Consider the following 56313-nt stretch of genomic DNA (forward strand, 5'->3'; position numbering starts at 1 on the left):
CGGCGTTCGTGCCCTACGTCGAGGCCGGCATTACCACAGGCCCGGAGTTGCTCGCCGTCGCCCGCGAGTACCTGGAACCGCTCAAGGCCGCCGGTGTGGATACCGTGGTGCTGGGCTGCACCCACTATCCGCTGCTCACCGGCGTCATCTCCTATGTCATGGGGGAGGACGTCACCCTCGTCTCCAGCGCCGAGGAAACGGCCAAGGACGTCTACCGGGCCCTGGCGTCCCGCGGCCTGGAACGGACCGACGCGACGGAGCCGTCCCACAACTTCATCGCCACGGGGGACGCGGCACAGTTCGAGCACCTCGCCCGCCGCTTCCTCGGACCCGAGGTCCTCAGCGTCCGCCACGTGGACCACGTCGCGGCCCAGTACCCCACGGGCAGCCTCGCCAGGATCACGCCGGAAATGATCGCCGCCGCCCAGGCCGGTGCGGGTCGTCCCCGGATCTCCAACTTCGTCGGCGGATCCGCGGGCGGGGGAAATCTGCTGTGAAGCTGACCATCGTGGGCTGTACCGGATCGTTTCCGGGTCCGGGCTCGCCGGCGTCGTGCTACCTGCTGACCGCCAACGACGGCGAACGGGACTGGAAGATCGTCCTGGACCTCGGCAGCGGGGCGCTCGGCGCCATCCAGCGCTACACGGATCTCGAGGACATTGACGCGATCTTCCTCACCCACCTGCATCCGGACCACTGCATGGACCTGTGTGGGCTCCACGTTGCCGTGCGCTGGAAGCCGGGCGGCTGGGGACGGGGCAGGATTCCGGTGTGGGGGCCCGCCGCCACCGCCGACCGGATGGCCACGGCCTACGGCCTGGAACTGGACCCCGGGATGCACGAGGAATTCGACTTCAGCAACTGGTCCGAGCGCAAGCCGGTGACCATGGGCCCCTTCACGGTCACCCCGTACACCGTCAACCACCCGGTGGAGGAGGCCTACGCACTGCGCGTGGAGGTCACCGAACCGGACAAGGACGGCACCCCTGTCACCCGGGTGCTCAGCTATTCGGGGGACACCGACTCGTGCACCGGGCTGGAAGACGCGGCCCGCGACGCCGATCTGTTCCTCTGCGAGGCGGCCTTCGAGGAAGGCCGCGACGACGGCATCAAGGACGTGCACCTGACCGGGAAGCGGGCGGGGGAGGCCGCCGTCGCCGCCGGTGCCCGGCGCCTGCTGCTGACACACATCCCCGTGTGGACGTCCCCGACCACCGTCATGGCGGAAGCCAAGGGAGTCTTCGGCCAGCACGTGGCTGTGGCCGTGGCAGGCGTGCATTACACGGTCTGACGAACGCCCTGCCTCAGGCTCTGACCCGCGCTCGGCACACCCTCTGACCGAAACGCGGACCGCGCGGAGGTCCCTGCCGGGGTCGATAAGCTAAAGGCATGACTTCCGATGCCCTTACCGCCCCCATCATCCGCGCAGACGGCCGCACGCCCGATCAGCTCCGCCCGATCAGCATCACCCGCGGCTGGTCCAAGCAGGCCGAGGGATCGGCCCTGATCGAGTTCGGCAACACCCGGGTGCTGTGCACGGCGTCCCTCACTGAAGGTGTGCCGCGCTGGCTCAAGGGCGAAGGTCGAGGCTGGGTCACGGCCGAATACGCCATGCTGCCGCGCGCCACCAACACCCGCTCCGACCGCGAATCCGTCAAGGGCAAGATCGGCGGCCGCACCCACGAGATCTCCCGGCTGATCGGCCGGTCCCTGCGTTCCATCATCGACACCAAGGCCCTGGGCGAGATCACCATTGTGCTGGACTGTGACGTCCTGCAGGCCGACGGCGGGACCCGCACCGCCGCCATCACGGGCGCCTACGTGGCGCTCGCCGAGGCCATCCGCTTCGCCCGCGAGAACAAGATGCTCGCCCGCAACGCCCAGCCCCTGACCGACACGATCGCCGCCGTCTCCGTGGGCATCATCGACGGCGTCCCCATGCTGGACCTGCCGTACGTCGAGGATGTCCGCGCCGAAACCGACATGAACGTTGTGGTCACCGGGTCCGGCAAGTTCGTCGAGGTCCAGGGCACCGCCGAAGGCGCCCCCTTCGACCGTGATGAACTCAACAAGCTTCTGGACCTCGCCCTCATGGGCACCGAGCAGCTCGCCGCCATCCAGCGCGAGACCCTGGCGGAAGCACCGTGACAGAGGGCGCAGCGGAGCAGAGCGCAGACAAGCAGGATGCAGCCCAGCAGGACGCTGGACAGCACCAAAACAGTCCGAGGCTGGTTCTCGCGACGCACAACCAGGGCAAGCTCCGGGAACTCCGTGAACTGCTGCGCGGGCAGGTGCCGGGCCTCGACGTCGACACGCAGGTGGTGGACGCCGGCGCCGTCGGGGCCCCCGACGTCGCCGAGACCGGGGTGACTTTCGCCGAGAACTCGCTGCTCAAGGCGCGCGCGGTGGCGCAGGCCACCGGGCTCGTGGCGATCGCCGACGACTCCGGGCTCGCCGTCGACGTGCTGGGCGGGGCGCCCGGGATCTTCTCGGCCCGCTGGGCCGGCCGGCACGGGGACGACGCCGCCAACCTGCAGCTGCTGCTGGACCAGCTGGCCGACGTCCCGGATGAGTTCCGGGGCGCCGCGTTCGTCTGTGCCGCGGCGCTGGCCGTGCCCGGCTTAGGCACAGGTTCCGCCCCTGAGGAGGGCCGGGAAGTGGTGGAGTACGGGCAGCTCGAGGGGACCCTGCTGCGCGAACCCCGCGGTACCGGGGGCTTCGGCTACGACCCCGTGCTGCAGCCCAGCGGACTGGACCGCAGCTGCGCCGAACTGAGCCCCGAGGAGAAGAACGCCATCAGCCACCGGGGGCACGCTTTCCGGGCGCTGCTCCCGGCGATCGTGGAGGCGTTGTCCGGGCGGTAGCCGCTGCCACCGTCCGGGGCGCCTTTGGGCACGATTCCGGCTCTTAGGCCCCGCGTCCGCGGCGTGTCCGTGTCAAAGTGCCCCCCGGACCGCAGCCGCCGCCTTGTCCGACAACGGACAGATAAGCAAGGAAGGCGCCCCACATCGTGGGGCGCCTTCCTTTTAGCCTGTTAGTCCGGCCAGCTCGTCCGGAGCTGGAGTTACGGCGTCTTGCGTTCCTCTTCCGGCTCGTGCTCCTCAATGAATTCCTCAACGAGGTCCGTGCCGTACTTCTCGGCCTGGCGCTTGGCGATGAAGCCGCGGCCAACCTCTATGCCGATCGGGATCACGGAGACCAGGACGATCACGATGAAGATGATGTCCAGGTTTTCCCGGACCCACGGGAACGTGTCGCCCAGGAGGTAGCCGAGGAGGGTCACGCCGCCGCCCCACAGCACGGCGCCGACGACGTTGAAGAAGAAGAACTTGCGCTTGTCCATCTGGGCGACGCCCACAATGACCGGCACAAAGGTCCGGATGATCGGCACGAAGCGGGCCAGGATCAGTGCCTTTCCGCCGTGCTTCTCGAAGAACGCGTGGGCGCTGTCGACGTTTTCGCGCTTGAAGAGCCTGGAGTTGGGCTTGTTGAAGATGGCCGGGCCGGCCTTGGACCCGATCAGGTACCCCATCTGGTTGCCGATGATCGCCGCGGCTATGATCAGCGCCACGAAACCCCAGATGTTGACCTTGATGGTCCCGGTGGCCACCAGCAGCCCGGCCGTGAAGAGCATCGAATCGCCCGGGAGGAAGAAGCCCACCAACAGGCCGGTTTCGGCGAAGATGATGCCGCAGACCAGCAGGACGACCCACGGCGCCAGGGCGGGGTCGGCCAGGAAGACTTGGGGGTTCAGCCAGTCGGGCAGGAAGGAGGCCAGCTGCGGCTGGACCGGTCCTGCGCCGCCGATCGTGGACACGGCAAAGTCACTCAAAGCTAGAAGGTTCACTTGTTAAGGGTACTTGACGGCCGCCGCCGGGCGTTTCCGCATGCGCTTCCGGCTGGTTCCCGCGGTCCGCCGCAGGCCGCGGCGCGGTGCGGCCCGGGCCGGCCGGAATCCGACGGTAAAGTTGGAGCGTGGGTTTGGACTTTACGGCGATCGACTTTGAGACCGCGAACGGCTTCCGGGGATCACCCTGCGCTGTGGGGCTCACGAAAGTGCGCGGCGGCGTTGTGGTCGAGGAAGCGTCCTGGCTCATGCGGCCGCCGGAAAACCATGACCGCTTCGACCACCACAACGTCCGGATCCACGGCATCCGGCCAGAGCAGGTGGCCGGGCTGCCCCGCTTCGGTGAGCTGTTCCCGGAGATCGGCGCCTTCATCGGCGAGGACATCCTGGCCGCCCACAACGCCGCCTTCGACCTCGGCGTGATCCGCTCCGCCCTCGAGGTCTCCGGCCTCGCCGGACCCGCTTACGACTACGTCTGCACGGTGATGCTGTCCCGCCGCTGCTATTCGCTGGTGTCCAATTCCTTGCCGTATGCGGCCGAGGAAGCCGGGGTCCCGCTGGTCAACCACCACGACGCCGCCGAGGACGCGCGGGCGTGCGCCGGGATCCTGATCGACATCGCTGCGCGCAATGGTGCCGGCAGCATCGCGGAGCTTCACCTGTCCCTGGGCCTGGCCGTGTCCCGCCAGCCGGCGTTCGACCCGCTGCTCGATCCGCTCTCCAAGGCCAGCCAGTCAGCGCTGGAAGCACTCGCCGGGGGAGCGGGTGCCGTCGCCCCGGTCCGGGCCTACCAGCCGGGCTGGCCCGAGGAAGGCGCCAACCCGCTGCCGAACGCCTTCGCCGATCCCGGACACCCGCTGTTCGGCCAGACCGTGGTGTTCACCGGCGAACTCGCCATACCGCGGCCCGAGGCGAAGATCCGTTCGGCCGAGTTCGGCGCCAGGCCGGAGAGCCGGGTTACGGCCCGCACCACCGTCCTGGTGGTGGGCGACGGGTTCGTGGCCGCCGACCTGCGTTCCGGCCGCCTCACCGGCAAAGCCCGGCGCGTGCTGGAGCTGCATGAGCGCGGCCGGCGGATCGAGGTCCTCTCCGAGGGGGAATTCCTGCAGATGGTGGGCGGCCACATCCCCTCCGCCGCGATCGCCTGAACAAGCCGCTGAGCCACGTGAGGGGTCATACGGCGCAACAAACATTCCGCCCGGGCGCGGCCTGCTCCTAGCCTTGGACGATGAGCAGACTGACCTCGGCACCCTCCGGGACTCCGGCCCCCGCATCTGCCCGGACGAGCGGAATCGACTGGCGGACGGTCTTCGCGTTTCCGAACCCGGTCAATGAGTACGCCGCCCGCATCACCGCCGGACTGGTGGTGCTGCTGTCCGCGGTGACGCTGGTGACGGGCTTCGGCTGGGGCCCGGCCGCGATTGCCGCCGGGTTCTGGCTGCGGGTTCTGTTCGGCCCGCGGATCTCCCCGCTCGCCCTGCTGTCCGTCAAGGTCCTGGCGCCGCGCCTGGGGAAGACCCGGCTGGTCCCGGGACCGCCGAAGCGCTTCGCGCAGGGCATTGGCGCGGCGATGTCCACAACCGCCTCGGTCCTGCTGGCTGCGGGACTGGCGCCGGCGGCGTGGATCCTGCTCGCGGTCCTGATTGTGGCCGCCTCCCTCGAAGCGTTCGCGGGCTTCTGCCTGGGCTGCGCCATCTTCGGCTTCCTGCAGCGCCGCGGCCTGATCCGCGAGGACGTGTGCGAGGCCTGCAACAATATCTCGCTCCGCCGCGCCTAGGGCGCCTGGAATAACAGCAGCAGCGGCCGGCACCCGCCAGAGACGTGTGCCGGGTCAGGCGCCCGTGACGGCTGCCAGCTGCGCGGCCATGCCCCGGATGACCTCGGGAGCCTCCAGCACCTCGAGCCACTCCGCCGGCAGGCAGGCCTCGCCGTAGAACGTGCCCAGGATGTTGCCGGCAATCGATGCGGTGGAGTCGCTGTCCCCGCTGTGGTTCACGGCGACGGAGAGAGCCGCGCGGAAGTGGGCCTCCGGGTGTCCGTCAGCCGTCGCCGGCTCCGGCGCCGTGGCCAGTACGGCGTAAAGCGCGACGGCGAGTGCCTCCTCCGCCACCCAGCCCTCGCCGAGTTCCCGGACCAGTTCCTCGGGGCCCAGCAGTTCTCCCGCGGCGCCCAGCCGCAGGGCCGATTCGAGCCGCGCAAGCAGATCGGCGTCGGGCTCTTCACCCTTGCGCAGGTGGCCCGCGCCCAGTTCCCCGATCGCGGAGTCCGCCGCTTCGCGCAGGTCCTGGCCGCCGGCCAGGGCATGGATGATGAGACTGAAAATGCCGGAGCTCTGCCGGGCCGCGGGATGCCCGTGGGTCAGGGAGGCCGCATCCGCGCTGAGCTTGTAGACGGCTTCGGCGGGGATGTACGGGACCAGGCCGAAGGGGGCCGACCGCATGACGGTGCCGCAGCCCTTGGAGTCCGGATTGACGGGGCGGTAGAAGGTTCCCATCTCTCCCGTGGCCAGTCCGCTCAGGCACGCGTTGCCCGGAGCGCGTCGGTGCTTGAGGACGTCATGGGAATCGATCCAGCGGGGCGGCTGGAACGGCGCCGCGTCCGGAACCGGGACACCCTGGGTCGCGAGCCAGCGCAGGTACGCGAGCCACAGGCACGCGTTGGTGTCCGCGGCCACGCCCGAGTTGGCCCACTCCAGCGCCTCCAGCAGCCCGTCGACCGTGTAGAGCGTAAGCTGCGTGTCGTCGGAAAAGTGGCTGCCGCCGTCGAGCGCTGAAAAGTCCCGCAGACCGTCCGGTCCGTACGTCGCACGGATCGTGGCAATGTCGTCGAATTCGACGGCGTACCCCAGCGAATCACCCAGGGCGCCGCCCAGCAGGCAGCCGTGGATCCGGGATTCGCGGGAGGGTGCTGACCGCAGCGCGGGGGTGATGACGGGCTCGTTGCTCATGACTTAGAATTTTACCCCGGCCCCATGTCGGAGCGGGTGCCACAAGTCAACACCGGGACAGCAGGCGAGCAATGCGTGTACCAGCATGGCGGAAAACCGGATCCACCCCCGACTACAGGTTCTCGCTCGCCAACGAAACGACGTTCCTGGCCTGGATCCGGACATCGCTGGCCCTGATCGTGGGGGCCCTTGGCATCGACCAATTGTTCCCGGACATCGCTCCCGCCCCGCTGCGGGTGGCCATGTGTGTTGCCCTGGCGGTCATCGGCGCGGTGCTCGCAATAGTGGCCTACCGGCGCTGGGGGCAGATGGAAGAGGCCATGCGCAACGACCGCGAGCTGCCGTTTTCCGGCGTGATGCTGGTGATGACCGTCGGTGTCGCCGCCGCGGCCTTTATCCTGGCCGTGCTGCTCGTGGTGGCGCGGTGAGCGCCGGGGCCGTGCGGGACACCGGGCTGCAGCCGGAACGGACCGAGCTGTCATGGGGCCGGACGATTCTGGCCCTCCTCGCGGCCGACCTGCTGATCTGGCGCAGCTGGGCGATCGCAGCCACGCAGCCTGCCGCAGCAGACCCGGACCCTGACTATGTCCGGTGGGCGGGGGCCGCGACCACGGACTATCTGGGGGTTTGTGCCCTGGCGGCAATGGTCGCCACCGCGGTGCTGGGCCTCTGCGTCCTGGCCCGGGTGCGGCAACTCCGGCATTCCTCCTACGCCCCGCCGGCCTCCCTGATGCGCTGGGCCGCCGCCGGCATCATTGTGCTGGGCGCCAGCGCCGTCGCCGCCATTGCGCTGGGACGCTGAGCCAGGGTCCACCGAGGGTTCTTCCGGAGCGGTGGCACATTCCTGTCGGTGGCAGCCGATACCGTAGGAACATGCGGTTATTGCACACCTCGGACTGGCATTTGGGCCGGTCGTTCCATGGCGTCGGGATGCTTGACGCCCAGCGCGCGTTCGTCGACCAGCTGGTCTCCTTCGTCAGGGACGAGTCCGTTGACGTGGTCCTGATCGCCGGCGACGTCTACGACCGCGCCCTGCCGGGGGTCGACGTCGTCCGGCTGCTGGACGACGCGCTGGTGGGCCTGACCGGCGCCGGCGCGCAGGTGGTGCTGACCAGCGGCAACCACGACTCGGCCATCCGGCTCGGCTTCGCCTCCCGGCTGCTGGAGCGCGGGGGAGTGCACCTGCGCACGCGGCTCACCGAGCTGGACCAGCCCGTGCTCCACCCGCTCGACGCCGCCGATCCCGACGCCGGGCCGGTGCTCGCCATCTACGGCATCCCCTGGCTGGAACCACGCCTCGTGGCCGAACAGCTCGGCGTCGAAACGGCCAGCCACTTCGAAGTGACCCGCGCCGCCACCGCGCGGATCCGGGAGGACCTGCGGGGCCGTTCCGCCGCCCGGACCGTGCATTCCGTGGTCCTGGCGCACACCTTCGCCAGCGGCGGGATCAGTTCGGACAGCGAACGGGACCTCAGCATTGGCGGCGTCGGCGCTGTCCCGCTGGATCTCTTCGACGGCTTCGGGTACACGGCGCTGGGCCACCTGCACGGACGGCAGGAACTCTCGCCCTCGGTCCGCTATTCGGGTTCGCCGCTCGCGTACTCCTTCTCTGAAGCGCAGCACAAGAAGGGCAGCTGGCTCGTGGACGTCGACGCGGACGGCATCGGCGCGGTCCGTGAAGTGCTGTGGGAAGCGCCCCGGACCCTGGCCGTGCTGCGCGGCAAACTGGAGGACCTGCTCTCCGCCGAGGAATTCGTGTGGGCCGAGACCGCCTATTGCCAGATCACCCTGACCGACGCGCAGCGCCCGGCCCGGGCCATGGAACGGCTGCGCTCGCGGTTCCCCGACACTCTCGTGCTGGGTTTCGATGCGGAAGGTGCCGGCGTCGCCGCCACAACCAGCTACAGCAGCAGGCTGGCCGAGGCCGAGGACGACCTGTCCGTCTGCTGCGGCTTCCTGGAGCACGTCCGCGGCCGGGCAGCCGACGACGTCGAGGCAGCTGTCCTTGCCGAAGCCCTGGAAGCCGTGCGCCTGGAAGGGGTATCCCCGTGAGGATCCACCGTCTCGAGATCTCCGCCTTCGGACCCTTCGCCGCGACCGAACATATCGACTTCGACCGGCTGAGCGCGCACGGGCTGTTCCTGCTGAACGGCGCCACCGGAGCGGGCAAGACCAGCGTGCTGGACGCCATCTGCTTCGCGCTTTACGGCTCGGTGCCCGGGGCGCGGCAGGACGGAAAACGGCTGCGCAGCGACCACGCCGAGGCTGCCGCGGAACCCCGGGTCACGTGCGAGTTCTCGGCGCGCGGGCGGCACTTCGAAGTTTCCCGCTCGCCCGCCTGGGACAAACCCAGCGCCCGGGGGAAAAACGGTTTCACCGTGCAGCAGGCCAACACCGTGCTGCGCGAACGCGTCAACGGCGAATGGACCGAAAAATCCGGCCGCAGCGACGAAGCCGGCGCCGAAATCGCCGACGTGCTCGGCATGAACCGGGAGCAGTTTACCCGCGTCGTCATGCTGCCGCAGGGCGATTTTGCGGCCTTCCTACGTTCCAAGGCCGCCGACCGCCTCGAGCTGCTGCAGAGCCTCTTCGGCACCCGGCGCTTCGAAGCCGTGGAGCAGGAACTCGGCCGGAAGGCGCAGGCTGCCCGCGCCGAGGTCGCCAGCCTCAACGGCCAGCTTGAGCTCCTGCTCGCCCAGGCGGAAGCCGAAACAGCCACACTTGGACTCGACTCGGCCGATGCCCCGGACCGGGCCGAGCCGGACACCTTCCTCACGTGGCTGGGGGCCGCTGCCACCACTGCCGCGGAGCGGCGGCGTGCGGCCGCGGTGGAGGCAGAGGGGCTGCGCGCCGACCAGGTGGCCGCACGGGACGCCGCAGCAGCGCGTTCTGCCCGCCAGGCCAGGCTCGCCGCGGCCGAACACCGGCGCTCCGACGCTCAAGCCGCCGCGCCCGCCGTCGCGGCCAAGATCGAACAGCTGGGCCTGCACCGCAAGGCCGAAGTCCTCGGCGGACAACTGCAGGCTGCCGACAGTGCCCGGGCGGCGGAGGAAGCGGCCGCGGCCACTATGGCCGCCGCCGTCGACGAGCTGCGCACGGCTGCGCTCACCGACCCCGAACTTGCCGCGCTGGGTGACCGGACCGCGGACGGCGGAGCGGGCCAGTGGTCCGGTGAAGCGCTGCGGTCCGCGTTGGGGGAGCTGCGCTCCCTGCGCGCGGTGCTCGAGGAGCGGCTGCCCGATGAGGCCAGGCTCGCCGGCCTGCGGAGCCGCAGCGCGCAGCTTCGCCTGGGCCTGACCCGGCTGGAAGACGAACGGACCTCCCGGAATGCCGCACTGCTGGTCCTGCGCCAGGAAGCAGCGGACCTGGTCGCCGGACTGCGGCCTCTCGAAGAACTCGCCGCGGAGCTGCAGCTGCGGACGAAGGAGGCCGCCGCCGCGGAGGAACTGCTGGTCCTGGTCCGGCGCTACGCCGAGGCAGGAAAGGACTGCGGAGCCGTCGCCGAACGCCATGGCAGGGCCCGGGAGGAGTACCAGGACCGGCGCCAGCGCTGGCTTGACCTCCGCGAGGAACGGCTGGCCAATGCCGCGGCCGAACTCGCTTCCCAGCTGCAGGCCGGCGTCCCGTGCCCGGTCTGCGGCAGCCCCGAGCATCCCGCCCCCGCCCCGGCCGCCGCGTCCGCCCTGGACGTGGCCGAGGCCGAACAATCCGCGCAGCTCGCCTGCGAGGCCGCGGAGGCCGCCCTTGCGGCGCTCGAACGTGAACTCTCCGATGCCCAGCAGGTGGTCGCCGTATTGGCCGCCCAGGGCGGCGACACCGCCCCCGACGACGCGGCCCGGGAAGCCACCCTCGCCGCTGAGCGCGCGGCCGAAGCCCGCCGCGCGGCGGCGGATCTTGCCGTCAACCGCGCGCGGCACACCGAACTGGACGAGGAGATCGCCGACGCCGAGCGGGCCTTGGTGGACGCGGCATCAAACATCACCCAAACCGAATCCACGCTCGCAGAGGTCCGGGAGCAGGCCGATTCCCTCGACGTGGCCCTGGACAATCTCCGGGCGGGCCACCCGGTCCTGGCCCGCCGCATCACCGCGCTGGACGGCACCGCTGCCGTGCTGGAACGCGCCGACGCGGCGGGGACGCAGCTGGAACAGGCCGCAGCCCTCGCCGCCGAGACCCGGCAGCAGCTGGAGCTGGCGCTTCCGGGCACCGGCTTCGAATCCCCCGACGCTGCCCGGGCCGTCCTGCTCTCTGCCCGGGACGCCGCGGCGCTGGAGGCCGCCGTCCGCGCCGGACAGGACGAAGCGGCCCGGATCGGGGAACTCTTCGCCAGCGAGGAACTCGTCCTGGCGGCACACGAGCTGGAAACGGAGGGTCCCCTCGACGCGGAGCTGGTGGAACAGCTCCGCGCTGACGCGGCCGCAGCGGATCGCGCGGCCCGGGACGCCGCACTGGCGGCAGGCCTCGCGGAAAAGTCGGTGCGGACCCTGGGCACCATTGCCGCGAACTTTGCCAAGCTCGCGGAGGACGGGCGCGAACCGCGCGAACGAGCGCACCTGCTGGCAGCGGTCGCCGACGCCGCCCGCGGCGCAGGCGACAACAACTACCGCATGAGCCTGAATAGCTACGTGCTCGCCGCGCGGCTGGAACAGGTGGCCGTCGCCGCCTCGGAACGCCTGATCGGGATGAGCGACGGCCGCTACATCCTGCAGCACACGGACGCCAGGGCGGCCCGCGGCGCGAAATCCGGCCTCGGCCTGGAAGTGGTGGACCAGTGGACCGGCCAGCGGCGCGACACGGCAACGTTGTCCGGCGGTGAGTCCTTTATGGCCTCGCTGGCCCTGGCGCTCGGACTGGCGGACGTGGTGCAGCAGGAATCGGGCGGAGTGGACATCGAGACACTGTTCGTGGACGAGGGCTTCGGCAGCCTGGACGAACAAGCCCTCGAGCAGGTCATGGACGCCCTCGAGGGGCTCCGGGACGGCGGACGGGTGGTGGGTCTGGTGAGCCACGTGGGCGAAATGAAGCAGCGCATCAGCACCCAGCTCCAGGTGGTCAAGGGAAGGAACGGGTCCACACTGCACATCTCCGACGACACGCCGGCCTGACACGCCTCCCGGGCCCGGTTGCTGCAGCTGCCGGGCCGGGCAACCGTGGCGGCCGGGCCCGCGCATTCTGCTTCAGTTCCGGGTATAGTTGGTGAGTTACCGGGTCGCGCGCATCGGGAGGAGGGACGATGCGCACCATTGAACGAACCCGGAATCATGACTCTCTCAACGACTTCCCAGGCGCCCGATTCGTCCGCGCCCGCTTCCCCTACGCCCCTCGTCCCTGACACCGCTGCCCCTGTTCCCGGGCCAGCCACGCTGTCGACACCGGATACCGGCGCCACACCGCCGGCGCCGCGCACCGGCGGTCGGTTCTCCCGTTTGCCGCTGCTGGCCGGCAGAAGTTTCATTCCGATCGGGCTCTTCGCGCGGCTCCCGCTCGCGATGCTCACAGTCGGAGCACTCACCCTCGCCACGGCCGTTACCGGATCCTACGCAGTGGGCGGCGTGGTGGCCGGAGCCGTGGGCATCGGCTCCGCCCTCGGCGCCCCCGTGTTCGGCGCGCTGGCGGACCGGCTGGGCCAGCGCCCGGTGCTGCTGTTCTCCGCTGTTTTCAACACCGTCGCCGTCATCGCGCTGATCCTGGCTGCTTACCTGATCCCCGGCGGGCAGGACCTCGCGGCAGCCGCCCCCGTCCTGGCCGCCGCCTTCGTGGCCGGCGCAAGCTGCCCGCAGGTAGGCTCCCTGGCCCGGGTCCGCTGGATGGCGCTGACCTCCCGCGGGGGACGCGACGCGAACACCGCGGACCTGGACACGGCCCTGTCCTACGAAAGCACAGCCGACGAGCTGACGTTCGTCCTGGGCCCTGCCCTGGTGGGCATCCTCGCCAGCCTCATCGCCCCGTGGCTGCCGCTCGCCCTGGCCGCGGCGTTGACCATCACCCTGGTCCCGGCTTTCGCCGTGCATGCCACGCATAACGCCGTGGTCCGGACGCCGGCCCCCACGGCGGCCGGCGCGGCGCAGAAGAAGCAGCTCCGGGCGTCCCTGACGGCCGGGCAGCGCGCCGGTGCCTTCGCCGCCGTCGGACTTCCGGTGCTGGCAATGGTCTGCATGGGCACGTTCTTCGGCTCCACCCAGACCGCGCTGAGTTCCTTCTCCGCGACCTTCGCCACATCCGAGCTCGCGGGCCTGCTCTACGCGGTGATGGGCCTGAGCTCCGCCGCGGCGGCCCTGTCCGTGGCGTATTGGCCCCAGCGGTTCACGGTGAACGCCCGCTGGCTGGCCTGCGCGGCGCTGATGGCCGGCCTTGCGCTGCTCCTGTTGCTCCCCTCGACCGCCCTGCCCATGATCCTCGTGCTCCTGGTCCTGGGACTGCCCGTGGGCCCGCTGATGGTCACGGTCTTCGCGATCGGCGGACTGGTGGCCCCGGCCGGAAAACTCGGCACGGTCATGACAGCGCTGGCCAGCGGCATCGTCGCCGGCACCGCGATCGGCTCCTCCATCGCGGGGCAGCTGGCGCAGCACCAGGGTTACTCTGCGGCCTTCCTGGTGCCGGTGTGCGCCGCGGCGGCGCTGTTCCTCCTGGGCGCGGCAGCCGCCGTCGTACTCCGGCAACGGAAGAAGTCAGCGGCGGCTGCCGCCTAAGCCCCAACCACCCCCGTTGCGCTATCACTTCCTGGCCCTAAACCGGCCCGGAAGGACAATAAGTGATAGGGCAACCGGGGGGAACGGGCGACGGCGGAATGTACCTCGGGTGTCAGCCCAGCTGGCTCTCGATGCGTTCGGCCGCTGCGGCGAGGGCCGCCGCGACTTCCCGGGGATCCTGCGCGGCCCGGATGTAGACGACGGCGAGAGCCGCCGGCCGCCCGCCCGGAACCCGGATCGGTACCGCCAGCGAGGAAACGCCGGAGATGACCTCGTCGTGGCTGGCCGCATAACCGCGGAGGCGGGCCTCGGCGGCTTCGGCCCGGTAGGGGATGCCCGGGGCGGCGGCGGTCCATTCCTGCTCCGACATGGCCGACTGGATCGCGATGCCGGGGGCGCCGGCGCTGATCGGATGCCGGGAACCGGGATGCTGGACCACCGTGGCCCCGGTGTGCCGCGGATCCACGGTCACCAGGGTGACGCACTCCTCGTGGTCCCAGACGGCAACAAAGGCACTCATGGTCAGCGTGTTGGCGAGCTGGGTGAGCTCCGGAAGGGCCGCCGTCTGCAGGTTCCGCGACACTCCCCGGGCCAGGACGGCAAGGCCCGGTCCAGGCTGGACCCGGCCGCCGTCGTCGCGCACCAGCAGTGAGTGGTCTTCGAGGGTGCGGAGGATGCGGTAGGCGACTGAGCGGTGCACGCCCATCGCGTCGGCGAGTTCGGCGATGGTGAGCGGGTGCTGGGCGTCGGCCAGAATCTCCAGGGCGCGGATGCCGCGCGACAACGTCTGGGACGGGGAAGCCTGCGCGCTGCCGGCGGTCGGGGTCATTGGTCCATCCTAAGGGCGGGCGGTGGTGAATCCGGGATGCACCCGGGCGGCCCTTGTGCTCCGCCGCACGGTGCGCTAGCGTTCTATATAAGAATCATCTGTTCGATTATAGAACACATGCCTGTGCAGTGCATCCCAGCAACAGCCATCACCAGCCGCAAGGGATCAATGATGATTGCCACGCCCGGCGCCGGGCCCCCGGGCCGCATGCCCGCCGCGCGTGCCCACCAATTCCGCGGCAGCCTGGGGCGGTTCGCCACCGGGGTCGCGATCGTGACCTTCGACGGCGTCACCAAGCGTCACGGCATCACCGTCAATTCCTTCACTTCGGTATCCATGGATCCGCCCCTGGTGCTCGTCTGCATCGCCCGGACCGCGAAGGCGCACGACGAACTGGCCGGCCGGCCGTTCGCCGTCAACATCCTGGGCGCGGAACAGCGGCAGCTCGCGCTGCACTTCGCCGGGCGCCCCGGCCCCGAGCCACTCTGGGTGGAAGGCGAAACGGCTCCGCGGCTCTCCAATGTGCTCGCCTACTTTGAATGCAAGCCCTGGGCGGCGTACGACGGCGGCGACCACACCCTCTACATCGGCGAGGTCGCGGACTTCAACTACCGCAACGGCGACGCGCTGGCCTACGCCAACAGCGCGTTCACCACCATCCCGGAAAGCCAACTGGGCATGGAAGACCTGCTCTGACACTCCGCAACACCGGGCCCCGGCCCGACGACTCAGCTCAATGACGACTGGAGAAGCAACCATGGGCATCCGCACCGGACAGCAGTACCTCGACAAGCTCAACCGCATGAGGCCCCACGTGATGATTGACGGCGAGGTGGTCAGCGAGGAGATCGCGGAGCACCCCGCGTTCCGCAACGTGGCCCGCTCCTACGCCAAGCTCTTCGACATGCAGCACGACCCCCGGTACCAGGACGCGCTGACCTACACCTCGCCCAGCACCGGGGATCTGGTGAACGCCTCCTTCCTGGTGCCGACGACCGTGGAGGACCTTGAGCGCCGGCGCCGTGCCATCTCCACCTGGGCCGAGTCCTCCAACGGCTTCCTGGGCCGGTCCGGTGACTACATGAACTCCTCGCTCACCGCCCTCAGCACGGCCCGGAAGTGGTTTTCCCAGGCAGACCCCAGGTTCGGCGAGAACATCCGCAGGTACTACGAATGGGCCCGGGAAAACGACGTCCTCGCCACGCATACCTTGATCCCGCCGCAGGCCAACCGCTCCGTCTCCGGCTCCGAACAGCTCGGCGGCCAGCTCTCGGCGCGGATTGTCGAGGAGCGCGCGGACGGCATCGTCATCCGTGGCGCCCGCATGCTGGCCACCATCGCGCCGATCGCCGACGAGCTGCTGGTCTTCCCCTCGACAGTGCTCCGCGGCACTCCGGACGATGCCCCGTACTCTTACGCCTTTGCCATTCCCAATGACACACCGGGCCTGCGGTACCTCTGCCGCACGTCGCTGTACAACGGCGGCAGCACCCACGACGAGCCGCTGGCCTCCCGCTACGAGGAAATGGACGCCGTCGCGGTCTTCGACGATGTCTTCGTCCCCAGTGAGCGGGTTTTTATGCTCGGCAACCCGCAGCTGTGCAACGGCTTCTACTCCGAAACCGGTGCAGGCGCCCTGATGACGCACCAAGTGGTCACCCGGACCATCGCCAAGAGCGAGTTTTACCTGGGCCTGGCCTCCGAACTCGCCGAGTCGATTGGCATCGACGGGTTCCAGCACATCCAGGAGGACATCGCCGAACTGATTGTCGTCGTCGAAATCGGCAAGGCCCTGGTCCGGGCCTCCGAGGCGGATGCAGAGCTCAACGAGGCCGGCGTGATGCTGCCGAAGTGGTCCACACTCAACGCCGCCCGCAACTGGTACCCGAAAGTGGCCCAACGCTTCCCGCAGATCATCCGGAAGTTTTCCGCCTCCGGGCTTATGGCCCTTCCCGGCGAGGCGGACGTCAACAGCGACGCCCGGGCGGACATTGACCTGTACCTGCAGGGCAAGTCCCTGACTGGTCCCGAGCGTGTCCGGCTGTTCAAGCTGGCCTTTGACGCCTCGGTCTCCGGCTTCTCCGGCCGGCAGTCGCTCTACGAATACTTCTTCTTCGGCGATCCGGTCCGGATGGCCGGGGCGATGGTGAACGGCTATGACCGGGAGCCCGTCCGGGCCAGGGTCAGGGAGTTCCTGCACCGTGCCGACTGAACCGCGCCGCCGGCACGTGCCGTGTCTGCGCGTGCCGGCGCCCGGCCTGGCGCGGCCGCCGCCGATTTGGGCACGGCAAAGCTTTTTCCAAAAGGTGTGTGCCCTATCACACATTTCATAGTATGATTCTGAATACTAACTGACCGTTCGATCAGTAAATCCAGAGGCATTCAGTTATTCACTTCGCACCCATCCCCGGGCAGGATTTCTGCCCCCAGCAACGGAGTTTCAATGACCGCAACTTCAAGTGTCGACTCAGAGGCGGGTCCCAGCAGCAAGCATGAGGAACGCAAAGTCCTCGCAGGCACGCTGGTCGGGACCACCATCGAGTGGTACGACTTCTTCATCTTCGCCCAGCTGACGGCAACGCTGCTGTCACCGCTGTTCCTCGCGCCGCTAAACGCCTCCAATCCTGGCCTGGCACAGATCCTCTCCTTTGCCCTCATCGGCATCAGCTTCCTGTTCCGCCCGCTCGGCGCGATCGTCGCCGGCCACCTGGGTGACCGCCTCGGCCGCAAGGCCATGCTGGTCTTCACCCTCATCATGATGGGAGCGGCCACGGCGCTGATCGGTATGCTGCCGACCTACGCCCAGATCGGCGTCTGGGCTCCGATCCTGCTGATCCTCCTCCGCGTCATTCAGGGCTTCTCCGCCGGCGGCGAATGGGGCGGCGCCGCCCTGATGGCAGTCGAGCACGCTCCCATGAGCAAGCGTGGCCTGTTCGGCGCGTACCCGCAGATCGGTGTTCCCGTCGGCATGATCCTCGCCACCGGCCTGCTGTACTTCCTCAACACCAGCATGTCCAAGGAAGACTTCGCCGCGTGGGGCTGGCGTGTGCCGTTCCTGCTCTCCATCGTGCTGATCGTCGTCGGCTACCTCATCCGCCGCGCGGTTGCTGAAAGCCCCGTCTTCAAGGAAATGCAGGACCGCAAGGAACAGAGCAAGGCTCCGCTCGGCGAGCTCATCCGCAAGCACAAGAAGGCCGTCCTCTACTCGACGATGATCTTCATCGGCAACAACGCTGCCGGCTACCTGCTGATCGCCTTCTTCATCTCCTACGCCACCAAGTCCCTGAAGATGCCCGTCGCGCAGATCCTGCTGGCCACCACGCTGGCATCCTTCGGCTGGCTGATCTTCACCCTGGTGGGAGGCTGGCTGTCGGACAAGATCGGCCGCGTCAAGACGTTCCTGCTGGGCTACGGCATCGTCTTCGCCTGGATGATCCCGATGTTTGCGCTCATCGACACCAAGAACATCGTGCTCTACGGCGTCGCGCTGTTCGTGCTGACCATCGGCCTGGGACTGTCCTACGGCCCGATGTCCGCGATGTACGCCGAGATGTTCCCGGCGAACGTGCGCTACTCCGGCATTTCGATCGGCTACGCCTTCGGTGCCATCCTGGGCGGCGCGTTTGCTGCCATGATCGCTGAGGCACTGCTGCAGGGCACCGGCTGGACCGGTTCCATCGGTATCTACATCATGATCCTCTGCGCCATCTCCGCGGCCGGCGTACTGCTGGCCGGAGAAACCAAGGGCCGTCCGCTCGGCGTCAGCCACGGCACAACTGATGTAGCGGCAAGGCACTAGTCACCAAGCACGCCAGTGGGGCGCGGGCCGCAAGGTCCGCGCCCCTCTGCCGTTAAACCCAACGCGGGGTCACTCCGCGCCCATCCGACGGCCCGGAATAGGCGCGATCTGACCCCGCGTCGGCGTTCAGGCGCGCCGGGTGCCCAGCAGCCGGACGACGTCGTCGTCCCGCACCTGCCGGAACTCGCGGTAGTAGCTGCCGACGGCGCGGAACTGGCCGGGGATGAAGAGGCTGAAGACGGCGTCGGCGAGCTGCTGCAGGGGCGTCTGGGCCTCCAGCGACGCGACGGGAACCGCGACGACGACGCTCGCCGCGCCGGCCGCCCGCACCGCCTCGACGGCGGCCCGCATGCTTGAACCGGTGGCCATCCCGTCGTCGGCCACGATGACGGTTTTGCCGGTCAGTGTCAGCCGCGGCCCCGGATACGCTCCGGCGCGGCGCTCCACTTCCGCCTGCTCAAGCCGCACCACCTCATCCAGCGCCGACTGCTGGATCCCCAACTCCAGGAGCGCGTCCACGAAGGGCCGGTTCACCACGCGCACCACCCGGCCGTTCACTGTTGCCAGTGCACCGAAGGCGGTCTCCCCGTGTCCGGGAATCCCCAACTTGCGGACCGGAAGTACGTCCCAGGGCAGCTGGAGCGCTGCGGCGGCCTCGGCGGCAACCGGGACACCGCCACGTGCGAGTCCCAGCAGCACGGTGTCCGGGCGCCCGCGGAACTGGGGGAGGGCGCCGGCAAGGAGTCTGCCGGCCTGCCCGCGGTCTGTGAAGCGCATGCCCATGGCGTCCCTCTTCCGGTTTCCGCCCTCTCTGCTGTGGCCAGCCTACGTCCGCCGGGGTAGCTGCGCGAGACCGGTGCCAGCAATCCTCCCGGCGGGCAGTTCTATCCATCCAGCGAATGGAGTAACGCCCGTAGCATGTCCATGGGCGGGACGTACCGGTGCTCCCGCCTATGGGGAATAACTTGGGGGAATCAATGGCTGCGACTTTTTGGCGCTCCGTTTATGGCGCGGAGCCGGGCGCAGTTGCGCATCGCCCGCGTGATCTGTGGGAGCCGCGGGTGAACACCGCCAGGCCTCCCGCCCGGCTGCCGGCAGCCGTTTCCGTCCTCTGCCTGGCGGGCGCACTGGTTGCCTGCGCGCCCGCCGCCGAACCTCGGAGCCCGGGTATGGATCTTGCCACCGCGAAACAGTCCACCCGCAGCCAGCAGGACGAGTTGATGTCGGTGGTCCCGCCGGCTGTAGTGGCGACGACCAAGCAGACCGAGACGTCGCGCGCCCTCTTTGAATGCGAGACCGGCGGCTACTACTGGCCGGGCACGATGGATGTACTCCTCAGCGGGGACGCCGACGGCGCGGCCCTGCTGGAGCAGATCAAGACCGACTGGTCCGCCAAGAGCGGCTGGACCGTCAGGGACAAGACCAGCGTCAACGGAGACCCTGAACTCGTGATCGTCAGCCAGGCGGGTTTCCGGCACGCGATCGAGTACAACCCGGAGCGGAACGCGCTCAACGTGCTGTCCTCGTCCGCGTGCTTCCAGATGGAGGGAAAGCCAAAGCCGGGCGTCGACTACTAGGCCACCTAAACCAACGCGGGGTCAGCTCCGGCCCATCGCCGTAGCGGCGGATGGACGGGACCTGACCCCGCGTTGCGTCGGGGAGGCCGGGGGACTAGACGCCCAGGAAGCTGACGGCCCCCTGCTTGAAGGCCCGGCTGGTGATGGCGTTGGTGTGGTTCCGTCCCGGCAGGACGAGCTGTTCCACCATGGCCCCGGCTTTGAGCCCGAGCGCGGCGAGGTCCGGCATGGAGGCGGCCCGCTCGTCCTTCTCGCCGGCCACGAGCAGCATCGGAACGCGCGGCACGGCCTCGGCCGGATCGAACGGCTCGCTCTTGATGGCCTCCACGAGGGAAAGCAGCGAGAAGATGTTGTTGCTCGGCAGCATCTGCGCCATCTTCAGCAGCCCGGCGGTGGACGCGTCGGCGATCGGCGTGCCGTCGGCCAGGTAGCGCTGGGCGGCAACGAGGTCGAAGTCGGCCAGCGGATCGGCGACGTTGGGGCCGCCCAGGACCAGCCGGTGCACCAGCTCATGTTGCGTGGCGCCGAACTCCCAGGCGAGCCGGGAACCGAGCGAGTAGCCGATCAGGTCCAGCCCGCTGGAAGGGTCACCGTCGCGCAGGGGGCCGGCTCCGGCGTCGAACGCGATCTGCAGCAGGTCCGCGCGGATCCTGCTGGGGGTGTACGAGTCCATGTCCTCGGGGGCGCCGCTGCGGCCGTGGCCGGGCAGGTCCACCGTGATGACGCGGCGGCCGGCCTCCAGCAGGGCGCTGATCCAGCCCGTGTCCTCCCAGTTGAGCTTGGAGGAGGAGGAAAAACCGTGCAGCAGCAGGACCGGCCGCAGCCCGGCATCGGACTCCGGTTCATGCACCCCGACGTACAGCTGGGGGTCGGTGCCCTCGACGGTGTGCGAATGCTGTTCGCCGGTGTGTCTGCCGCTCATGGTGTCAGTCCTCATCAAGTACGGCGCTCAGGCGGACCCGGCGCTTTGGTGCCTCTTCCTTCGGGACCGTGCCCACGATGCCGGCGGTGTTGTCCGGCACCTCAAACACAATCAGGGGCTCGCCGACATTGATTTTGTCACCGGGCCCGCCGTGGATACGCACAACCTTACCTGCCTGCGGGCTGGGCAATTCAACGGCGGATTTGGTGGTCTCCACCTCGACGAGGGGCTGGTTCCGCTCCACCTGGTCGCCGGGGGCCACGAGCCATTCCAGCACGGTCGCCTCGATGAGGCCCTCACCGAGGTCCGGGAGCGGGAAGGAAATTTCAGCCACGTTTGTACTCCAATACTCGCTGGATCCCGAAGAGGATCCGGTCAATGTTCGGGATGTATTCATCTTCCAGGTCCCCCGAGGGATACGGGACGTCAAAGCCGGTGACGCGCTCCACGGGCGCCTTGAGCGTGTCAAAGCAGCTCTGGGTGATCAGCTGTGCCACCTCGGCGCCCAGCCCGGACGTCAGCGGCGCCTCATGGACCACGACGGCGCGGCGCGTCTTGCGCACGGACGCGGCCAGCGCCTCGGCGTCGATCGGCTTGAGCCAGCGCAGGTCCAGGACCTCGACGTCGATCCCGTCCTCTGCGGCGAGCTCCGCCACCTGGAGGCAGCGCGCCACCATGGCACCCCACGCGACAAGCGTGAGGTGGCGGCCCTCGCGCATGACCTTCGCACCGGTGGGGGTGCCGCCGTCCGCATCGCAGTGCGCAAGGTCGACGTCGCCCTTCTGCCAGTACCGCGACTTCGGCTCCATGAAAATCACCGGGTCCGGCCGCGTGGCGGCATACTTGAGCAGGTGGTACGCCTCGTGCGGGTTCGACGGCGAGACCACCTTGAGCCCGGGAACGTGCGCGAAGAGTGCCTCGAGGCTCTCCCCGTGGTGTTCGGGGGCGCGGATGCCGCCGAAACTGGGAACGCGCAGGGTGATGGGCATCGGCATCGTGCCGCGGCTGCGGTAGTTCATCCGGGCAATCTGGCAGACAATCTGGTTGATCGCCGGGTAGGCGAAGCCGTCGAACTGGACCTCGGGGATGGGGTGGAACCCGGCCATCGCCAGGCCCACGGACATGCCGAGAATGCCGGATTCCGCCAGCGGGGTGTCGAAGACGCGCTGCTCGCCGTGCTTGGCCTGTAGGCCGTCGGTGATGCGGAAGACGCCGCCGAGCCGGCCGCAGTCCTCGCCGAAGATGACGGCCTTCGGGTTCTCGGCGAGCACCTCGTCGAGGGCCCGGTTGAGGGCCTGCTGCATGGACATCACGGTGGTGGCTGCCGCGGCGGGGCCCGCGGCAGCAGCGCCTTCGAGAATCGAGTTAGACATGTTCGGACTCCTCGCGCCAGTTGGCGGCCTGGGCCTGCAGGGCAGGGGTGGTTTCCTGGAAGACCAGGTCAAACATTTCGGTGCCGGGGCGGGAACCCAGGGCCTGGATGCCGTTGCGGATCTGTTCCTCCTCGGCCTTGGCCGCTGCGAGGGCCTCGGCGAAGAACGCCTCGTCGGCGATGCCGTCGGCGACCAGCCGCTGCCGGAACCGTTCCAGCGGGTCCAGGCCGGCGCCGTCGCGCTCCTCGTCGAGCGAGCGGTAGCGTCCCGGATCGTCGGAGGTCGAGTGCGGGCCGCGGCGGTACGTCATGGCCTCGATGAGCACGGGGCCGTTCCCGGCCCGGGCGTGTGCAAAGGCGCGGCGGGTGGCCTCGACGACGGCGACGACGTCGTCGCCGTCGATCTGCAGGGCCGGCATGCCGTAGCCGGCGGCGCGGGCGGCGACGGAGCCGCCGGCCACCTGGCGTTCGGTGGGGACCGAGATCGCCCAGCCGTTGTTCTGCACGAAGAACACCACGGGGGCCTTCATCACAGCGGCGAAGTTCAGCGCCTCGTGGACGTCGCCCTGGGAGGAGGCGCCGTCGCCGAAGTATGTCATCGCGACGCCGAGCTTGCCGTCGGGGGTGCCGGACAGCGTCTGGCCGTGCGCCCAGCCGACGGCGTGCAGCACCGAGCCGGCCACCACGGCCTGGATCGGGGCGAGCCGGGATTCCACCGGGTCGTAGAGGCCGCCGTGCCAGGTGGCCTTGTGGGTGGACATGTACGCCACCATGTCCACGCCCATGGTGCGGGCGACGCCCATCTCGCGGTAGGTGGGGAAGACGAAGTCCCGGGTGGTGTCGACGGCGTAGCCGCTGCCCACCTGGGCAGCCTCCTGGCCGAGCTCGGGCGCATAGCCGGGGATGATGCCCTGGCGCTGCCAGGCGATGGCCGAGGTGTCGAGGTGGCGGACGGCCACCATCAGCGAATAGAGCTCGCGGAGCTGGGCGGGAGTGAGCGGTTCGGCGGCGACGCCGGAAGCCACGGGAAGTGTATCCATGGCTGTGACCCTAGTCACCCGCGGGGCAGTGGGCAATCAGCCGGAAAAACACTGACCAGACTGCACAAGAGTGCTAGCAGGACGGGCGTCCGGCTTTGCAGTTTGTGCAGCCTGGTCAGTTGATGCGCCGAGGGCCCGTTACTTCCCGACGTCGACGCGGTCGGCCTGCTCGGCCGGCGCCGCGCTGCGGTTGCGGGTGAGCCGGGCGCCGATCCAGCAGGCGGCGGCAATACCGGCGACCAGGGCAATGGTGCTGAAGAGCTGCTTGCTGCTGTCCGGGCTGCTGAAGCCCACGGCGAAGATCAGGGCCAGGAGGACCAGGCCGAAGATGGTCAGCCCCGGGAAGCCCTTCATGCGCAGCGGCAGGACAGTGCCCTCACGGTCCGCGCGGCGGCGGAGGATCAGCTGGGAGACCAGCGCGGAGCCCCAGACCATCAGGCACGTCGAGCCGACCAGCTGGAAGAGTGCCGGAAGGATCTGCTCCGGGAAGACCAGTTCCAGGACGGCGGCCAGGAAGCCGAACGCCACGGAAACCGCGACGGCGAGCACCGGCACCCGCGCCTTGTTGATCTTCGACAGGAACCGGGGAGCCTCGCCGCGTTCGGACAGTGAGAACACCATCCGGGAGGCGCCGTACAGGTTCGCGTTCAGGGCCGAGAGGAGTGCGACGACGGCCACCAGCGTGATGGCGGCGCCGGCTCCGGGGATGCCGGCCACGTTGAGGACGCCGGCAAACGGCGAGGCCAGTTCTTCCGACGTGTAGGGAAGGACCGCGGCGATGACGAAGACCGAGCCGATGTAGAAGACCATGATCCGCCAGACGACGGTGCGGATCGCCTGGCCCACGCTGTGCTGGGGGTTCTCGGTCTCGGCGGCGGCCACGCTGACAATCTCGGTGCCGCCGAACGCGAAGATCACCACGAAGAGCGCGGTGGCGATCCCGCCCAGTCCGGCTGGGGCAAAATCGGCGGTGAAGTTGGAGAGGCCGGGGGACTCGACGTCCGGCAGCCAGCCCAGCAGCAGTGCCGTGCCGATGCCCAGGAACAGCAGGATGGCGGCAACCTTGAGGATGGCAAACCAGAACTCGAACTCGCCGAAGTTTTTCACCCCGGCAAGGTTGATGGCCGTGAACACGGCCATGAAGATCAGGGACAGGGCCCAGACCGGAACCACCGGCCACACGGTGAACAGCAGGGCGGCGGCGCCAAGGGCCTCGGCGGCAATCACCACCACCAGTTGCAGCCACCAGAGCCATCCCACGGTGGCTCCCGCGGTCCGGCCCATGGCCTTGGCCGCGTAGACGGAAAACGCGCCGCTGTTAGGGTTGGCGGCGGCCATTTCGCCGAGGGCCCACATGACCAGGATGATCAGGGTTCCCGCGACCAGGTAGGAGATCAGGACGGCGGGTCCGGCGGCCTGGACTCCGGCCCCCGAGCCCAGGAACAGGCCGGCGCCGATGGCGCTGCCGAGTCCCATCATGGTGAGTTGGCGTGGCTTCATGCTGTGGCCCAGTTTCAGGCCGGGGCGCTCCGCGGTGGACTTCATTGTCATACTGGCGAACCTTCGTGTGGTTTGGATCTCTAAGTCCTTATGGGACCTATTGAATTTACCGTGAATGGGCAGGGTCTCCATGCGCCCACCGTGAGAGGATGGTGGCAGTTTGTTGGCTATATTCGGGGTTACCGTAACGGTTTGTCGTGCGTACTTCGCGGCGGGAGGAAAATTCGATGAACGTTGATCCCTTGGACGCGAAAATTGTCCGATTCTTCACGGATTCCCCCCGAGCCTCCGTGCTGGAGGCGTCCCGGGTGCTCAAGGTTGCCCGCGCCACCGTGCAGTCGCGGCTGGACCGGATGCAGGACAGCGGCGTTATCGGCTCCTGGGTGCCGCAGCCGGATCCGGCGCATTTCGGATTTCCGGTGGTGGCGTTTTGCTCGCTCACGATCAACCAGGACCTGGGGCACGACGCTGTGGTCGAGGCCCTCGCGGCGATTCCTGAGCTGATCGAAATCCATACCGTCTCCGGCGGTTCGGACCTGATGGCGCGCATTGCGGCCCGCTCCAATTCGGACCTCCAGCGCGTGCTGGACGCCATGATCGCCACGCGGACGGTGCTGCGCTCGTCCTCGGTCATTGTCCTGAACACTCACTTCCAGGGCCGCACGCTCCCGCTGCTGGAAGCCGCAGCCACCGGCAGGTGAAAGGCCGCAGCCCCATGTGACCTGAAACATTTTGCACCCGGCGCGTGAGGTCGTAGAATTAGTTCTAGTCAATCTGACTATAACTAATCCGGCGGTCGGGCCGGAGCGTCAGGACAGTCCCCAGGGACCGGCCGGAGCCTCAGAAGGCGGGTGAATCACCGTTTACACCACAGCAGCCAACGTCTCCGAGCGCCAGCTTGCGCCGCCGTCGCTGGCCATCTCCACGGTGATCTTCGCCCTCCGTCCCAGTGAGTGCTCCGGACGGCCCACCCTTTGGATCCCGCTGGTGCGCCGGATCCGCGAACCGTTCAAGGGACTGTGGGCGCTGCCCGGGGGCCCGCTGACCCACTCCGAGTCCCTGCCGGACGCCGCCTCGCGGAACCTGCAGGAGACCACGGGCCTGGCGCCCAGCTACCTCGAACAGCTCTACGCGTTCGGTGGACTGCACCGTTCGCCCACCCAGAGGGTCGTCTCGATTGTGTACTGGGCGCTGGTGCAGCCCACCGAGGCCGCGCTCGCGGACGAATCCGAAAACGTCAAGTGGTTCCGGGCCGACCGGCTCGGCGAACTGGCCTTCGACCACAACGCGATCATCGACTACGCGCTCTGGCGGCTGCGCAACAAGATGGCCTACGGGTCCATCGCGTACCACCTACTCGGCGAGTACTTCACCCTGGCGCAGGTTCGGGAGGTCTACGAGGCCGTCCTGGACCGCGAGCTGGACCCGGCCAACTTCCGCCGGCAGGTCAAGGCCACACCGGAGATCGAAGAAACCGACCAGTACCTGCAGGGCGGCAAACACCGCCCGCCCCGCCTCTACCGCTTTACCGGCCGCCCAGGCCTTGACCCAGACAACAGGAGCACACCATGAGCAGCGTCAATACGGCCATCCAGCTGATCACGCGCGAACAGGCCGCCAGCAGCGCCACGGGCCTTGCGACGGGCGCCTCCACCTGCAGTCCCGCGCTGGCCCGAGGACCCTGGGACTACGATCTCGCCGAGGCCCTCGCCGGTGTGCCCGCCTACGGTCCCGGCGCCTCCGTCGCGGACGTCGCTCCCGCCTCAACTCCCCGGCAGGGCCAGCTTCCGGAGGAGTACAAGCTGGCCAGCGACGCCGAACTCGACCTGCGGATCCGCGCCGCCAAAGCGGCACTGGGGGACCGCGCCGTCGTGCTGGGGCATTTCTACCAGCGCGACGAAGTGATCGAATACGCCGACTTCGTGGGGGATTCCTTCCAGCTGGCCAATGCCGCACTGACCCGGCCCGACGCCGAGGCCATCATCTTCTGCGGTGTGCACTTCATGGCCGAAACCGCGGACATCCTGTCCCGGCCGGACCAGGCCGTGATCCTGCCCAACCTGGCCGCGGGCTGCTCCATGGCGGACATGGCGGACATCGACTCCGTGACCGAGTGCTGGGAACAGCTGGAGGAACTGTTCGGCACCGAGCCCGACGCCGACGGCCGGGTCCCGGTCATCCCCGTCACCTACATGAACTCCTCCGCCGCCCTCAAGGGCTTCTGCGGCGAGCACGGCGGGATCGTCTGCACCTCCTCCAACGCCGCCACAGTCCTCGAATGGGCCTTCGAGCGCGGCCAGCGCGTGTTGTTCTTCCCTGACCAGCACCTGGGCCGCAACACCGCCAAGGCCATGGGCGTGCCGCTGGAGCAGATGCCCATGTGGAACCCGCGCAAGGACCTCGGCGGCAACAACGAACAGACCCTGCTCGATTCCCGCGTGATCCTCTGGCACGGCTTCTGCTCGGTCCACAAGCGTTTCAACGTGGGCCAGATCGAAAAGGCCCGCGCCGAGTTCCCGGGCGTCCAGGTGATTGTGCACCCCGAATGCCCCATGGAAGTGGTGGACGCCGCTGATTCCGCCGGTTCCACGGACTTCATCCGAAAGGCCATCGCCGGCGCCACGGAACCCACCACCTTCGCGATTGGCACCGAAATCAACATGGTTAACCGGCTGGCCGCGGAATACCCGCAGCACACCATCTTCTGCCTGGACCCGGTGATCTGCCCCTGCTCCACGATGTACCGCATCCACCCCGGCTACCTCGCCTGGGTCCTGGAAGCGCTGGTCCGGGGTGAGGCAGTTAACCGGATCACGGTGGCGGACGACGTCGCCGCCCCGGCAAAGGTTGCCCTCGAACGGATGCTGGCGGCGCGGCCGTGACCAGGCCGCCGCGGTTGGTTGTTGTCGGGAGCGGCATCGCGGGGCTGTATGCCGCGCTTCTCGCGTCCGACGCGGTCCGCGACGGCGGGCCCGCGTGCGAGGTGGTGCTCCTGAGCAAGGGAGCCCTCGAGCAGAGCAACACCTTCTACGCCCAGGGCGGTGTCTCGGCGGTGCTCGCCCCGGGGGAGGCCGCTCCCGGCGATTCCGTGGCGGCGCACATCGCCGACACCCTCGGCGCGGGCGCCGGGCTTAACGACCCCAACGCCGTGCGGGTCCTGTGCACCGAGGCCGTCCGGGACATCGCCGGCCTGCAGCGGTTCGGCGTGCAGTTCGACGCCGGACCCGGCGGAGGCCCGGCGCTCGGACTGGAGGCGGCACACTCTGCCGCCCGCATCCTGCATGCCGGCGGGGACGCGACAGGCGCCCGCATTACCAGGGCCCTGGTCGCCGCCGTCCTGGAGCGCGCCGTCCTGAACCGGGTGGGCCAGGGCGGGCTGCGGGTCGAGACCGGCGCGTTCGTCACGGACCTGCTCACCGACTCTCCCGAACCGGGCCCGACGGCGGTCCCCGCGCAGGTCACCGGCGTCGCCTACCTGTCCAAGGGGCAGCCGCGGCGGTTGCAGGCCGACGCGGTGCTCCTGGCCACCGGCGGTGCCGGACGGCTCTTCGCCCGGACCAGCAACCCCTCAGTCGCCACTGCCGACGGACTGGCCCTGGCCTGGCGGGCCGGAGCGGCAGTCCGCGACCTGGAGTTCTTCCAGTTCCACCCCACCACGCTCGCGGCAGACGAGGTGCCCGGCGGCGCGCCGGCGCTCCTCATTTCAGAGGCGGTCCGCGGGGAAGGCGCCATCCTGCTCGACGCCGCCGGCTACCGCTTTATGCCCGACTACCACCCGGACGCCGAACTGGCCCCGCGTGACGTCGTCTCCCGCAGTATTGCCCTGCACCTCGCCGCCACGGGCGCGCCGGCGGACAGCCCCGTCTTCCTGGACGCCCGGGGGATCGAGGCCGCCCGCGGGCCCGGCTTCCTCGCCCGGCGCTTTCCCAGCATCACGGCCGCCACCCGCGCCGCCGGCTACGACTGGACGGCGCAGAGGCTTCCGGTGTCCCCGGCGGCGCACTACTGGATGGGCGGCGTGTCCACCGACCTGTGGGGGCGCACCTCCGTGCCGGGGCTGTACGCGGCCGGCGAGGTCGCATGCACGGGTGCGCAGGGCGCCAACCGGCTGGCGAGCAATTCACTCCTGGAGGGGCTGGTCTTCGGCCGCCGCGCTGTGGAGGCGTTCTTGGCTGGCGAAACTGGCTGCGCGTCGGATTGGGCGTCGTCCGACGCCGTTCCTCCGCGTGCTGTCTCGGCCGCTGGCGGCCTCCCCTTGACGCACGCTTCCGGAACACCGTCGAACGACGGCGGCCAGACAGCACTGAGTGTCGGCCGGGAATATCACCCGGCCGGCTTGCCCGTTGGTGTTGTGAAGACTGAAGCTGGTGCCGGGCCATTTTCGCGCGAGGCCCTGCGGCGGTTGATGACTGCGGACGCCGGGGTCCTGCGCAGCGGGGAGCAGCTGCGGGAGGCGGAGTACGTCCTGGCTTCGTGGGCGGCCGTCGTCCGTCCCCAGAGCGTGACGGACGGAACGGACCCGCGGGAGCACGAGGACCGGAACCTGCTGCTCGCCGCGCAACTCCTTGTGGCAGCCGCCCGGCAGCGGACCGGCTCCATCGGCGCCCACTACCGGGCCGACGCGACAGCCGCCGCGCCCGCTGTGCCCGCGGCCCCCGCTCTGCTTGTAGCGCCCGCCCGCTCCACCCCGCCGGCCGGCGCGCACGGCCACCGGCCTGCCGCCGCGTCCCGTCCGAAACAAAGGATTTCCTCATGACAGCACCCGTTGCAGCCCCGACCACCGCTCCGACCTCCACGCTGGCCACCACCGTGGCCGCCGCGCCGTCGGTGACCGCCGCGCTCGCCGGCACTCTCCCCGCAGCTGCCGTGGACGCCGTGCTGCGGGCCGCCCTGTTGGAGGACGCACCCTACGGCGACATCACCTCGCAGACGCTCATTCCCGCGGACACTCGCGCGACGGCGGTGCTGGCCGCCCGGGTGCCCGGCGTGCTCAGCGGCGGGGAGGTGTTCGCGGCCGCGATGAAGCTCACCGACCCCGACGCCGTCGTCGAACTCCTCGTGGCCGACGGTGCCGCCTTTGCCGCCGGAACGGCGCTCGCGAGGGTTTCCGGGAACGCCCGTGCTGTGCTGCTCGCCGAACGCGTGGCCCTGAACCTGGTCCAGCGAATGAGCGCCATCGCCACCAAAACAGCGGAGTTCGTCGCCCTCGTGGACGGCACTCGGGCGCGCATCACCGACACGCGCAAGACGACGCCGGGGCTGCGGGTGCTCGAACGCTACGCCGTCCGCTGCGGCGGCGGAGCCAACCACCGCTTCGGACTCTCCGACGCTGTACTGGCCAAGGACAACCACCTGGCCGTCCTGACCGGGGGAGACCCGTCGAAACTCACCGCCGTGCTGCGGGAGGCCAAAGCCCGGCTGGGGCACACCACCCACTTCGAGGTCGAAGTGGACCGCATGGACCAGATCGGACCGGTACTGGACGCCGGGGTGGACACCATCATGCTGGACAACTTCACCCCGGCCGAGCTGGCCGCGGGGGTGGCCCTTGTCGCAGGCCGGGCGCGGGTCGAGGCCAGCGGCAACGTGAACCTGGCCACCGTCGCCGGCATTGCCGCCACCGGGGTGGACGTCATCTCGATCGGCGGACTCACACACAGCGTGGCCGCCCTGGATCTGGGACTCGACATTGAACTTGAATCCGGCAGGAACCAGCACCGCGCTGAGGAGAACACCGAACAGGCAGCAGGCCAGGCCACGCCATGATTTTCCTCGACGCCGCGGCCACCACCCCGGTCCGCCGTGAGGTGCTCGAAGCGATGTGGCCGTACCTCAGCGGGGACTTCGGCAATCCCTCGAGCCACCATTCGCTCGGCGACGCGGCCGCCACGGCGCTCGCCGGGGCCAGGGCAGCAACGGCCAAGGCACTGGGCTGCCGCCCGGGCGAGGTGGTCTTCACCTCCGGCGGCACGGAGGCGGACAACCTCGCCGTCAAGGGCATAGCGCTGGCCCGGCGGGCCGCTGACCCGCGGCTGGACCGGGTGGTGATCAGCGCCGTCGAACATCCCGCCGTGGAGGAGTCCGCCCGCTACCTGGCGCGCGTGCACGGCTTCGCCGTCGACGTCGTGCCGGTGGACTCATACGGCCGCGTCACCGAGGCGGCGCTCGCCGCCGTGCTCCGGCCGGAAACCGCCCTGGCCAGCATCATGTACGCCAACAATGAGGTGGGCACCGTGCAGCCCGTCGCCCGCCTGGCCGCGCTGGCCCGCGCGCAGGGCATACCCTTCCACACCGACGCGGTCCAGGCCGCCGGCTGGCTGCCGCTCGACACCGCAGCACTGGGCGTGGACGCCCTGAGCATCTCTGGCCACAAACTAGGCGCCCCGAAAGGAAGCGGGGCCCTGTTCGTGCGGAGCCGCACCCGGCTGGAGCCCGTGATCCACGGCGGCGGGCAGGAACGCGGACGCCGGTCGGGGACCGAGAACGTGGCCGGGGCTGTGGCGCTTGCGACGGCGCTCACCCTCGCCCGGGGCTCGCAGGGGGACCGTGCGGCCCAGGTCGCGGCCCTGCGGGATGACTTCATCCGCTCGGTGCAGGCCGGCGTTCCGGGCGCGGTCCTCACCGGCCATCCGGTGGAGCGGCTGCCGTCCGTCGCGTCGTTCTGCTTCCCCGGGACCAGCGGCGAGTCCGTGCTGCTGGAACTCGAGCGCCAGGGGGTCATCTGCTCCAGCGGCTCGGCCTGCGCGGCTGGGTCGGACGAGCCGTCCCCGGTGCTGCGCGCCCTGGGCATCGAAACGGAAGTGGCCCAGACCGCAGTCCGCTTCAGTTTCGACACCACCATCACGGCCGCCGAGCTGCAGGAGGCGGCGGCCGCGGTCCGCACCGCCGTCGGCAGCGTCCGTGCCCTCGGCGCCCCCTGACCCCGCGTTGCGCTATCACTTAATGCTGTTCCGGGACCCTCAGAGGGACGTTATCTGATAGCTCAACCGGGGTTAGCGGTGCCGGGCGCGGCGGAAGATCCAGTGCCGCAGCAGGGTAAAGCGCACGGCCGTGGCCGCGAAGCCGGAAAGTGTGGTGGTCCACAGCTCGTCGGCCACGGTGGCGGCGGGATTGATCCAGTGCAGCACGCCGAGGCTGCCGCCGGTAATCAGGAGCGCCACGAGAATCACGATCAGCCCGTTGAGATGGTCGCGCTTCATCCGGTGGCGTTCGGTGATCTTGAAGGTCAGCCGCCGGTTCAGGGCGGTGTTCATCAGCGACGTCAGGATCAGGGCGGTCGCATTGGCCGGCTGCGAGCCAAAGTACGGCCGGAGGAACGCGTACAGCGCCAGGGACGTTGCCGTGCAGACGACGCCGACGGCGGTGAACCTCAGCAGCTGCCGGACCAGCGGATAGCGGAGGACGCCGCGGTGCCGGCGGCGGACGGGAGCCTGGCGGGGAGGACTGACCGTGCCGACGGGGGCAGATCCGGCGCCAGGGCCGGGGGCAGGGGTGTGCTGATCGAGCTCTGTGTCCATCCGCTCAGTACAGCTCGCCGACAGGGATCTCCACGGCCAGGCGGTTGGACGGGCCGGCGAGGGGACATGCCCACGCCTCGTTGTAAGCGCAGGACGCGTTGTAGGCGAAGTTGAAGTCAACGACGAACTCGGCCTCCGGGCCGGACCCCTGCACGCCGTGGAAGGCACCCTTGATGGTGTCCAGCAGGTAGCGGCCCGCACCGTAGCTGCCGCCGGGCTGCCCGGCCGTGGCATCACGGAAGGGCACAAAGATGCCGCCGCCGTAGCCGCGGAGCTTCCACACGGCGAGCTGGCCCATTTCCGGCAGGTCGAACGTGCCCAGCCGGACAAACCGCACCAGGCCGTCGGTCCCGGTCTCAACGTTCATTTCCCGCCCGGCACCCTCGCTGGTCAGCGGGATGTGGAAGCGGTAAATCGGATCGTAGTCCGCCGTCTTCAGCCCGCCGAAGCTGGACTTGGCGGCCGCGGTGAGCGGCGACGCGGGGTGCGTGCCGAACATCCGGTCCCGCTCCTGGCGCCAGTACGAATGCGCCTCGGCCGGATCCTCGGCCGCGATTTTCCGCACGTTGGCGTAGAGCGCAAAGGTCCGGAGCCGCCAGTCCGCGATGTCGACGGCGGAGATATCCGCCACGCTGTCCTGGTCTCCGAAATCTGTGGAGTCAAAATCCTGATCCGCCATGTCCCCAGCGTATCCCGCTTTCCCGGCGGCGAATCGCGCCCCGGGCGGCACGTCCCGGCGACGGCGCGGCCGTAGACTTTCGCGCATGCAGACCAGCCCCAGGCCTCCCGTCAGCCGCGCCGCAGCCGCCCTGGCCGAACTTGTGCGGTTCCGCACCGTGTCCTCCCGGCTGGACCATGAGGTGGACGCCGCCGAGTTCGAAGGATTCATCGCCGCGCTGGCCCGCCGGTATCCCGCCGTGCACGCCGCCCTCGACCTCGAACGCGTCAACGGCGGCGCGCTGCTGTTCCGCTGGCCCGGCACCGGACCGGATCCCGCTGCGCGTCCGTCGGTACTGATGGCCCATTACGACGTCGTCCCCGCCGGCGACCCGGAGGCCTGGACCCACCCGCCGTTTTCCGGGCACATTGACGGCACCCACCTGTGGGGCCGCGGCACCCTCGACGACAAGGGCCAGCTGGTCGCCGTGATGGAAGCGGCGGAATCCTTGCTCGAAGCCGGGTTCGCCCCCGCCCGCGACCTCTACTTCTCCTTCGGCAACAACGAGGAGACCGCCGGGGATTCCGCCGCCGCCGCGGCGGAACTGCTGGCCGGCCGGGGAGTGAAGCCCTGGCTGGTCCTGGACGAGGGCGGCGCCGTGGCCGGCGGGGCATTCCCCGGCGTGACCCGGCCGGCCGCCGTCGTCGGGGTGGCCGAAAAGGGGATCCTCGATGTGGAGCTGCTGACCCGGGACCCCGGCGGCCATGCCTCCACCCCTCCCCGGATGGGCGCGACGGCGCGGCTGGCGCGCGCCATCACCCGGATCGAGCGGAACCCGTTCCCGCAGTCGCTGCCGGACGTGACCGCGGAGACGCTCCGGCGGTTCGGCCCGCACGCCCCGGCGCCGCTGCGGGCAGTGTTCGCCAGGCTGTCCCTGTTCCGCACCCCGGTGACGCTGCTCTTCGGCCGGATGGGGAACGAGACCAACGCGATGACCCGCACCACCGTGGCCATCACCACCCTGGAGGGCAGCGCCGGGGCCAACGTCCTGGCCGCCACCGCCCGGGCCAACGCCAACATCCGGGTGGCCGTGGGGGAAACCGTCGAGGGGACGGTGGAGCGGCTGCGGCGGATCATCCGGGACCCCAAGGTGGAGCTGCGCGTGGTGGAAGGCAACGACCCCTCCCCGGTCTCGCCCTACTCCGGGCCGCAATGGGAACTGCTGGAGGCCGCCATCACCGCGGTCTTCCCCGAGGCGCTGGTCACCCCGTACATCATGATGGGGGGCACCGATTCGCGCCGTTTCACCGGGATCTGCGCCGCCGTGTACCGTTTCGCCCCGTTCTCGATGGACACCGAGGCGCGGTCCTCCATCCACGCCGTCGACGAAAAGATCCTGCTGGAGACCCTGGAGCGCGGCGTCACCTTCTACGAAACGCTGATCCGGGCACTCTAAGAGGCCCGATGTCCCGCTACGCTGGCACCATGACTGGGACGGACACCTTCCGGCGGCCCGCGGCCCGCGGCCTCCGGATCGCCGCCGCCCTGGCGCTCGCCGCCGCGGCGCTGGCCGGCTGCAGCGGCGACGGCAAGGGCACGCCCGCCTGGACGGCGGGCGGCAGTCCCGGGGCGAGCGGGGCGCCGTCGGACCCATCCGCGGAACCCTCCGCAGGCAACCCGACGCCGGGCGCCTCACCAGGGTCCACCGTCGCGGCGTCGCCGGGTTCGACGGCGGCGGCCTGGAAGGTCTTTACGGATCCGGAGAAAAAAATCAGTTTCGAGCTGCCACGGGAATGGATTGCGCAGTCGGTACCTCCGGAGCAGGGCACCCTGCCCGGCGCGCTCAAGATCGAGGTCAAGGACGCCGACGGCGGCTACCTCGCCACCCTGCAGACCGGCCTCCGGCCCCAGCCCGCCCCGGCCTGCGCGGACAAGGCCGCCAAACCGTACGTCGTGGTCAGCAGCGTCCCGGTCGAGCTGCCGCACCGCGGCGGCGAGGGCACTATCGACCCCCACGTGGTGTTCCGGGTGATCCAGGGCTACAAGTACTTCGGCTCCTACGGCATCACCAACATCGTCGGCGGCGCGGCAGGAAAAGCCTGCGTGCTGCAGAACCTGGTCCGCGGCCCCGAAGGCATGGGGGACTACTCCTTCGCGGACCTGACGGCGCTGAAGGCGTTCGCGCCCGACCAGAAGGTGGCGCCGGCCAAGGCCTTCGACACCCTGGACCAGGCGGCCAAATACGTCAACGACGGCTCGGAATTCGCCAACGTCCAGCGGATGCTAATGTCTCTGGAGATCAAAAACTAGTCCCGCACCGCCCGCCGCCCGCACACCATCGGACCGGCGGGGGCGACGGCGACGCGACCCGCCGCTACCTCACACCCCGGAGATACATGCACCGCTCTGTAGCCGCCCGCCTGGCCTTCAAGACCGTGGCCGACACCAAGGTCGCCCTGGCGGTGTCCGTGGCACGAAACGCCGGCTACAGCAGCTTCGTGGAGTCCCTGTCCGTGACGGCAGGCGGCGAAGATGTCCCGCTGACCGAGCTCTCCGACCACCACGGCGGACGGTTCCACTACATGGAATTCGCGGAGCCCGCCGACGTGCTGGTGGAGTACACGGCCGCCGTCTCCGGGTCCGCCCTGCCGGAGGAACCCCGGCTGATGGAACTCATCCGCTATGTTCGGCCGAGCCGCTACGCCGAGTCCGACCGGCTCCTGCCCACCGCCTACGCGGAGTTCGGCGGGCTGCAGGGCGAAGAGCTGGTGCATGCGGTGCGCAACTGGGTCTTCAGCGAGCTGCGCTACATCAGCGGCTCCTCCCGCGGGACCGACGGCGCCGTCGAGACGCTGCTGCACCGCCGCGGGGTCTGCCGCGACTTCGCGCACCTGGCCATCTCGCTGCTGCGCGCCAAGAACGTTCCGGCCCGGCTGGCCGCCGTGTACGCCCCGGGGCTGAATCCCATGGACTTCCACGCCGTGGCCGAGGCCCATGTCAACGGTGCCTGGCACGTCATCGATCCCACCGGTCTGGCACCGCGGGAGAGCATGCTGCGGATCACCGCCGGCCGGGACTCCTCGGACACCGCGTTCCTGTCGACGGTGGGCGGCAGCCTGTCGCTGACGCAGATGCAGGTGACCGCCGTCGTCGACGGCGACCTGCCGGATGAGGATCCGACGAAGCCCGTCACCCTCCACTAGCGGCCGGAAACCCTGCAGCTCAGCGCGCGGCCACCGAGGCCCGCAGCTTCTCGGTGAGGCGCAGCAGTTCCTGCTGCTCGGCCGCCGATAGCGCCGGGCCCACGAGGGCCGCGATGTCGCGGACATGTTCCCGGCCGATCTGCTTCTGCAGGTCCAGGCCAGCTTCGGTGAGCCGGACCAGGACGCCACGGCCGTCGTCGGGTGCCGGCATGCGCTCCACGAGGCCCCGCTTTTCGAGCCGCTCCACCAGCCGGCTCAGGCTGGACTGGCTCAGCAGCACGTGGTCGTTGAGCTCGTTCTGGCGGAGCCAGCCGGACGGGCAGCGCGACAGTGTGAAGAGCACGTCGTACTCGTTGATGGCGAGGCCCTTGAATGCCGGGCCGGCTTGCAGCCTGCGCATCACCGCCACCTGGGCGCGGAACAGGGATTCCCAGGTTTCGGCGGCCAGGCGCACCGGGGATTCGGTCCTGGTGGCCATCACGCGCCCTGTGTGCCGGCGGGGCTGGAGGTGGCGGCGGCGGACTGTCCGGCTGCGGCGAGGGACGCCGCGACGCGGCCGGCATGGGTGGGCGGTTCGGGCACGTGGGCCGGGGTCTTCTCGGCGTATTCCTTGCGCAGCACCGGCAGGACCTCTTCGCCGAACAGGTCCAGCTGCTCCAGCACGGTCTTCAGCGGCAGGCCGGCGTGGTCGATCAGGAACAGCTGGCGCTGGTAGTCGCCGAAGTATTCACGGAAGGTCAGGGTCTTTTCGATGACTTCCTGCGGGCTGCCGACGGTCAGCGGCGTCTGCGAGGTGAAGTCCTCGAGCGACGGGCCGTGGCCGTACACCGGGGCATTGTCGAAGTAAGGGCGGAACTCCTTGACCGCGTCCTGGGAGTTCTTCCGCATGAAGAACTGCCCGCCGAGGCCCACGATCGCCTGATCGGCCTTGCCGTGGCCGTAGTGCTCGTAGCGTTCGCGGTAGAGGCCGATCAGCTGCTGGTAGTGCTCCTTGGGCCAGAAGATGTTGTTCGCGAAGAACCCGTCGCCGTAGTAGGCGGCCACTTCCGCGATCTGCGGCGTGCGGATCGAACCGTGCCACACGAAGGGGGCGACGCCGTCGAGCGGGCGCGGGGTGGAGGTGAAGTTCTGCAGCGGCGTGCGGTGCTTGCCGGACCAGTTGACCGTGTCCTCGTCCCAGAGGCGGCGCAGCAGGGAGTAGTTCTCGATCGCGAGTTCGATCCCGTCTTGGATGTTCTTGCCGAACCAGGGGTAGACCGGGGCGGTGTTGCCGCGGCCCAGGACCAGGTCCACACGGCCGTCGGCCAGGTGCTGGAGCATCGCGAAGTCCTCGGCGATCTTCACGGGATCGTTGGTGGTGATCAGCGTGGTGGCCGTGGACAGGATGATGCGCTCGGTCTGTGCCGCGATGTACGCCAGTGTGGTGGTGGGGGAGGAGGAGAAGAACGGCCGGTTGTGGTGCTCGCCGATTGCGTAGACATCCATGCCGATTTCTTCGACCTTTTTGGCGATCGCCACGGACGCCTTGATGCGCTCGTGTTCCGTGGGAGTGCGGCCCGTGGTGGGGTCGGTGGTGATATCGCTGACGCTGAATACGCCGATTTGCATGATGTGCCTTTCCGTGGCCGGAGACTTCCGGGAGCTGTTTCCTACTATATCCGATGTACATGCATTTGCATCTATCGACCGGTACAACGCCCGCCGCGTCCAAATATTCCCCGCCCTGCCGCGGCCCGGTTTCCCGCCTGTGGCCAAGTGCAGGCCTAGGATGCAATCAATCGGCTGGCCTCCAGGTGCTCAGCCCGCCCGGAAGGTTGCCATGCGCCGCGTCCTCGCTTTTCTGTGTCTGGTCGAGATCACCAGCGGGATCCTGCAGGGCTACTACACACCCATCCTCACCGACATCGCCCGGCACCTGGACATCCACGACGGCGACGTCAACTGGTTCGAGGCCGCGCAGCTGACGGTCAGCGCCCTGGCCGTCCCGGTGCTGGCCAAGCTCGGCGACATGTACGGGCACCGCAGGATCCTGCTCGTCTCCACGGTGCTGACCGCCGCGGCGTCCTGGGGTGTGGCGCTCGCGCCGGACTTCTGGACATTCCTGGCGGCCTGGTCCCTGCAGGGCTTCTACGTGGTCTGGCTGCCGCTGGAGATCGCGCTGATCTTCAGCCGGGTGCACCAGCTGCCCGACGGCGCCGCCCGCACCCGCCGCGCCGCCGGGCTCCTGGTCGGCGCGCTGGAATTCGGCGTCATCGCGGGCGCCCTGGCCGCGGGAGCGCTCGTGGAGGTCCTCGCCGGCCAGCTGCGGCTGGTCCTGATGATCCCCGCCGTGGCCGTCACCGCCTGCTGGTTTGCCATCCGCTTCGGTGTCCCGGAGTCCACCGAACGCAGCGGCGGACGGGTGGACACGCGCGGCTTCAGCCTGCTCGCCGTCGGACTCCTCTTGATCACGTCCGGGCTGACCTTCATGCGGCTCAACGGCCCCGGCGCGTGGTGGCCGTGGGTGCTGGTGGCCGCCGGCATCCTGGTCTTCATCCCGTTCACGCGCTACGAGCTGCGCCGTGAGGATCCGCTGGTGGACATCCGGATGCTGCGCAGCAAGTCCATGTGGCCGGTCCAGCTGACCGCCGGGCTGTTCGGTGTCTCCGTGCTGGGCGCGCAGGCCCCGCTGTCCACGTTCGCCCGGACCGACCCGGCCATCCACGGCTACGGGCTGGGCCTGCGCGCCGGCCAGGTCTCGATCATCATCGGCGTCTATGTGCTGGCACTGCTGGTGGGTGCCCTGCTCTACCCGCTCGTGACGCGGCGGCTGACCCCGCGCTGGACGCTCGTCTGCGCAGCGGTACTGGTGGGCGCGGGGTATCTGCTGTTCCTGCCGTTCCACGGCAGCCTTGCCGAGGCCCTGGTCAACATGGCCATTGCCGGCATCGGCTCCGGCGCCCTCGTTGCCGCGCTTCCCTCCGCGGCGGCCGCCGCCGCACCCCTTAATCGGACCGCGATGGCCACCGGCCTGACCAACACCACTAAAACGATCGGCGGAGCCTTCGCATCCGCGGTGTTTGGCATCGCCTTGCTCAGCCACGTCCTCGGCGAGGCCGGGGCCGTTACGGCCGGGGCCGGCGAAACCGCGGCGCCGCTGGCCGGGTACCTCACGGTGTGGGCCGTCTGCGGCGTGACCGGCCTGGCCGCGGCTTGCGTGCTGCTCCTGGTGCCGAGGCTGGCGTTTTCCGACCCCGCGCCCGCCGCCGTCCCGCTTCCCACCGGCTCGCACTAAACCGGTTAGCACTAAGTGAGGCCGGGTTTTCTCTGGAACGGCCGGGGCGCTATCTTCTTAGCCTGGAGGATGCCCACATGACGCTGAGACTGGGACGGACCGCGGCGGCACTCGTGGTTGCCGTCAGCCTGTTGTCGTCCGGTGCACCGCCCGGCGGCTGGAACCAGGCAACGGTCCGGACGCGGCAAGGTGGGCGCGCGGCTCTACGATGCAGGCTGCGGCATACCGGAGAAAACCCTGGTGACCATCGGTGACGACTGCGCGCTCAACGAAGGAACCGTCCTCCAAGGCCACTCCCTGGAAGACGGGACCTTCAAATCCGGCCGTATCGTCCTGGCGCCCACGCCCCGCGCCGCGGCAAAGCGGTCCGGAACTGACAGGACGCCGGCCGCCCGTCGGCTGCTATTGCGAGCCGCTGGGAACGCGCGCGTCCTCGGGAAGGTCGTCCGGGAAATCGTCCGGGACAGCCCCGGGGGCCGCCCGGCGGCCTCGGGCACCGGCACGTGCAAGGCCGGCATCTGCCCCGGCACCAGAACCAGCACCCGAACCGGCTCCTGTACCGGCCGCGGCCTTCGTCAGGGCCTTCCGCTCGCGCCGTCCCTCGACAAGCCGGTACAGCACGGGCACCAGGACCAGGGTCAGGGCGGTGGAGGAGATCAGGCCGCCGATCACCACGATGGCGAGCGGCTGTGAGATGAAACCGCCGCCGCCGGTCAGGCCCAGGGCCATCGGCGTCAGGGCGAATACGGTTGCCAGAGCCGTCATCAGGATCGGCCGGAGACGCTGGCGCGCGCCGTGCGTGATCGCGTCCGCCACGTTCATGCCGGGCTCGCCGTTCCGGGGCTGGCGGTACTGGTTGATGAGGTCGATCAGCACAATGGCGTTTGTTACCACGATGCCCACCAGCATCAGCATGCCGATGAGTGCGGGCAGGCCCAGCGGCACCCCGGTGATGAGCAGCAGCCCGATGGCGCCGGTGGCCGCGAAGGGCACCGAAACCAGCAGGATCAGCGGCTGGACGAGCGACTTGAACGTGGCCACCATGATCACGTAGACGATCGCGATGGCCGCCAGCAGCGCGAGGCCCAGCTGGCCGAACGATTCAGCCTGCTGCGTGGTGGCCCCACCGATTTCGGCGGTCACGCCCGGCGGCAGCTGGACGGTCTTAAGCCGGGCCTGCACTTCGGTGCTCACCGCGCCGAGGTTGGCGCCGGACGGCGTGACGGACACGCGTGCGGTCCGCTGGCCGTTGCTGGCGGTGATGGAGACGGGGACATCCACCTGCTCCACGGCGGCGATGCTGGACAGCGGCACGGGGCCGGCCGCCGTCGGCAGCGGGGTCCGTTTGACGGCGTCGATACTCGTGAAACGGGTGCCTTCACCGATGCGGACCGGGAAGTCGTTGGTGTCGATGCGCACGGTCCCGGCAGGGATCGGGCTGATGGTGGAGGCAAGCACGCCGGCTACTTGTTCCTCGGTCAGGCCCGCAGCGACGGCTTTGGCGCGGTCCACCTTGACCTGCACCACGGGCTGGCTGGCGGCCAGGTTCGTAGCCACCTCGGACGCGCCGGGGACGCCGTCCATGGCCTTGACCATGGCGTCGCTCGCGGTCCGCAGATCGGCGGTGGTGGCGGCCTTGAGGGTGATGTCCACGGTCGACGACGTGCCGAATCCGCCCTGCTGCGAGCCCACCGTGATTTTGCCGGAATCGGGGATGCCGGCGAGCTCGCTGCGGACGGTGTCCTTCAGCTGGGCCTGGTTGGCCTTCTCCTCCGTCACCACGGTGAAGGTGGAGTTGGAGGCGCCGGAGGACAGCAGCGCGGAGAATCCGGTTTGGGCATTGCCCGTGGTGACCTGAACGTCCTTGACGCCGTCGATCTCCCACAGGACGTCCTCGACCTTGACCGCGGCAGCGCTGGCTTCGGAGAGGCTGGTGCCGGCCGGGAGGGCCTGCCGGACGGTCATGCTGTTTTCGCCGGAGTTGCCCAGCAGATCGGTGGCCAGCAGCGGGGTCATGGCGGCGGTGGCGCCGAGGACCAGCACGGCCGCAATGAGGGTCACCACCGGGTGCTTCTGGGTTTTGGTCAGAATCGGGAGATAACCGCGCTGCAGGACGGTGCGTTGCTCGGCCTCGTGGGCCTTCGCCGCGATGTCCCGGGCAGTGGACTCCCGGCCGGCGGTGTCCCGGGCTGTCGCGTCCGGGGCTGTGGCGCTCCTGGCTGTGGTCTCACGGGCAGTGCCCGGGTTGTCGGCGGGGTTCCGCAGGAACCAGTAGGCCAGCACCGGCACGATTGTCAGTGAGACGAGCAGCGAGGACAGCAGGGCGATGGTGACGGTCAGCGCGAACGGCCGGAACAGCTCACCGGCCAGGCCGGCGACAAAGGCGATCGGCAGGAAGACGGCCACCGTGGTGAGGGTCGACGCCGTGATGGCGCCGGCAACCTCGCGGATGGACGTCTGGATCGCGGTGATCTTCGCCTCGCCGTAGCTCAGGTGGCGTTTGATGTTCTCAATCACCACGATGGAGTCGTCCACGACGCGGCCGATCGCGATGGTGAGGGCGCCGAGGGTCAGGATGTTCAGCGAGTAGCCCGTGGCCGAGAGCCCGATGAACGTGATCAGCAGGGACAGGGGAATGGAAACGGCCGTGACCAGGGTGGCGCGGACGGACATCAGGAACACCAGGATCACTCCGACGGCGAAGCCCAGGCCCAGCAAGCCCTCCGTGGTGAGGTCCTTGATGGACTTTTCGATGAACGGCGCCTGGTCGAAGATCGGTGTGAACCGGGCGTTGGAGCCAAGTTCAGCCTCGAGCTGGGGGAGGGCGTCCTTCACCGCATGGGAGATGCCGACCGTATCGCCCTCGGGTTTCTTCGTGACGGACAGGGCAAGGGTTTCCTTGCCGTTGGTCCGGGTGATCGAGGTGCGGGCGTCCTCGGCGATGCTGACGTCGGCGACGCTGCCAATCGTTGCGGCTTTGCCGGCGCCGCCCAGCGGGAGCGCCTTGATGGCGTCCAGCGAGTCCACCGGGCTGCCGATCTGCAGCGACAGCGTCTTGCCCTGGTCTTCGATGGTCCCGGCCGGAACCAGGTCCCCGTTGTTCGTCAGCGCCTCGCGGATGGATTGGATGCTGGCGCCGGAGGCAGCCATGGCCGCGGGCCGGGGGAGGATCTGGATGTGCTGGGTGGCGCCGCCGGTCACTTCGGCGCCGCGGACGCCGTTGAGCTTCTGCAGCTGCGGGACGGTGAGCCGGGCGAGATCGGCGTTCAGCTCGCTGAGGGGCTTGTCGGAGGAGACGGCGAGGAACACGATCGGGAAATCGCTGATGCTGCCCGCGATGGCCTGGGGCTGGACGTCGTCCGGCAGCGACCGCTTGGCGTTGGAGATGGCCCGGTCGATCTGGTTCCTCGCGCGGTCCAGGTTCGAACCATAGGTGAAGGCCAGGCTGATCTGGGAAACCCCGTTGCGGGAGGTGGACGACGTCGACTCCAGGCCCTCAACGCCTTTGAGCGCGGTCTCCAGCGGAGCGCTGATCTGCTTGTCCACGACTTCGGGCGAGGCGCCCGGCATCGAGGTGATGACCGTGATCTGCGGGAACTCGATGGACGGGATGAGCTCCTGCTTGAGCGAGGACATCGTGATCACGCCGAACACCGACGCGAAGACGGTGATCAGCGCGATCAGTGCCCGGTTTGCCAGCGACAGCTTTGCGAGCCGGAACATCTCATGGTCTCCTGATGGGTCGGCGGACGTTGTTCAACGGGATCTAAGCTGCAAAGCGATCAAGACGGCCTTAACCCGGAGCGGGCGTCAGCCGCGCGAGGCGTTGACCGTGTCCAGCTGGAGTGCCTTGGCGGTGTCGGCTTCAAGCTTGGCGGCGAGGTCCGGGTTCTCGTTGAGCTTGACGCCGTAGCCGGGCATCATCTCCTTGAACTTGGACTGCCAGCCCTTGAACTGCTTGGGGAAGGACTTCTGGAGCAGTTCGATCATGATGGGCACTGCGGTGGACGCGCCCGGGGACGCACCCAGCAGGGCGCCGATGGAGCCGTCGCGGCCGGCGATGACTTCGGTGCCGAACTGGAGCACGCCGCCCTTCTTCGGATCCTTCTTGATGATCTGTACACGCTGCCCGGCGGTGATGAGTTCCCAGTCGCCGTCCTGTGCCGCTGGGTAGTACTCGCGCAGGGCTTCCACCTTGGCACCGTGCCGCTTGGCGACTTCCTTGACCAGGTACGCGGTGAGGTCCATGTTGTCCTTGGCCACGGCCAGCATCGGGATGATGTTGGAGGGCCGGATGGACAGCGGCAGATCCAGGTAGGAGCCGTTCTTCAGGAAGTTCGTGGAGAAGCCGGCGTACGGGCCGAACAGCAGGGAGCGCTTGCCGTTGACGTAGCGGGTGTCCAGGTGCGGGACGGACATCGGCGGGGCGCCGACGGAGGCCTGGCCGTAGACCTTGGCGCTGTGCTGGGCCGCGAGCGTCTCGTCGGTGCAGCGGAAGAACTGCCCGGAGACGGGGAACCCGCCGAAGCCTTTGCTTTCCGGAATGCCGGAGGCCTGCAGCAGGTGCAGGGCGCCGCCGCCGGCGCCGACAAAGACGAACTTCGCGCGGATCGACCCGTGTTCGCCGGACGTGGGGTGTTTGATCGACAGGTCCCAGCCGCCGCCGGGGGCGCGCTTGATCCCGGAGACGTCGTGGCCGTAGTTGACCTCCACACCGTTGTTGCCGAGGTAGGTGGTCAGTTCCCGGGTCAGGGCGCCGAAGTCGACGTCGGTCCCTTCCGCGGCGCGGGTGGCGGCGATGCGCTGCTTCGGGTCGCGTCCCTTGACGATCAACGGGGCCCACTTGGCGATCTGGGCGTGGTCCTCGGAGTATTCCATCGAGCGGAACAGCGGGTTCGGCTTGAGCGCCTCGTAGCGCGTGCGCAGGAACTTGGTGTTGTCCTCGCCGATCACAAAGCTCATGTGCGGGACGGTGTTGATGAAGCCCTTGGGGGAGCCGATCATGCCGTTCGTGACCAGGTGGGACCAGAACTGGCGGGACAGCTGGAACTGCTCGTTGATGAGGAGCGCCTTGGCGGGGTCCACGGAGCCGTCTTTGGCGGCGGGGGAGTAATTAAGCTCACACAGCGCCGCGTGTCCGGTGCCGGCGTTGTTCCAGGGGCCGGAGCTCTCCAGGCCGGGCTCGTCCAGCTTCTCGAACAGGGAGATCGTCCAGTTCGGCTCGAGCTGCTTCAGGAAGGCACCGAGGGTGGCGCTCATGATGCCGCCGCCAATCAGGACGACGTCGGCATGTTGGGTCTTGGAAATGAAAGTCACAATCAGTCTCCGATTAGCAGCGGGTCTGGCTGTCACAGAATATCCCGCACCGGCCTCTTACTGAAATTGGCCCCGTCCGTCAAGGCTTTAGCTCCACCTTTGTGAAAACTTCGTTGAGAACGGGCGACGCCGGGTACTTCACCACCCGGTCGGAGAGGGCCAGGGCCGAGATCGGGAAAGCGATCGGCACGGCGGGGACCGAGGCGGCGATTTGGGCGTTGATGGTCTGGTACTGCTCCGTCCGCTCCTCGCCGTCGGGCAGGCCGCGGGCCCGGGCGATCTTGGAGAAGACCTGCGGGTCCTGGTAGCCGAACTCGCCGGTGTTCTCGCCGAAGAGCGGGCCGACGAAGTTGTCCGGATCGGCGTAGGAGCCGTTCCAGCCCAGCAGGTGGAGGGCGTGGTCCCCGGGGGACGTGACCTTCTGCAGGTAGCCGTCGGACCACTCGACGGGCACCGGCTTGATGTTCAGCCCGACGGCGGTCAGCTGTTTGCTGATTTCCGCGTAGACCTTTTCCGGCGTCGGAAGGTAGGGCCTGGTGACGTTCAACGGGTAGTAGAACTTCAGTTCCTGGCCGTTGTAGCCGGCCTCGGCGAGGAGTTCCTTGGCTTTCGCCGGGTTGTGGCCCAGGGCCGGAGCGTTGTTGTTGAAGCCGCTGAGCTTGGGCGGGACGAACTGCGTTGCCTCGGCGGTGTTGTCAATGAAGAACCTGCGGATCAGCGTGTCCTTGTCCAGGGCCATTTCGATCGCCTGGCGGACCTTGATGTTGCGCAGGATGGGCACTTCCTGGTTCATGCCCACGTACATGACGGAGAAGGGATCCCGCTGGACAATCTGCTGTCCGCGTTTCACCAGCTGGTCGAAGTTGCCGATGGTCACGGCGTCGTACGCGTCAATCTTGCCGTCCAGCAGGGCCTGCATGCGGGTCTGGGTGTGATCGTAGGTGACAAAGTTGATGGTGCCGATCTGGCCTTTGTCGCCCCAGTAGTCCTTGTTGCTGGCGAGGGTAATGCTGCTCGGATCCCAGGACTTGAAGACGTAGGGGCCGGTTCCCACCGGATGAAGCCCGTACGCGGAGACGGGCTGGCCGTCGCGGCTCTGGTTGAGCTCATCGGCGTTTTTGGACGCAAGGGCCTTGGGCGAGGAGATGGCGAAGGCGGGCAGCGTGAGGGCCTGCAGGAATCCGGTGAAGGGCTGGGTCAGGTCGATCCTGACGTTGTCCGGTGACAGGGCGGTGCATCCCTTGTAGATGGACAGGGACGCCTGATCGGCGTGGGCCTTGAAAACGCCCTTGAACGTGGTTCCGGGAGCCTGCTTCCGGAGCGCCTCGGGGAACTTGAACCAGCGGTCGAAGTTGCTGCAGACTGCGGCGGCGTCGAAGGCCGTCCCGTCCTGGAACGTCACCTTCTCGCGCAGTTTAAACGTGTAGGACCGGCCTTCAGCGCTGGTGGTCCACTCGGTGGCCAGCAGCGGCGTGGGCTGTCCCGTGGTCTGGTCCACGCCGACCAGTCCCTCCAGGACCTGGCGTGTGATCCGGTAGGACTCGATGTCGGAGACCACAGCCGGATCCAGCCCGAGCGGCTGGGAGGCCGTGCCGAAGTTGAACACCGCGCTGGGGGCGGCGTCCGACGAGCTGGGCGAGGCGGTGGCGGAGCCCGGGCCGGGGCCGGGGGTTCCGGTGCAGGCGGCGAGGGGCAGTGCCAGGAGCACGGCCACGCCGGCAGCCATGCGGCGCACTGCGCCGGTCCGCACTCCACTGGCGTGCGCACTGCCGGCCTGCAGTCTGCTGCGGCGCAGGGCGCGGCTGGGCACTGTACTTCTGGGCACTCGGTAATCACCTCGGGGGATTGGATGGACCGCCGGCTGCGGAACAGGCTCATTCTAGTTGACCCGCCCGGGCGGTAGCTGGGAGCCCAGTAGCGCCATCAGCCGCGGCCGAGTCCACAGGCGGCGGCAGGCAAAACGAAAGCCCGCACCAGGGGTGCGGGCCTTCGTTTCTCCCAGATGGTCCAGTGAGTCAGGCTGGAACCGGAGCAGGAGCGTTTAGCGGAGCCTACTTGGGCATCAGGACGGAGTCCACCATGTAGACCGTGGCGTTGGCGGTCATGACGCCGCCGCAGACCACGTTGGCGCCGTCAACCTTGAGTGCGTCCTTGGTGCCGGTCACGGTCACGGAACCGCCCTGGACCGTCTTGTGGGTGCCGACGATCTCGTCCGGGCTGATCTTGCCGGGGACTACGTGGTAGGTCAGGATCTTGCTGAGCAGGGCATCGTCCGTCTTCAGCGTGTTGATCGTGGCGGCGTCGATCTTCTTGAAGGCGTCGTCCGTCGGTGCGAAGACAGTGAATTCGCTGCCGTTCAGGGTGTCCACCAGGTCAACCTTCGGGTTGAGCTTGCCGGAAACTGCGGCCGTCAGTGTGGTGAGGATCGGGTTGTTGGACGCCGCGACCGCTACCGGGTCGAGGGCCATTCCGGAGACGGAGCCGGCGCCGCTGGGAACCTTCTCGGCGTAGGCGGCGCAGCCGGAACCGACGAGGTTGGCGGCCGGATCCATGGCTGCCGAGCTGGCGGACGGCGACGGTGCCATGCTCGATTCCATCGGAGCGGAGGCCGGAGCCGAGGAGTTGGGGGCCGCGGTGGTGGATCCGCCACAGGCGGTGAGGCTGAGCATGGCTGCAGCAGCGATTCCTGCTACGGAAAGAGTCGTGCGCTTGATGGTCTGCATTTCGGTTTCTCCTTTGTTGTGCCGATCATTGCCGCGGCGAACTGTTGCCGCTTTGGCCCTTTTCCGACTTGTGGGCACCGACCCTTGGTTGGTGTCTCAATGGGTATTCGCGGGCTGGGGGGAAACGGATGGGTGTGGGATGGAAATTCTTTTTGTTGGGTCGCTTTATGCCGGATTATGAGGTGGATTAGCGGCCGAATTGGGCCTGCTATTGGGTGATTTACGGCCGGACTGGCCCGGTTTTGCGGGGTTTCTGGCGGAGGTGGGTGCAGGCGCGGCGATTCGGGCCGCCAATACCGGGCCAGACCCGCAGGAAAGGGCGGCTAACCAGAAAGAGAGCCCCGGTCCGAAGACCGGGACTCTCTTTCTATGTGCGCAAGGGGGGACTTGAACCCCCACGCCCGAAGGCACAGGAACCTAAATCCTGCGTGTCTGCCAATTTCACCACTCGCGCGCGGCGCCGCCGTCTGTCGGGTCCTTCGACCGTCGGGGGCGGATGCCAGGCTCCATTGTACATTTCGCGGCACACGCTGCGGCGACTTATCGCGGGGCAGCGGTCGACGGCGGCCGGCGGGGGGTTCCGGGGGTGCGCCGGGCGGAGCGGGAACACCTACAGCCCGGCGACGCCCTTGCCGATCATGACGGCGCCAATGATGGCGAGGACGGCCGCGATGATGACGTTGTAGTAGCGGTCCAGCCAGGTCCGCACAGGTTCGAGGACCCTGCGCACCGGGGTGCCGATGATGATATACGCCACCACCGGGCCCACGACGGTAATCGTGGCGATTCCCGTATAGATGAGCACGGCGGCGGACACCATACCGGGCGGGAGCGAGGAGCTGCCGATCACAACGCCGGCCGCGATGCCGAAGATCAGTTCCTTCGGATTGATCGCGGTCACCAAGAACCCCGTCCGCAGGGCTTTCGCGGGCTTCATACCGTCAAGGGCCTGCATCCACCCGGGGGTCTTCTGTTCCGCTTCACTCTTAGGCCGCGAGCGGAACTTGGAGAGCGCCAGGACGACGAACGCCACGCCCAGCAAGAGGCGGATGGCTGCGCCGAGGCGTGTACCGCCTGACCCCTGCGTGGCAGCGTCGGACAAGGCGGCCACCGCAAGCACCGTGGCCAGGACCGCGAGGACCCGGCCCGCGGCAAAGGCGATGCTCCGGCCCCTGCCGTTCGGGGAAAGGATTATCGGTAGCACCGCTATGAGCGGGAGCGGACTGGCCGCCATGCCGATGGCCTGGGGTACCAGTTCCGCAATCAGTTCCAGCACGCTGAGGTCCAGTGCACTGATCCGTCGACGCGCTGTGCCCACCGCGGGCAGCGGAGCCCGCATCCGTCGTCGGCACCGGTTTCCTCCTCAGGATTCCGTATCCACTGGGTTCCAGGGCCTGATCCGCTCCATGAACCCGGAGGGACCTGGACTTTCAGCGAATGTAAGCCGGAGCGCGGCGTCGACACATCACCCAAGGGGTGAGTGCCGGCAGCCCAGTGGTCAGGAGTCTTCAGGCGTCGATTTTGAGGTCCCGGCGGAGTTTGGCGACATGCCCGGTGGCCCTGACGTTATATTGCGCGACGGCGACCTTCCCGTCGGGGTCCACCACCACCGTGGACCGGATCAGTCCCTGGTACGTCTTGCCGTAGTTTTTCTTCTCGCCCCAGGCCGCGTAGGCCTCGGCGACGGCGTGGTCCGGATCGGACAGCAGGGGGAAGTCCAGTCCTTCCGCAGCTGCGAACTTGGCCAGCTTGTCCACCGGATCGGGGGAGATGCCCACCACGTCGTAACCGGCCTGCCGCAGGGATGCCAGGGAATCCCGGAAATCGCAGGCCTGCTTCGTGCAGCCCGGGGTGGACGCCGCCGGGTAGAAATAGACCACGGTGCTGCGGCCCCGGAAGTCCGCGAGGGAGACTTCGTGCCCCTCGGCGTCCTTCAGGGTGAAAGCTGGCGCCGGATCACCGGGGATGAGTCGTTCAGGCAAGTTGTGCTCCTTCTCGGGGTGGACGCGGTGTGGCTTCTTGGTGGCGATATACCAGCCTAGTGAGAGTCGGTGGCCGCGCCGAATCGTACGCTCGCTATACTCTTTGGTATGCCTGATATGGATCGCTGGCCCACGGGCCGCCTATTGTCCACGGCAGCACGCCTTGTTGAACACTCCTGGAACGAAAAATTGGGGGCCATTGGCCTGACCCATGCCGGGGTCATCGCGATGGAAGTGCTCTCCGTCAACGGACCGATGACCCAGGCCCAACTTGCCCAATTGGTGCGCGTACAGGCGCAGACCATGGGCAAGACCCTCAGCCGGCTGGAAGCCCACGGCCATATCTCCCGCCAGCGCAGCGCCTCCGACCGCCGCAGCCACGTGGTGTCCCTGACAGACCGCGGCCGCGAGGCGGTTGCCCAGGCCGCAGACATGGAACGTTCCGTGCTCGCTGCCGCCTCCATCGATCCGGACGTCCTCAGGCAGGAGCTACAGGCGGTGGTCACCGAACTGGCCACCAAGATTTCCTCTCCTGAGGTGAAAGCAATCGTCGCTACACAGGATCCGAGCCTGCCCGTCGAGGCTAACTAGGCGGCCATTTCGCCGACGCACGGTGCCCGACGTCGAACATCCCGCCTTCGGTGCGGCGAGGCGCCCCTCCTCCGGCAAGTAGCCCGGTGCCCCAAACGAGTACAGATTACTCGTTCCGACTCGGGAGCTCCGGAGGAGCATTGGGCCCATGACTAGCTACGTTCTCGAAGCGAGATCCCTGGAACATCGCTGCCAGTGCTGTGGTGAATTTGCTGATGCCGTGTTCTGTGAAGGGTGCGACCCGCACCCCGCAGGCACCGAAGCATCAGCGCCGGCCGTGGCGGGACCACACGAGCACACCGGCAAAAGGCAATCCATTCCCCGTCGTAGACACTGATCCCGAGGCCCTTCGAGCCGCGTCCCGTGTCCCTCACCGGTGCGGGCCCCGACTGCGAATAGGCTCAAGGGATGGACACGAACCCGATTGCTGAGCTGGAAGGGCAGACCTCGATCAACGAGTTGCTCGACGAGCCCGTCGGGGCGTCACCGGTGCAGTTGGCCCTGCCCATCCACTTTCAACTAGCGGTTGCTGTCCGGCGCGGAGCCTGACGGCCGCCCGTGCGCGGGGTTCGTTTAGTCGCATCCGCCGCCACTGTCGCCGCCGCCACAGTCACCCGAGGAATCCCCGCCGGAGCTGTAGCCTCCGTCGCCGCCGTAGCCTTGGCTGTGCGACTTCGAGTTCCTCCTGCGGGGAGTGAGCACACCGAAGAGCAGCACGCCGGCGGCCTGCGGATCGCCTCCTGATGCGGCAAAAGCCTTCCGCCGGTTACGGCCAAGGAGCCACAGAACAGTCAGGAACAAGGCGAAAGATAGGGCCAGGCCGGCCAGCATCGCCGCGTCGCCCGAGGGGTCCGCAGTCTCCAGGTTGAGCGCCGTGGTCAGCATGCCGCCAAGGAACACGCCGGCAGGAATTGCGAGCAGCAGCCTCCGCGCCAGCGCCCAGCGAAGACTGGACACAGCCACGGGGAGCTGCTTCGGACGGGGGCCACGCGGGCTCTTGTAGCTGCGCACGACCATCTTCGACTTGCTCATGGCCGGCTCCCCGCCCTCACAGTTCCGGGTGCGTTGTGCAATTCATTCATTGATCCCCCAAAAAGCGTTCGGTACGTCACTGCCACGCAGTCTATGCGGCTCGACCACTTTAGGAGCCGCCTCGCTCGGGTCTAGTCGACCTTCGGCGGCTGGATTTCGCGGCCGTTCTCGCGCTTGTACACGACCAGGCCCCGAAGGCAGTGAAGCCTCCGAACGGGTTGTTGGCCAGCGTGGCCGGGATGATCTCTGCGTCATCCTCGGCGATCTTCGTCCAGAGCCCCTCGCCGTTGGTCGCAACCTTGGCGCAGGAGCCGGGAGCGAAGCGCTCCGGCCAGTCCTCCGGCTCCTCACCGGTCGTGATCACGAAGTCTTCGGGGCTCAATACAGGGTGGTTACTCAGGCACCTGATGTGTGCGGAGGGGACGCCGGCTCTTCCCGGCAGCCGGCGCCCCTGGCGTCAGAAGCGGAAAGACCAGACGGACGTTCCGGCGAGCCGGTACGTGGACACCGAGGCCTTGGCGGTGAACTTCACAGTCCTGCCGTTGGCTACCGCAAAGGTTCCGGCGGCCGTCAGTTTGCCGTCCACGTAGTAGGCGACCCCGGGCTGCTTCGGGATTGTGTAGCGGTTGGTGGCGGCGTTCATGGCCGGCTTGACCGGTGTCACTGCCCTTCGGAAGTCGAGTGTCCAGCTCGAGGTGCCGGCGAGCCGGTAGCCGGGGGCGGCTTTGGCGGTGACGGCAACCCGGCGGCTGTTGCCCTTGAAAGTGCCGGCAGCCACGGCTTTGCCGTCCACGAGATACGTCACGCCGGTCCGCTTCGGGATGGTGTAGGTTCCGGCTGCCAGGTTGGATGTGGGGGCCGCAGCGGTCACCGCCAGGGGTGCCAGATCGTAGGTCCAGGAAGCGGTGCCGGTGAGGATGTAGCCGGTGGCGGCCTGCGCCGTGATGATAACTTTCGTGGAGCTGGGGTAGGTGCCGGCCGCTTTCGCGGCACCGTTGACGAAGTAGCGGACGCCGGTGCGGGCCGGAACGGTGTAGGTCGCCCGGTCCCGGTTGAAGGCTGGGACGGCCGGGGTGACCTTGATAGCAGGCTGGGTGTAGTCGTATGACCAGGAGGTTGCCCCGGCTTCGAGCCGGAAGCCGGGCTTGGCGGCGGCAGTGACAACGACTTTTCCGGTGCCGGTGTAGCGCCCCGGAGCTACAGCTTTGCCGTTCAGGAAATACTGGACGCCTTGGCGGTCAGGGATCAGGAACAGGTTGCTGTAGTCCACGAAGAGCGGACCGGCCGCGGAGACGGTTTCGAGGCCCGGGTGGAGCACCCACTGGGACGTGCCGGTGAGCGTGTAGCCGTTGGTGGCCCGGGCGGAAACAGTGACGTCGACGGAGCTCTTGTAGGTGCCGGCGGGAACCGGCTTGTAGTCGATGAGGAACTCCACGCCGGGCCGCGCCGGTATCGTGTACGTTCCGGCTGCCTTGTTGGCGGTCGGGGCGGCCTGCACGGTGATGTTGACCAGGGGGACGGTGACGCTCCAGCTCGAGAGACCGGTCAGCGTGTGCCCGCTGAAGGCCCGGGCCTCGACCTTGGCAGTGTCATGGAAGGAATGGACGCCGGCCGGGACAGCGACGCCGTTGAGCAGGTACTGCACACCGGTGGTGGACGGGATGGTGACGGTCCGGGCGGTTTTGTCGAACACCGGCGCGCGGGGCGTGACCGGGGCGGACTCGAAGGTCCGGCTCCAGTACGACACGGTGTTGCTCAACCGGTACCCCGGTTTCGCCGTTGCGACGATGGCGTTGTATCCGGTGACGGCAGGGTAGGTGCCCGGGGCCTTCACGCTCTGGTCGTCGCCGGAGTAGAGCCGATACTCGACCCCGGAAGCGTTCGGAATCGTGTACGTGCGCTTCGCCGTATCCCAGGCAGGCTCGGGGGCGTTGACGATGACGACACTGCCTGCGCCGAGCTCGGGCAGGCCGTTGAAGAAGTCCCGCGGGCTGTTGTAGGACCCCGGGGGCACGACGCCGTCCTGGTAGCGGAAGTGGTTGGCGGTTGCGTAAATGCGGCCGTCCACGGAGCTGATGCCGATGCCCATGTACTGGTCGTCCGGGCGGGACATGTTTGCGTTGTGGCCCGGAGAGTTGATCCACAAGTTAACGAACCGCTGCCCGCTGGGGGCGTAGGTGTACCAGGCGATGTTCTCCGACGCCGACGTCCAGCCCTCAGGGGCGCCCGTGACGTAGTCGCCGTTGTGCGCGAACAGGCCGGTCGCCGCCATCTCATCGCTCCACTTCTGGGAGACGGTGGCGATGTTCACGTTGAATTTGAGCGGCTTCAGCCCCTTGGTCGCGCGGAAAGCGTTGATCCTGTCGAAGGTGTCAATGAGAACCTGCCGATTGCTCTCCTGGAACAGGCCAAGGGAGTCCGTCGATGTTGACTGTGTGGCCACGGGCACCGCAGCGGGCGCCGACGAGGCTCCGCAGATCGGGCCGGCCACCAGTGCTGCCGTGAGCAGCGATGCTCCTAGCGCTTTGCTGATTTTCAATTTTCCCCCAGAGATTCGTGCCGGACGAGCAGGTGTCCGGTCCAGACAGGATCCTACGTTGCCGCAGGTCAGGCAGGTAAGCGGCCTGCCGGCAGCCATGCGCAGGCTTCGGGGCCGTCGGACCCGGCGGGCATCGTCCGAGCCGCCGCCGCACACATGGCCCCCATGCCCAAGAAACCGAAAACACCAGCCCCTATCCGGCCCGATCTCATCGAGCCTCTCGCCGAAATCCTCCGCGGCCGCGGCCTTGACGTACGCCAATGGCCCGCCGACGAGGCGGCCGCCTACCGTGACAATGGCGGCTTCCAGGAGGGCGTCGCTGCCATCCAACAGGTCAAGATGTCCAAGTCCGCAGCAGCGATCGAGAAGACCTTCGAGGAGGTCGTCCGTGCCGTCGAACTCAAGGCCTACCTCGAGGGCGTCTCCGCCGCGGGCATAATGAAACCGGGCCGCCGTTGGACGACCCGGTGTTCTCTTCGTGGGCGAGGTATCAGCTCCACAGCAGCCGCAGAAAGTCCCATAACAGGCAGGAGTTGAAGCCTGGTCCAATCTTCGATTCGGTGCATCCGGCCCCAGTGTGAAAGGCCGGTCGATGACGTAAACGTCCGCTCTCAATCTCATGTGTACGGCCCCGAACATCTCTCTCTGTCTCTCCGCGGGCCGTGGAGTCCATGCGGCGAGGAGTCTGTTGGGTCGCCGACCCACCGGGCTCAGACGTTGCCGTTGGCCAGAATGGCCGCCAGCGCTCGACCTGGGTCTCCGTGAGATGGCTGAGAACGAAGCGGCAGTGTCACTGCCGGCCCCTCGGTCGTGGAACACTACTGGCCAGCTGGCTGGCCGTTCTGACCGGCAGTACGCGGCCGAAGACCCAGCCATTGCCCCAGAGAAAAGAAATGCGGGTAAAGACGCCTGAGTTCCCGCCTGACATGCGCCTACGCATGAATAATGGCGAGGGGGCGGTGAGTTGTGGGCTGGTCCTCATGCATTGACGGACAGACACTCGCCTAGAAGAAAGCTGGACCATGATCGAGGCATACGGCCTTACCAAGACCTACGGGAAGCGCACCGCCGTGGACGGCGTAACGTTCACCGTCCAGCCCGGGCAGGTCACCGGATTCCTGGGACCGAACGGCGCCGGCAAATCCACCACCATGCGCCTGATCCTGGGCCTGGACCGGCCAACCTCCGGCCGGGTGCTGGTCAACGGCCGCCCGTACGTGGAGCACGCGGCGCCGCTGAGAGAAGTCGGTGCCCTCCTGGACGCCAAGGCGCTTCACCCGGCCCGCAGCGCCGTCAAGCACCTGTCTGTCCTGGCCGCCACGCACGGCATCAGCCGCAACCGCGTAGATGAAGTCATGGCCATGACCGGAATTACGGAAATCGCCCGGAAGCGGATCAAGGGCTTCTCCCTTGGCATGGGCCAGCGTCTCGGCATCGCCGCCGCGCTGCTGGGTGATCCCAGAACCGTCATCTTCGACGAGCCGGTGAACGGGCTCGACCCCGAAGGCGTCCAGTGGGTCCGCAATCTGTCACGTCACCTCGCCTCCGAGGGCAGGGCAGTGTTCCTGTCCTCGCATCTGATGAGTGAGATGGCGCAGACCGCTGACCACCTGATCGTCATCGGCCGGGGCCGGATCATCGCCGATGCTCCCGTTGCCGAGATCCTCGCCCAAGGGCGGGACAGGTCACTGGTCCGCAGCGACCAGCTGGATGAGCTGCGGGCTGGCCTGGCCGCCGGCGGGATCGCGTTCCGTGAACTGGAACCTGGCCTGTTGGAAGTCTCCGGGGCCGAGCCCCGGAAGATCGCCTGGATCGCCCGTGAGCACGATGCGTTGATCCATGAGCTGACACCGGTCCGGGCTTCGCTCGAAGAGGCGTACATGGAACTGACCCGAGATGAAGTTGAATACCGTTCCGCCGCGCTGGCCGGGGCAGGAGAGGGAACCCGATGACCACCACTGCACCCGCCAGTCGCCGTGGCGCGGCAGCCGCCCGTCAGGACGGCGGAAAAGGGTTGACCTTCCTCAGAGCCGTGCACGCCGAATGGCTCAAGCTGACTTCGCTGCGCTCAAGCTACATCATCCTCACCATCTCCCTTGTCTGCATGGTCGGGGTCGGTTTGCTCAGCACGTTCGCCTTGACCGCCATGGTTTCCGGCTTTATTGCCATCGACGCCGAGCAGGGTGGAGCCGGACAGCAGAGCCTCGTGGATGAGTTCGGGATCATGGCCCGGGAGGTCCCTGCCGCCGGGACCGTCATTGCCCAGTTCCTGGTTGCCTCCCTGGCCGTCATGCAGATCGGTTCCGAATACGGTACCCGCATGATCACCACGACCCTCATTGCGGTGCCCCGGCGGATCACCGCAGTGCTGGCCAAGACACTCGTCATCGCCGGAAGCGCTTTCGCCGTCGGCGTGGTCGGGGCCCTCATCTCGTACGCGGTGGCCCAGCCGCTCCTGGAACCGCACGGCCTGAACTACCCGCTCATCGCAGACGGGGTCATCCGAGGCATCATCAGCGCTGGCGCCTACCTCGCTCTGATCGCCGTCTTGGGCCTGAGCATCGGGGCGCTGCTTCGCAACAGCGCCGGTGGCATCGTCACCATCCTGGGCATTCTCACCATCCTTCCGATCCTCGTTGCCATCCTCTCCGGACTGAACGACTCTTTCAAAGACCTCGGGCTCTTCCTGCCCACCTCCGCGGGCATGGACATGGTCGCGATACGCACTGCCCAGGACCATCTGACCCAAGTCCAGGGTGGCCTCGTCGTCCTCGCCTGGGCTGCGGTGGCCCTGGCCGGCGCGCTAGTGACCGTGAAGCGCCGGGATGCCTGATCTCCGGCGCCAGGGATAAGGCAGGGAGACCGCCGCGGGGCGCCCGCTATTCAGTTATGCGCAGCCTGCCTTGGCCGGTGCCGTCGGTCGCATGGCCTCCACGTCAAGCTCGAGGGCCAGCTT

52 protein-coding genes and 1 tRNA gene (1 of these 53 cut by a window edge) are annotated in these 56313 nt (G+C 68.4%); 30 read left to right on the top strand and 23 right to left on the bottom strand.

Annotation, left to right across the window (positions count from 1 at the left end; all coding sequences use genetic code 11):
• From murI to rdgB, 4 genes are all read left to right on the top strand, one after another.
• Positions 1 to 497, top strand: the 3' portion of a protein-coding gene (gene murI / locus ASE96_RS03930) for a glutamate racemase (RefSeq protein WP_442853877.1). 532 nt of this gene lie to the left of the window's left edge; only the last 497 of its 1029 coding nucleotides appear in the window; its start codon lies beyond the left edge, outside the window; the stop codon is at positions 495 to 497.
• On the top strand, positions 494 to 1291 hold the full coding sequence (locus ASE96_RS03935; RefSeq protein WP_056426194.1) for an MBL fold metallo-hydrolase: 798 nt from the start codon (positions 494 to 496) through the stop codon (positions 1289 to 1291). Before murI ends, ASE96_RS03935 begins: the two co-directional genes overlap by 4 nt.
• Positions 1292 to 1389: 98 nt before the next feature.
• Entirely contained in the window at positions 1390 to 2148 is a 759-nt protein-coding gene (gene rph, locus ASE96_RS03940) for a ribonuclease PH (RefSeq protein ID WP_056426197.1), read from the top strand.
• Between the two features lie 80 nt (positions 2149 to 2228).
• Positions 2229 to 2864: an RdgB/HAM1 family non-canonical purine NTP pyrophosphatase gene (gene rdgB / locus ASE96_RS03945; protein ID WP_056426676.1), complete on the top strand. Its 636-nt coding sequence runs from the start codon at positions 2229 to 2231 to the stop codon at positions 2862 to 2864.
• A gap of 200 nt (positions 2865 to 3064) precedes the next feature.
• Here the strand turns inward: rdgB and ASE96_RS03950 are convergent, their stop codons facing one another.
• Positions 3065 to 3832: a VTT domain-containing protein gene (locus tag ASE96_RS03950; protein ID WP_056426200.1), complete on the bottom strand. Its 768-nt coding sequence runs from the start codon at positions 3830 to 3832 to the stop codon at positions 3065 to 3067.
• 143 nt (positions 3833 to 3975) lie between these two features.
• Here ASE96_RS03950 and ASE96_RS03955 point away from each other — a divergent pair, with 143 nt between their 5' ends.
• Together ASE96_RS03955 and ASE96_RS03960 are read left to right on the top strand one after the other, a co-directional pair.
• Complete coding sequence (locus ASE96_RS03955; RefSeq protein ID WP_056426203.1) at positions 3976 to 4995, top strand: exonuclease domain-containing protein; 1020 nt, start codon at positions 3976 to 3978, stop codon at positions 4993 to 4995.
• An 80-nt stretch (positions 4996 to 5075) separates the two neighbouring features.
• Positions 5076 to 5624, top strand: coding sequence for a DUF4395 domain-containing protein (locus ASE96_RS03960; protein WP_082492553.1), 549 nt, complete (start codon positions 5076 to 5078; stop codon positions 5622 to 5624).
• A 54-nt stretch (positions 5625 to 5678) separates the two neighbouring features.
• Here ASE96_RS03960 and ASE96_RS03965 read toward each other — a convergent pair whose 3' ends face one another.
• Entirely contained in the window at positions 5679 to 6794 is a 1116-nt protein-coding gene (locus tag ASE96_RS03965; RefSeq protein WP_056426206.1) for an ADP-ribosylglycohydrolase family protein, read from the bottom strand.
• A gap of 71 nt (positions 6795 to 6865) precedes the next feature.
• Here ASE96_RS03965 and ASE96_RS03970 point away from each other — a divergent pair, with 71 nt between their 5' ends.
• The 5 genes from ASE96_RS03970 to ASE96_RS03990 all read left to right on the top strand — a co-directional run bounded on the left by ASE96_RS03970 (position 6866) and on the right by ASE96_RS03990 (position 13483).
• Entirely contained in the window at positions 6866 to 7222 is a 357-nt protein-coding gene (locus tag ASE96_RS03970; protein ID WP_056426209.1) for a YidH family protein, read from the top strand.
• Complete coding sequence (locus ASE96_RS03975) at positions 7219 to 7596, top strand: DUF202 domain-containing protein (RefSeq protein ID WP_056426212.1); 378 nt, start codon at positions 7219 to 7221, stop codon at positions 7594 to 7596. The genes ASE96_RS03970 and ASE96_RS03975 overlap by 4 nt, the downstream gene beginning before the upstream one ends.
• A 71-nt stretch (positions 7597 to 7667) precedes the next feature.
• On the top strand, positions 7668 to 8846 hold the full coding sequence (locus ASE96_RS03980) for an exonuclease SbcCD subunit D (protein ID WP_056426215.1): 1179 nt from the start codon (positions 7668 to 7670) through the stop codon (positions 8844 to 8846).
• Complete coding sequence (locus tag ASE96_RS03985; RefSeq protein ID WP_056426218.1) at positions 8843 to 11899, top strand: AAA family ATPase; 3057 nt, start codon at positions 8843 to 8845, stop codon at positions 11897 to 11899. Before ASE96_RS03980 ends, ASE96_RS03985 begins: the two co-directional genes overlap by 4 nt.
• Before the next feature lie 156 nt (positions 11900 to 12055).
• Positions 12056 to 13483 carry an MFS transporter gene (locus ASE96_RS03990; protein ID WP_082492577.1) on the top strand — a complete coding sequence of 476 codons (1428 nt, stop codon included), beginning with the start codon at positions 12056 to 12058 and terminating at the stop codon, positions 13481 to 13483.
• 112 nt (positions 13484 to 13595) lie between these two features.
• Here ASE96_RS03990 and ASE96_RS03995 read toward each other — a convergent pair whose 3' ends face one another.
• On the bottom strand, positions 13596 to 14312 hold the full coding sequence (locus ASE96_RS03995) for an IclR family transcriptional regulator (RefSeq protein WP_056426221.1): 717 nt from the start codon (positions 14310 to 14312) through the stop codon (positions 13596 to 13598).
• A 168-nt stretch (positions 14313 to 14480) separates the two neighbouring features.
• On the opposite strand from ASE96_RS03995, the gene ASE96_RS04000 reads away from it, so the two are divergent.
• From ASE96_RS04000 to ASE96_RS04010, 3 genes are all read left to right on the top strand, one after another.
• Positions 14481 to 15008 carry a flavin reductase family protein gene (locus ASE96_RS04000; protein ID WP_200912977.1) on the top strand — a complete coding sequence of 176 codons (528 nt, stop codon included), beginning with the start codon at positions 14481 to 14483 and terminating at the stop codon, positions 15006 to 15008.
• 61 nt (positions 15009 to 15069) lie between these two features.
• The gene (gene hpaB, locus ASE96_RS04005) at positions 15070 to 16524 is read left to right on the top strand and encodes a 4-hydroxyphenylacetate 3-monooxygenase, oxygenase component (RefSeq protein WP_082492554.1); all 1455 of its coding nucleotides are present in this window, start codon (positions 15070 to 15072) and stop codon (positions 16522 to 16524) included.
• Between the two features lie 231 nt (positions 16525 to 16755).
• Complete coding sequence (locus tag ASE96_RS04010) at positions 16756 to 18111, top strand: MFS transporter (protein ID WP_056426224.1); 1356 nt, start codon at positions 16756 to 16758, stop codon at positions 18109 to 18111.
• Between the two features lie 126 nt (positions 18112 to 18237).
• Here the strand turns inward: ASE96_RS04010 and ASE96_RS04015 are convergent, their stop codons facing one another.
• On the bottom strand, positions 18238 to 18888 hold the full coding sequence (locus ASE96_RS04015) for a phosphoribosyltransferase (protein ID WP_326951829.1): 651 nt from the start codon (positions 18886 to 18888) through the stop codon (positions 18238 to 18240).
• 392 nt (positions 18889 to 19280) lie between these two features.
• Here ASE96_RS04015 and ASE96_RS04020 point away from each other — a divergent pair, with 392 nt between their 5' ends.
• A complete protein-coding gene (locus tag ASE96_RS04020) occupies positions 19281 to 19688 on the top strand; it encodes a hypothetical protein (RefSeq protein ID WP_056426230.1) in 408 nt (135 codons plus the stop codon).
• Between the two features lie 94 nt (positions 19689 to 19782).
• Here the strand turns inward: ASE96_RS04020 and ASE96_RS04025 are convergent, their stop codons facing one another.
• The 5 genes from ASE96_RS04025 to ASE96_RS04045 form a co-directional block, all read right to left on the bottom strand.
• Positions 19783 to 20610: an alpha/beta fold hydrolase gene (locus ASE96_RS04025; RefSeq protein WP_056426236.1), complete on the bottom strand. Its 828-nt coding sequence runs from the start codon at positions 20608 to 20610 to the stop codon at positions 19783 to 19785.
• 4 nt (positions 20611 to 20614) lie between these two features.
• On the bottom strand, positions 20615 to 20944 hold the full coding sequence (locus ASE96_RS04030) for a biotin/lipoyl-containing protein (protein ID WP_056426240.1): 330 nt from the start codon (positions 20942 to 20944) through the stop codon (positions 20615 to 20617).
• Complete coding sequence (locus ASE96_RS04035; protein ID WP_056426243.1) at positions 20937 to 21983, bottom strand: alpha-ketoacid dehydrogenase subunit beta; 1047 nt, start codon at positions 21981 to 21983, stop codon at positions 20937 to 20939. The genes ASE96_RS04030 and ASE96_RS04035 overlap by 8 nt, the downstream gene beginning before the upstream one ends.
• Positions 21976 to 23022, bottom strand: coding sequence for a thiamine pyrophosphate-dependent enzyme (locus ASE96_RS04040; RefSeq protein ID WP_056426246.1), 1047 nt, complete (start codon positions 23020 to 23022; stop codon positions 21976 to 21978). Before ASE96_RS04040 ends, ASE96_RS04035 begins: the two co-directional genes overlap by 8 nt.
• A 138-nt stretch (positions 23023 to 23160) precedes the next feature.
• The gene (locus ASE96_RS04045; RefSeq protein ID WP_056426249.1) at positions 23161 to 24573 is read right to left on the bottom strand and encodes an amino acid permease; all 1413 of its coding nucleotides are present in this window, start codon (positions 24571 to 24573) and stop codon (positions 23161 to 23163) included.
• A gap of 176 nt (positions 24574 to 24749) precedes the next feature.
• On the opposite strand from ASE96_RS04045, the gene ASE96_RS04050 reads away from it, so the two are divergent.
• From ASE96_RS04050 to ASE96_RS04075, 6 genes are all read left to right on the top strand, one after another.
• The gene (locus ASE96_RS04050) at positions 24750 to 25223 is read left to right on the top strand and encodes an Lrp/AsnC family transcriptional regulator (protein WP_056426252.1); all 474 of its coding nucleotides are present in this window, start codon (positions 24750 to 24752) and stop codon (positions 25221 to 25223) included.
• 154 nt (positions 25224 to 25377) lie between these two features.
• Positions 25378 to 26094: an NUDIX hydrolase gene (locus ASE96_RS04055; protein WP_056426255.1), complete on the top strand. Its 717-nt coding sequence runs from the start codon at positions 25378 to 25380 to the stop codon at positions 26092 to 26094.
• Positions 26091 to 27404, top strand: a complete 1314-nt coding sequence (nadA, locus tag ASE96_RS04060) for a quinolinate synthase NadA (protein ID WP_056426258.1) — start codon at positions 26091 to 26093, stop codon at positions 27402 to 27404. Before ASE96_RS04055 ends, nadA begins: the two co-directional genes overlap by 4 nt.
• 14 nt (positions 27405 to 27418) lie before the next feature.
• Complete coding sequence (locus ASE96_RS04065; RefSeq protein WP_235500096.1) at positions 27419 to 29278, top strand: L-aspartate oxidase; 1860 nt, start codon at positions 27419 to 27421, stop codon at positions 29276 to 29278.
• Positions 29275 to 30288, top strand: coding sequence for a carboxylating nicotinate-nucleotide diphosphorylase (gene nadC, locus ASE96_RS04070; protein ID WP_082492556.1), 1014 nt, complete (start codon positions 29275 to 29277; stop codon positions 30286 to 30288). Before ASE96_RS04065 ends, nadC begins: the two co-directional genes overlap by 4 nt.
• Positions 30285 to 31442, top strand: a complete 1158-nt coding sequence (locus ASE96_RS04075) for a cysteine desulfurase family protein (protein ID WP_056426260.1) — start codon at positions 30285 to 30287, stop codon at positions 31440 to 31442. Before nadC ends, ASE96_RS04075 begins: the two co-directional genes overlap by 4 nt.
• A 72-nt stretch (positions 31443 to 31514) precedes the next feature.
• On the opposite strand, the gene ASE96_RS04080 is transcribed toward ASE96_RS04075, so the two are convergent.
• Entirely contained in the window at positions 31515 to 32039 is a 525-nt protein-coding gene (locus ASE96_RS04080; RefSeq protein WP_056426262.1) for a GtrA family protein, read from the bottom strand.
• 4 nt (positions 32040 to 32043) lie between these two features.
• Complete coding sequence (locus tag ASE96_RS04085; protein WP_056426265.1) at positions 32044 to 32718, bottom strand: DUF1684 domain-containing protein; 675 nt, start codon at positions 32716 to 32718, stop codon at positions 32044 to 32046.
• An 85-nt stretch (positions 32719 to 32803) separates the two neighbouring features.
• On the opposite strand from ASE96_RS04085, the gene ASE96_RS04090 reads away from it, so the two are divergent.
• The 3 genes from ASE96_RS04090 to ASE96_RS04100 all read left to right on the top strand — a co-directional run bounded on the left by ASE96_RS04090 (position 32804) and on the right by ASE96_RS04100 (position 35900).
• Positions 32804 to 34153 carry a M20/M25/M40 family metallo-hydrolase gene (locus ASE96_RS04090; RefSeq protein WP_056426268.1) on the top strand — a complete coding sequence of 450 codons (1350 nt, stop codon included), beginning with the start codon at positions 32804 to 32806 and terminating at the stop codon, positions 34151 to 34153.
• A gap of 29 nt (positions 34154 to 34182) precedes the next feature.
• Complete coding sequence (locus tag ASE96_RS04095) at positions 34183 to 35007, top strand: hypothetical protein (protein ID WP_056426695.1); 825 nt, start codon at positions 34183 to 34185, stop codon at positions 35005 to 35007.
• An 86-nt stretch (positions 35008 to 35093) separates the two neighbouring features.
• Positions 35094 to 35900 (top strand): transglutaminase-like domain-containing protein, encoded by an 807-nt coding sequence (locus ASE96_RS04100; protein WP_056426271.1) that lies wholly within the window; start codon positions 35094 to 35096, stop codon positions 35898 to 35900.
• A 19-nt stretch (positions 35901 to 35919) separates the two neighbouring features.
• Here the strand turns inward: ASE96_RS04100 and ASE96_RS04105 are convergent, their stop codons facing one another.
• Positions 35920 to 36378 (bottom strand): MarR family winged helix-turn-helix transcriptional regulator, encoded by a 459-nt coding sequence (locus tag ASE96_RS04105; protein WP_056426275.1) that lies wholly within the window; start codon positions 36376 to 36378, stop codon positions 35920 to 35922.
• Positions 36378 to 37508 carry an LLM class flavin-dependent oxidoreductase gene (locus ASE96_RS04110; protein ID WP_056426278.1) on the bottom strand — a complete coding sequence of 377 codons (1131 nt, stop codon included), beginning with the start codon at positions 37506 to 37508 and terminating at the stop codon, positions 36378 to 36380. Before ASE96_RS04110 ends, ASE96_RS04105 begins: the two co-directional genes overlap by 1 nt.
• Before the next feature lie 211 nt (positions 37509 to 37719).
• Here ASE96_RS04110 and ASE96_RS04115 point away from each other — a divergent pair, with 211 nt between their 5' ends.
• Entirely contained in the window at positions 37720 to 39174 is a 1455-nt protein-coding gene (locus tag ASE96_RS04115) for an MFS transporter (RefSeq protein ID WP_056426281.1), read from the top strand.
• A gap of 402 nt (positions 39175 to 39576) precedes the next feature.
• On the opposite strand, the gene ASE96_RS04120 is transcribed toward ASE96_RS04115, so the two are convergent.
• The 7 genes from ASE96_RS04120 to bcp form a co-directional block, all read right to left on the bottom strand.
• Entirely contained in the window at positions 39577 to 42897 is a 3321-nt protein-coding gene (locus ASE96_RS04120) for an efflux RND transporter permease subunit (protein ID WP_056426284.1), read from the bottom strand.
• Positions 42898 to 42984: 87 nt separating this feature from the next.
• On the bottom strand, positions 42985 to 44490 hold the full coding sequence (locus ASE96_RS04125) for a malate:quinone oxidoreductase (RefSeq protein WP_056426286.1): 1506 nt from the start codon (positions 44488 to 44490) through the stop codon (positions 42985 to 42987).
• A 79-nt stretch (positions 44491 to 44569) separates the two neighbouring features.
• A complete protein-coding gene (locus tag ASE96_RS04130) occupies positions 44570 to 46216 on the bottom strand; it encodes an ABC transporter substrate-binding protein (RefSeq protein ID WP_056426289.1) in 1647 nt (548 codons plus the stop codon).
• A gap of 325 nt (positions 46217 to 46541) precedes the next feature.
• Positions 46542 to 47213 (bottom strand): fasciclin domain-containing protein, encoded by a 672-nt coding sequence (locus ASE96_RS04135; RefSeq protein ID WP_056426292.1) that lies wholly within the window; start codon positions 47211 to 47213, stop codon positions 46542 to 46544.
• A 372-nt stretch (positions 47214 to 47585) separates the two neighbouring features.
• Positions 47586 to 47667: transfer RNA gene (locus ASE96_RS04140), tRNA-Leu, on the bottom strand.
• Positions 47668 to 47823: 156 nt separating this feature from the next.
• Positions 47824 to 48489 carry a GAP family protein gene (locus ASE96_RS04145; protein WP_235500097.1) on the bottom strand — a complete coding sequence of 222 codons (666 nt, stop codon included), beginning with the start codon at positions 48487 to 48489 and terminating at the stop codon, positions 47824 to 47826.
• Between the two features lie 232 nt (positions 48490 to 48721).
• Positions 48722 to 49195, bottom strand: coding sequence for a thioredoxin-dependent thiol peroxidase (gene bcp / locus ASE96_RS04150; protein WP_056426298.1), 474 nt, complete (start codon positions 49193 to 49195; stop codon positions 48722 to 48724).
• A 117-nt stretch (positions 49196 to 49312) separates the two neighbouring features.
• Between bcp and ASE96_RS04155 the strand changes: the two genes are divergently transcribed.
• Positions 49313 to 49786 carry a MarR family winged helix-turn-helix transcriptional regulator gene (locus tag ASE96_RS04155; RefSeq protein ID WP_056426301.1) on the top strand — a complete coding sequence of 158 codons (474 nt, stop codon included), beginning with the start codon at positions 49313 to 49315 and terminating at the stop codon, positions 49784 to 49786.
• A 408-nt stretch (positions 49787 to 50194) separates the two neighbouring features.
• Positions 50195 to 50335 carry a hypothetical protein gene (locus ASE96_RS19060; RefSeq protein ID WP_156367482.1) on the top strand — a complete coding sequence of 47 codons (141 nt, stop codon included), beginning with the start codon at positions 50195 to 50197 and terminating at the stop codon, positions 50333 to 50335.
• A 24-nt stretch (positions 50336 to 50359) separates the two neighbouring features.
• Here the strand turns inward: ASE96_RS19060 and ASE96_RS04160 are convergent, their stop codons facing one another.
• The 3 genes from ASE96_RS04160 to ASE96_RS04170 all read right to left on the bottom strand — a co-directional run bounded on the left by ASE96_RS04160 (position 50360) and on the right by ASE96_RS04170 (position 53357).
• Positions 50360 to 50818 carry a hypothetical protein gene (locus ASE96_RS04160; protein WP_056426303.1) on the bottom strand — a complete coding sequence of 153 codons (459 nt, stop codon included), beginning with the start codon at positions 50816 to 50818 and terminating at the stop codon, positions 50360 to 50362.
• A 109-nt stretch (positions 50819 to 50927) separates the two neighbouring features.
• A complete protein-coding gene (locus ASE96_RS04165) occupies positions 50928 to 51200 on the bottom strand; it encodes a hypothetical protein (RefSeq protein WP_156367483.1) in 273 nt (90 codons plus the stop codon).
• Positions 51201 to 51275: 75 nt separating this feature from the next.
• Entirely contained in the window at positions 51276 to 53357 is a 2082-nt protein-coding gene (locus ASE96_RS04170) for a CAP domain-containing protein (protein WP_056426309.1), read from the bottom strand.
• 165 nt (positions 53358 to 53522) lie between these two features.
• Here ASE96_RS04170 and ASE96_RS04175 point away from each other — a divergent pair, with 165 nt between their 5' ends.
• The 3 genes from ASE96_RS04175 to ASE96_RS04185 all read left to right on the top strand — a co-directional run bounded on the left by ASE96_RS04175 (position 53523) and on the right by ASE96_RS04185 (position 56190).
• A complete protein-coding gene (locus ASE96_RS04175; RefSeq protein ID WP_156367484.1) occupies positions 53523 to 53894 on the top strand; it encodes a hypothetical protein in 372 nt (123 codons plus the stop codon).
• Positions 53895 to 54379: 485 nt separating this feature from the next.
• The gene (locus ASE96_RS04180) at positions 54380 to 55309 is read left to right on the top strand and encodes an ABC transporter ATP-binding protein (protein WP_056426315.1); all 930 of its coding nucleotides are present in this window, start codon (positions 54380 to 54382) and stop codon (positions 55307 to 55309) included.
• Complete coding sequence (locus ASE96_RS04185) at positions 55306 to 56190, top strand: ABC transporter permease (RefSeq protein WP_082492558.1); 885 nt, start codon at positions 55306 to 55308, stop codon at positions 56188 to 56190. The genes ASE96_RS04180 and ASE96_RS04185 overlap by 4 nt, the downstream gene beginning before the upstream one ends.
• Positions 56191 to 56313: the final 123 nt, after the last annotated feature.

Origin of the sequence: Arthrobacter sp. Leaf69 (genome assembly GCF_001422645.1) — a bacterium.
GTDB lineage: Bacteria > Actinomycetota > Actinomycetes > Actinomycetales > Micrococcaceae > Arthrobacter.

Excerpts from the sequence above, each read along its gene's own strand:
- rph (WP_056426197.1), top strand. The coding sequence starts at position 1,390 with ATGACTTCCGATGCCCTTACCGCCCCCATCATCCGCGCAGACGGCCGC.
- ASE96_RS03960 (WP_082492553.1), top strand. The coding sequence starts at position 5,076 with ATGAGCAGACTGACCTCGGCACCCTCCGGGACTCCGGCCCCCGCATCT.
- ASE96_RS03965 (WP_056426206.1), bottom strand. The coding sequence starts at position 6,794 with ATGAGCAACGAGCCCGTCATCACCCCCGCGCTGCGGTCAGCACCCTCC.
- ASE96_RS03970 (WP_056426209.1), top strand. The coding sequence starts at position 6,866 with ATGCGTGTACCAGCATGGCGGAAAACCGGATCCACCCCCGACTACAGG.
- ASE96_RS03980 (WP_056426215.1), top strand. The coding sequence starts at position 7,668 with ATGCGGTTATTGCACACCTCGGACTGGCATTTGGGCCGGTCGTTCCAT.
- ASE96_RS03990 (WP_082492577.1), top strand. The coding sequence starts at position 12,056 with ATGACTCTCTCAACGACTTCCCAGGCGCCCGATTCGTCCGCGCCCGCT.
- ASE96_RS03995 (WP_056426221.1), bottom strand. The coding sequence starts at position 14,312 with ATGACCCCGACCGCCGGCAGCGCGCAGGCTTCCCCGTCCCAGACGTTG.
- ASE96_RS04000 (WP_200912977.1), top strand. The coding sequence starts at position 14,481 with ATGATGATTGCCACGCCCGGCGCCGGGCCCCCGGGCCGCATGCCCGCC.
- hpaB (WP_082492554.1), top strand. The coding sequence starts at position 15,070 with ATGGGCATCCGCACCGGACAGCAGTACCTCGACAAGCTCAACCGCATG.
- ASE96_RS04010 (WP_056426224.1), top strand. The coding sequence starts at position 16,756 with ATGACCGCAACTTCAAGTGTCGACTCAGAGGCGGGTCCCAGCAGCAAG.
- ASE96_RS04015 (WP_326951829.1), bottom strand. The coding sequence starts at position 18,888 with ATGCGCTTCACAGACCGCGGGCAGGCCGGCAGACTCCTTGCCGGCGCC.
- ASE96_RS04020 (WP_056426230.1), top strand. The coding sequence starts at position 19,281 with ATGGATCTTGCCACCGCGAAACAGTCCACCCGCAGCCAGCAGGACGAG.
- ASE96_RS04025 (WP_056426236.1), bottom strand. The coding sequence starts at position 20,610 with ATGAGCGGCAGACACACCGGCGAACAGCATTCGCACACCGTCGAGGGC.
- ASE96_RS04035 (WP_056426243.1), bottom strand. The coding sequence starts at position 21,983 with ATGTCTAACTCGATTCTCGAAGGCGCTGCTGCCGCGGGCCCCGCCGCG.
- ASE96_RS04040 (WP_056426246.1), bottom strand. The coding sequence starts at position 23,022 with ATGGATACACTTCCCGTGGCTTCCGGCGTCGCCGCCGAACCGCTCACT.
- ASE96_RS04045 (WP_056426249.1), bottom strand. The coding sequence starts at position 24,573 with ATGACAATGAAGTCCACCGCGGAGCGCCCCGGCCTGAAACTGGGCCAC.
- ASE96_RS04050 (WP_056426252.1), top strand. The coding sequence starts at position 24,750 with ATGAACGTTGATCCCTTGGACGCGAAAATTGTCCGATTCTTCACGGAT.
- nadA (WP_056426258.1), top strand. The coding sequence starts at position 26,091 with ATGAGCAGCGTCAATACGGCCATCCAGCTGATCACGCGCGAACAGGCC.
- nadC (WP_082492556.1), top strand. The coding sequence starts at position 29,275 with ATGACAGCACCCGTTGCAGCCCCGACCACCGCTCCGACCTCCACGCTG.
- ASE96_RS04075 (WP_056426260.1), top strand. The coding sequence starts at position 30,285 with ATGATTTTCCTCGACGCCGCGGCCACCACCCCGGTCCGCCGTGAGGTG.
- ASE96_RS04080 (WP_056426262.1), bottom strand. The coding sequence starts at position 32,039 with ATGGACACAGAGCTCGATCAGCACACCCCTGCCCCCGGCCCTGGCGCC.
- ASE96_RS04085 (WP_056426265.1), bottom strand. The coding sequence starts at position 32,718 with ATGGCGGATCAGGATTTTGACTCCACAGATTTCGGAGACCAGGACAGC.
- ASE96_RS04090 (WP_056426268.1), top strand. The coding sequence starts at position 32,804 with ATGCAGACCAGCCCCAGGCCTCCCGTCAGCCGCGCCGCAGCCGCCCTG.
- ASE96_RS04095 (WP_056426695.1), top strand. The coding sequence starts at position 34,183 with ATGACTGGGACGGACACCTTCCGGCGGCCCGCGGCCCGCGGCCTCCGG.
- ASE96_RS04100 (WP_056426271.1), top strand. The coding sequence starts at position 35,094 with ATGCACCGCTCTGTAGCCGCCCGCCTGGCCTTCAAGACCGTGGCCGAC.
- ASE96_RS04105 (WP_056426275.1), bottom strand. The coding sequence starts at position 36,378 with ATGGCCACCAGGACCGAATCCCCGGTGCGCCTGGCCGCCGAAACCTGG.
- ASE96_RS04110 (WP_056426278.1), bottom strand. The coding sequence starts at position 37,508 with ATGCAAATCGGCGTATTCAGCGTCAGCGATATCACCACCGACCCCACC.
- ASE96_RS04115 (WP_056426281.1), top strand. The coding sequence starts at position 37,720 with ATGCGCCGCGTCCTCGCTTTTCTGTGTCTGGTCGAGATCACCAGCGGG.
- ASE96_RS04120 (WP_056426284.1), bottom strand. The coding sequence starts at position 42,897 with ATGTTCCGGCTCGCAAAGCTGTCGCTGGCAAACCGGGCACTGATCGCG.
- ASE96_RS04130 (WP_056426289.1), bottom strand. The coding sequence starts at position 46,216 with ATGGCTGCCGGCGTGGCCGTGCTCCTGGCACTGCCCCTCGCCGCCTGC.
- ASE96_RS04135 (WP_056426292.1), bottom strand. The coding sequence starts at position 47,213 with ATGCAGACCATCAAGCGCACGACTCTTTCCGTAGCAGGAATCGCTGCT.
- ASE96_RS04155 (WP_056426301.1), top strand. The coding sequence starts at position 49,313 with ATGGATCGCTGGCCCACGGGCCGCCTATTGTCCACGGCAGCACGCCTT.
- ASE96_RS19060 (WP_156367482.1), top strand. The coding sequence starts at position 50,195 with ATGGACACGAACCCGATTGCTGAGCTGGAAGGGCAGACCTCGATCAAC.
- ASE96_RS04160 (WP_056426303.1), bottom strand. The coding sequence starts at position 50,818 with ATGAGCAAGTCGAAGATGGTCGTGCGCAGCTACAAGAGCCCGCGTGGC.
- ASE96_RS04175 (WP_156367484.1), top strand. The coding sequence starts at position 53,523 with ATGCCCAAGAAACCGAAAACACCAGCCCCTATCCGGCCCGATCTCATC.
- ASE96_RS04180 (WP_056426315.1), top strand. The coding sequence starts at position 54,380 with ATGATCGAGGCATACGGCCTTACCAAGACCTACGGGAAGCGCACCGCC.
- ASE96_RS04185 (WP_082492558.1), top strand. The coding sequence starts at position 55,306 with ATGACCACCACTGCACCCGCCAGTCGCCGTGGCGCGGCAGCCGCCCGT.